Source organism: Serinibacter arcticus (assembly GCF_004786095.1).
Lineage (GTDB): Bacteria > Actinomycetota > Actinomycetes > Actinomycetales > Beutenbergiaceae > Litorihabitans > Litorihabitans arcticus.
In genome coordinates this window covers 56551-114221 of record NZ_RHPJ01000002.1, presented here as the reverse complement: position 1 = coordinate 114221, position 57671 = coordinate 56551, and the positions used below count along the sequence as shown (strand labels likewise).

The 57671-nt window shown below is 71.6% G+C and carries 50 protein-coding genes and 2 tRNA genes (2 of these 52 only partly in view); 23 read left to right on the top strand and 29 right to left on the bottom strand.

Annotated features, from left to right (window positions below; all coding sequences use genetic code 11):
* The 5 genes in view from SERN_RS05370 to pknB are tightly spaced (each overlapping or abutting the next) and all read left to right on the top strand, a layout consistent with a single transcriptional unit that may run on beyond the window.
* Positions 1-441, top strand: partial view of a PP2C family protein-serine/threonine phosphatase gene (locus tag SERN_RS05370; protein ID WP_135849123.1) — the end only. The gene continues 933 nt to the left of window position 1, outside the view; the window shows 441 of its 1374 coding nt (coding positions 934-1374); its start codon lies beyond the left edge, outside the window; the stop codon is at positions 439-441.
* On the top strand, positions 441-1847 hold the full coding sequence (locus SERN_RS05365) for an FtsW/RodA/SpoVE family cell cycle protein (protein ID WP_135849122.1): 1407 nt from the start codon (positions 441-443) through the stop codon (positions 1845-1847). The genes SERN_RS05370 and SERN_RS05365 overlap by 1 nt, the downstream gene beginning before the upstream one ends.
* Positions 1844-3313 (top strand): peptidoglycan D,D-transpeptidase FtsI family protein, encoded by a 1470-nt coding sequence (locus tag SERN_RS05360; RefSeq protein ID WP_135849121.1) that lies wholly within the window; start codon positions 1844-1846, stop codon positions 3311-3313. Before SERN_RS05365 ends, SERN_RS05360 begins: the two co-directional genes overlap by 4 nt.
* Positions 3310-4497: a serine/threonine-protein kinase gene (locus SERN_RS05355; RefSeq protein ID WP_135849120.1), complete on the top strand. Its 1188-nt coding sequence runs from the start codon at positions 3310-3312 to the stop codon at positions 4495-4497. The genes SERN_RS05360 and SERN_RS05355 overlap by 4 nt, the downstream gene beginning before the upstream one ends.
* Positions 4497-6569: a Stk1 family PASTA domain-containing Ser/Thr kinase gene (pknB, locus tag SERN_RS05350; RefSeq protein ID WP_135849119.1), complete on the top strand. Its 2073-nt coding sequence runs from the start codon at positions 4497-4499 to the stop codon at positions 6567-6569. Before SERN_RS05355 ends, pknB begins: the two co-directional genes overlap by 1 nt.
* Positions 6570-6683: 114 nt before the next feature.
* Here pknB and SERN_RS05345 read toward each other — a convergent pair whose 3' ends face one another.
* Genes SERN_RS05345 through SERN_RS05335 form a run of 4 tightly spaced genes read right to left on the bottom strand, consistent with a single transcriptional unit; the run spans position 6684 to position 8996 of the window.
* Positions 6684-7352: an anthranilate synthase component II gene (locus SERN_RS05345; protein ID WP_135849118.1), complete on the bottom strand. Its 669-nt coding sequence runs from the start codon at positions 7350-7352 to the stop codon at positions 6684-6686.
* Positions 7353-7357: 5 nt separating this feature from the next.
* Positions 7358-7513 carry a hypothetical protein gene (locus tag SERN_RS15480; RefSeq protein ID WP_199241518.1) on the bottom strand — a complete coding sequence of 52 codons (156 nt, stop codon included), beginning with the start codon at positions 7511-7513 and terminating at the stop codon, positions 7358-7360.
* The gene (locus SERN_RS05340; protein WP_135849117.1) at positions 7513-8277 is read right to left on the bottom strand and encodes a class E sortase; all 765 of its coding nucleotides are present in this window, start codon (positions 8275-8277) and stop codon (positions 7513-7515) included. The genes SERN_RS15480 and SERN_RS05340 overlap by 1 nt, the downstream gene beginning before the upstream one ends.
* The gene (locus tag SERN_RS05335; protein WP_233251495.1) at positions 8274-8996 is read right to left on the bottom strand and encodes a DUF881 domain-containing protein; all 723 of its coding nucleotides are present in this window, start codon (positions 8994-8996) and stop codon (positions 8274-8276) included. Before SERN_RS05335 ends, SERN_RS05340 begins: the two co-directional genes overlap by 4 nt.
* Positions 8997-9087: 91 nt before the next feature.
* Between SERN_RS05335 and SERN_RS05330 the strand changes: the two genes are divergently transcribed.
* Positions 9088-9336, top strand: coding sequence for a cell division protein CrgA (locus SERN_RS05330; RefSeq protein ID WP_135849116.1), 249 nt, complete (start codon positions 9088-9090; stop codon positions 9334-9336).
* Positions 9337-9785: 449 nt separating this feature from the next.
* On the opposite strand, the gene SERN_RS05325 is transcribed toward SERN_RS05330, so the two are convergent.
* Both SERN_RS05325 and SERN_RS05320 read right to left on the bottom strand, forming a co-directional pair.
* Positions 9786-10784, bottom strand: coding sequence for a rhomboid family intramembrane serine protease (locus SERN_RS05325; RefSeq protein WP_135849115.1), 999 nt, complete (start codon positions 10782-10784; stop codon positions 9786-9788).
* Positions 10785-10840: 56 nt separating this feature from the next.
* On the bottom strand, positions 10841-11362 hold the full coding sequence (locus SERN_RS05320; protein ID WP_135849114.1) for a peptidylprolyl isomerase: 522 nt from the start codon (positions 11360-11362) through the stop codon (positions 10841-10843).
* A 131-nt stretch (positions 11363-11493) separates the two neighbouring features.
* Between SERN_RS05320 and SERN_RS05315 the strand changes: the two genes are divergently transcribed.
* Positions 11494-12474, top strand: a complete 981-nt coding sequence (locus SERN_RS05315; RefSeq protein WP_135849113.1) for a hypothetical protein — start codon at positions 11494-11496, stop codon at positions 12472-12474.
* 102 nt (positions 12475-12576) lie between these two features.
* On the top strand, positions 12577-13863 hold the full coding sequence (locus SERN_RS05310) for a YihY/virulence factor BrkB family protein (protein WP_135849112.1): 1287 nt from the start codon (positions 12577-12579) through the stop codon (positions 13861-13863).
* Here the strand turns inward: SERN_RS05310 and SERN_RS05305 are convergent.
* The 11 genes from SERN_RS05305 to dnaA all read right to left on the bottom strand — a co-directional run bounded on the left by SERN_RS05305 (position 13827) and on the right by dnaA (position 25578).
* Entirely contained in the window at positions 13827-14249 is a 423-nt protein-coding gene (locus SERN_RS05305) for a VOC family protein (RefSeq protein WP_135849111.1), read from the bottom strand. The two genes, SERN_RS05310 and SERN_RS05305, sit on opposite strands and share 37 nt — an antisense overlap.
* Positions 14250-14289: 40 nt before the next feature.
* Positions 14290-14365, bottom strand: a tRNA-Ala gene (locus tag SERN_RS05300).
* Positions 14366-14453: 88 nt separating this feature from the next.
* Positions 14454-14576, bottom strand: coding sequence for a DLW-39 family protein (locus SERN_RS15720; protein WP_233251494.1), 123 nt, complete (start codon positions 14574-14576; stop codon positions 14454-14456).
* A gap of 23 nt (positions 14577-14599) precedes the next feature.
* A tRNA-Ile gene (locus SERN_RS05295) sits at positions 14600-14673 on the bottom strand.
* Positions 14674-14764: 91 nt separating this feature from the next.
* On the bottom strand, positions 14765-15412 hold the full coding sequence (locus SERN_RS05290) for a DUF3566 domain-containing protein (RefSeq protein WP_135849110.1): 648 nt from the start codon (positions 15410-15412) through the stop codon (positions 14765-14767).
* Positions 15409-18081, bottom strand: a complete 2673-nt coding sequence (gene gyrA, locus SERN_RS05285) for a DNA gyrase subunit A (protein WP_233251574.1) — start codon at positions 18079-18081, stop codon at positions 15409-15411. The genes SERN_RS05290 and gyrA overlap by 4 nt, the downstream gene beginning before the upstream one ends.
* Positions 18082-18199: 118 nt before the next feature.
* Positions 18200-20245 carry a DNA topoisomerase (ATP-hydrolyzing) subunit B gene (gyrB, locus tag SERN_RS05280; RefSeq protein ID WP_135849109.1) on the bottom strand — a complete coding sequence of 682 codons (2046 nt, stop codon included), beginning with the start codon at positions 20243-20245 and terminating at the stop codon, positions 18200-18202.
* A gap of 264 nt (positions 20246-20509) precedes the next feature.
* On the bottom strand, positions 20510-21076 hold the full coding sequence (locus tag SERN_RS05275) for a DUF721 domain-containing protein (RefSeq protein ID WP_332888459.1): 567 nt from the start codon (positions 21074-21076) through the stop codon (positions 20510-20512).
* Positions 21066-22319, bottom strand: coding sequence for a DNA replication/repair protein RecF (recF, locus tag SERN_RS05270; protein ID WP_135849108.1), 1254 nt, complete (start codon positions 22317-22319; stop codon positions 21066-21068). Before recF ends, SERN_RS05275 begins: the two co-directional genes overlap by 11 nt.
* A gap of 16 nt (positions 22320-22335) precedes the next feature.
* Positions 22336-23466, bottom strand: coding sequence for a DNA polymerase III subunit beta (gene dnaN, locus SERN_RS05265; protein WP_135849107.1), 1131 nt, complete (start codon positions 23464-23466; stop codon positions 22336-22338).
* Between the two features lie 495 nt (positions 23467-23961).
* The gene (gene dnaA, locus SERN_RS05260; protein ID WP_135849106.1) at positions 23962-25578 is read right to left on the bottom strand and encodes a chromosomal replication initiator protein DnaA; all 1617 of its coding nucleotides are present in this window, start codon (positions 25576-25578) and stop codon (positions 23962-23964) included.
* A gap of 277 nt (positions 25579-25855) precedes the next feature.
* Here dnaA and rpmH point away from each other — a divergent pair, with 277 nt between their 5' ends.
* The 8 genes from rpmH to SERN_RS05220 all read left to right on the top strand — a co-directional run bounded on the left by rpmH (position 25856) and on the right by SERN_RS05220 (position 33407).
* Positions 25856-25993 carry a 50S ribosomal protein L34 gene (rpmH, locus tag SERN_RS05255; protein WP_199224450.1) on the top strand — a complete coding sequence of 46 codons (138 nt, stop codon included), beginning with the start codon at positions 25856-25858 and terminating at the stop codon, positions 25991-25993.
* Positions 25994-25996: 3 nt separating this feature from the next.
* The gene (rnpA, locus tag SERN_RS05250; RefSeq protein WP_135849105.1) at positions 25997-26368 is read left to right on the top strand and encodes a ribonuclease P protein component; all 372 of its coding nucleotides are present in this window, start codon (positions 25997-25999) and stop codon (positions 26366-26368) included.
* Positions 26365-26724: a membrane protein insertion efficiency factor YidD gene (yidD, locus tag SERN_RS05245; RefSeq protein WP_332888458.1), complete on the top strand. Its 360-nt coding sequence runs from the start codon at positions 26365-26367 to the stop codon at positions 26722-26724. Before rnpA ends, yidD begins: the two co-directional genes overlap by 4 nt.
* A gap of 122 nt (positions 26725-26846) precedes the next feature.
* On the top strand, positions 26847-27962 hold the full coding sequence (yidC, locus tag SERN_RS05240) for a membrane protein insertase YidC (protein WP_135849104.1): 1116 nt from the start codon (positions 26847-26849) through the stop codon (positions 27960-27962).
* Between the two features lie 78 nt (positions 27963-28040).
* Positions 28041-28568, top strand: coding sequence for a Jag family protein (locus SERN_RS05235; protein WP_135849103.1), 528 nt, complete (start codon positions 28041-28043; stop codon positions 28566-28568).
* 12 nt (positions 28569-28580) lie between these two features.
* A complete protein-coding gene (gene rsmG, locus SERN_RS05230) occupies positions 28581-29276 on the top strand; it encodes a 16S rRNA (guanine(527)-N(7))-methyltransferase RsmG (protein WP_233251493.1) in 696 nt (231 codons plus the stop codon).
* A gap of 2062 nt (positions 29277-31338) precedes the next feature.
* Positions 31339-32340 carry a ParA family protein gene (locus SERN_RS05225; protein WP_135849102.1) on the top strand — a complete coding sequence of 334 codons (1002 nt, stop codon included), beginning with the start codon at positions 31339-31341 and terminating at the stop codon, positions 32338-32340.
* Positions 32337-33407 (top strand): ParB/RepB/Spo0J family partition protein, encoded by a 1071-nt coding sequence (locus SERN_RS05220; protein ID WP_135849101.1) that lies wholly within the window; start codon positions 32337-32339, stop codon positions 33405-33407. Before SERN_RS05225 ends, SERN_RS05220 begins: the two co-directional genes overlap by 4 nt.
* A 145-nt stretch (positions 33408-33552) precedes the next feature.
* Here the strand turns inward: SERN_RS05220 and SERN_RS05215 are convergent, their stop codons facing one another.
* The 7 genes from SERN_RS05215 to SERN_RS05185 form a co-directional block, all read right to left on the bottom strand.
* On the bottom strand, positions 33553-34509 hold the full coding sequence (locus SERN_RS05215) for a D-alanine--D-alanine ligase family protein (RefSeq protein WP_135849100.1): 957 nt from the start codon (positions 34507-34509) through the stop codon (positions 33553-33555).
* The gene (locus SERN_RS05210) at positions 34506-35804 is read right to left on the bottom strand and encodes an aminotransferase-like domain-containing protein (RefSeq protein WP_233251492.1); all 1299 of its coding nucleotides are present in this window, start codon (positions 35802-35804) and stop codon (positions 34506-34508) included. Before SERN_RS05210 ends, SERN_RS05215 begins: the two co-directional genes overlap by 4 nt.
* Before the next feature lie 10 nt (positions 35805-35814).
* Positions 35815-36144, bottom strand: coding sequence for a thioredoxin (gene trxA, locus SERN_RS05205; RefSeq protein ID WP_135849099.1), 330 nt, complete (start codon positions 36142-36144; stop codon positions 35815-35817).
* A 135-nt stretch (positions 36145-36279) separates the two neighbouring features.
* On the bottom strand, positions 36280-37317 hold the full coding sequence (gene trxB, locus SERN_RS05200) for a thioredoxin-disulfide reductase (protein ID WP_135849098.1): 1038 nt from the start codon (positions 37315-37317) through the stop codon (positions 36280-36282).
* Positions 37318-37384: 67 nt separating this feature from the next.
* Positions 37385-41329 carry a murein biosynthesis integral membrane protein MurJ gene (locus SERN_RS15715; protein ID WP_233251491.1) on the bottom strand — a complete coding sequence of 1315 codons (3945 nt, stop codon included), beginning with the start codon at positions 41327-41329 and terminating at the stop codon, positions 37385-37387.
* Complete coding sequence (locus SERN_RS15475; RefSeq protein ID WP_199241517.1) at positions 41326-43701, bottom strand: DUF6049 family protein; 2376 nt, start codon at positions 43699-43701, stop codon at positions 41326-41328. Before SERN_RS15475 ends, SERN_RS15715 begins: the two co-directional genes overlap by 4 nt.
* Positions 43698-44222: an NUDIX hydrolase gene (locus tag SERN_RS05185; protein ID WP_135849097.1), complete on the bottom strand. Its 525-nt coding sequence runs from the start codon at positions 44220-44222 to the stop codon at positions 43698-43700. The genes SERN_RS15475 and SERN_RS05185 overlap by 4 nt, the downstream gene beginning before the upstream one ends.
* A 41-nt stretch (positions 44223-44263) precedes the next feature.
* On the opposite strand from SERN_RS05185, the gene SERN_RS05180 reads away from it, so the two are divergent.
* Positions 44264-45739: a CCA tRNA nucleotidyltransferase gene (locus SERN_RS05180; RefSeq protein WP_135849096.1), complete on the top strand. Its 1476-nt coding sequence runs from the start codon at positions 44264-44266 to the stop codon at positions 45737-45739.
* A gap of 264 nt (positions 45740-46003) precedes the next feature.
* Here the strand turns inward: SERN_RS05180 and SERN_RS05175 are convergent, their stop codons facing one another.
* A complete protein-coding gene (locus tag SERN_RS05175) occupies positions 46004-47098 on the bottom strand; it encodes an inositol-3-phosphate synthase (protein WP_135849095.1) in 1095 nt (364 codons plus the stop codon).
* Positions 47099-47135: 37 nt separating this feature from the next.
* Positions 47136-47765, bottom strand: coding sequence for a PadR family transcriptional regulator (locus tag SERN_RS05170; protein WP_135849094.1), 630 nt, complete (start codon positions 47763-47765; stop codon positions 47136-47138).
* A gap of 299 nt (positions 47766-48064) precedes the next feature.
* Between SERN_RS05170 and SERN_RS05165 the strand changes: the two genes are divergently transcribed.
* The 6 genes from SERN_RS05165 (at position 48065) to SERN_RS05140 (ending at position 53700) form a co-directional block, all read left to right on the top strand.
* Positions 48065-50512, top strand: coding sequence for a penicillin-binding protein (locus tag SERN_RS05165; protein ID WP_135849093.1), 2448 nt, complete (start codon positions 48065-48067; stop codon positions 50510-50512).
* Positions 50513-50714: 202 nt separating this feature from the next.
* Positions 50715-51005 carry a 30S ribosomal protein S6 gene (rpsF, locus tag SERN_RS05160; protein WP_135849092.1) on the top strand — a complete coding sequence of 97 codons (291 nt, stop codon included), beginning with the start codon at positions 50715-50717 and terminating at the stop codon, positions 51003-51005.
* Between the two features lie 47 nt (positions 51006-51052).
* Positions 51053-51625, top strand: coding sequence for a single-stranded DNA-binding protein (locus tag SERN_RS05155; RefSeq protein WP_135849091.1), 573 nt, complete (start codon positions 51053-51055; stop codon positions 51623-51625).
* Positions 51626-51680: 55 nt separating this feature from the next.
* Positions 51681-51920 (top strand): 30S ribosomal protein S18, encoded by a 240-nt coding sequence (gene rpsR / locus SERN_RS05150; protein ID WP_135849090.1) that lies wholly within the window; start codon positions 51681-51683, stop codon positions 51918-51920.
* Positions 51921-51933: 13 nt separating this feature from the next.
* Entirely contained in the window at positions 51934-52389 is a 456-nt protein-coding gene (gene rplI / locus SERN_RS05145) for a 50S ribosomal protein L9 (RefSeq protein WP_135849089.1), read from the top strand.
* A 366-nt stretch (positions 52390-52755) separates the two neighbouring features.
* Positions 52756-53700 (top strand): PDDEXK family nuclease, encoded by a 945-nt coding sequence (locus tag SERN_RS05140; RefSeq protein WP_135849088.1) that lies wholly within the window; start codon positions 52756-52758, stop codon positions 53698-53700.
* Positions 53701-53830: 130 nt separating this feature from the next.
* On the opposite strand, the gene SERN_RS05135 is transcribed toward SERN_RS05140, so the two are convergent.
* The 3 genes from SERN_RS05135 to SERN_RS05125 all read right to left on the bottom strand — a co-directional run.
* Positions 53831-56371, bottom strand: a complete 2541-nt coding sequence (locus SERN_RS05135; RefSeq protein WP_135849087.1) for an FtsX-like permease family protein — start codon at positions 56369-56371, stop codon at positions 53831-53833.
* Positions 56371-57285, bottom strand: coding sequence for an ABC transporter ATP-binding protein (locus SERN_RS05130; protein ID WP_135849086.1), 915 nt, complete (start codon positions 57283-57285; stop codon positions 56371-56373). The genes SERN_RS05135 and SERN_RS05130 overlap by 1 nt, the downstream gene beginning before the upstream one ends.
* 120 nt (positions 57286-57405) lie before the next feature.
* On the bottom strand, positions 57406-57671 hold the final stretch of the coding sequence (locus SERN_RS05125; RefSeq protein ID WP_135849085.1) for an MATE family efflux transporter. 1075 nt of this gene lie beyond the right edge of the window; only the last 266 of its 1341 coding nucleotides appear in the window; the start codon falls outside the window, past its right edge; the stop codon is at positions 57406-57408.

Below are 57671 nucleotides of genomic sequence, written 5' to 3'. Positions count from 1 at the left end.
CGTCGTCGCACCGGGGCGATCATCACCACGCTGGCGCTGCTCATCGCGCTCGTGGCCGCGGGCGTCTCCGGGTACCGCTGGACCCAGACGCAGCACTACGTCGCCGCCTCCGGCGAGTTCGTCGCGATCTACCGCGGCATCCCGCAGAACGTCGGACCCCTGACCCTCAGCAGCGTCGAGGACACGACCGACCTGCGCGTGGACGAGCTGCCGGCGTTCGCGCAGGACCGGCTCGCGCAGGGCATCACGCCCGAGAGCGGTTCGCTCACCGACGCCGAGGAGCTCGTCGAGAGCCTGCGCGCGCAGCGCACGACGGCGGACGAGCCGACCGACGACGCCGGCGCCACCGACGCGCCGAGCGAGTCGGCGTCGCCCGGCACCCCGAGCGACCCCAGCACCCCGGCCACGCCCACCACCCCCGCCCCGAGCCCGACGAGCTGATGGCCACCATCCAGGCGCTCACCCCGTCCCGGAGCCGCTGGCGCGAGCTGGCCCTCCTGGTCCCCGCCGTCGGGGTCGGGGTCTACGCCTACCTGCAGGTCGGGCTGGCCACGGGCGGCGCACCGCCGTCGGACCTGCTGATGTTCGCCGGGCTGCTCGCCGGCGTCGGGCTGCTCGTCCACCTGGTGCTGCGCTGGCGGGCGCCCTACGCCGACCAGGTCATGCTGCCGATCGTCATCGCGCTGAACGGCATCGGCCTGGCGATGATCGCGCGCGTGCACCTCGGGCTGCAGGGGCGGACGCGCTCGTGGGACGTCGACCCGTCGCGGCAGATGATGTGGGTGGTCGTCGGCACCGTCGCGGCGCTCGTGGTCCTGATCGCGCTGCGCGACCACCGCACGCTGCGCCGCTACACGTGGACGGCGCTGATCGCCGGCGTCGGGCTGCTGCTCCTGCCGATGCTCCCCGGCATCGGTCGGACCATCAACGGTTCGCGGCTCTGGGTCGGCGTCGGTCCGTTCACGCTCCAGCCCGCCGAGCTCGCCAAGATCTGCTTCGCGGTCTTCTTCGCCGGCTACCTCGTCACGCACCGCGACACCCTCACGCTCGCGGGCCGCAAGGTGCTCGGGATCTCGCTGCCCCGCCCGCGCGACCTCGGCCCCATCCTGCTGGCGTGGGCCGTCAGCGTGGGCGTGCTGCTGAGCCAGCGCGAGCTCGGCACCTCGATCCTGCTGTTCGGCCTGTTCATCGCCATGCTCTACGTCGCTACGGAACGCCTCAGCTGGGTCGTCATCGGCGGGCTGCTGTCCCTCGGCGGGGTCGCGCTGGTGGCGATGAACGTCGGCTACGTGCAGGCACGGTTCGACGTCTGGCTGCACGCGCTCGACCCCGAGATCTACAACCGCGACCCCGGCGGCTCCGGCCAGATCGTCTCCGGCCTGTTCGGCATGGCCAACGGCGGCCTGTTCGGCACCGGCTGGGGAGAGGGCTACCCCTGGCTGACCTACTCCGCCAACGCGGACATGATCATGCCGTCGATCGCCGAGGAGATCGGCCTCGTCGGGATCCTCGCGGTCCTGATGCTGTACGTGATCCTCGTGCTGCGCGGGCTGCGCACCGCCATCGGCATCCGCGACGGCTTCGGCAAGCTCCTGGCCTGCGGGCTCGCGTTCACGATGGCGCTGCAGTGCTTCGTGGTCGTCGGCGGCGCCACCCGCGTCATCCCGCTGTCCGGGCTGACGATGCCGTTCCTCGCCGCCGGCGGCTCCTCGCTGCTCGCGAACTGGATCATCCTGGCGCTGCTGCTGCGGCTGTCCGACGGCGCGCGCCGCCCGGGCGCCTCGGTCGAGGCGACGCCGGTCGCCGTCGTCTCCCTCCCGCCCCGCGAGGGGGTGGCTCGCGCGTGAACACCCCGCTGCGCCGCATCAGCCTCGTCGTGATGGGCATGTTCGTCGTCCTCATGCTGGCGATCACGTCGATCCAGGTCTTCCAGGCCGGCGACCTCAACGCCGACACCCGCAACCAGCGCGCGACCTTCCGCGAGCAGGGCCGCGAGCGCGGTCCGATCGTGGTCGCGGGCGAGCCCATCGCCTCCTCCGTCGCGGTGGACACCCCCTTCGCCTTCCTGCGGACCTACGCCAACGGCCCGCTCTACGCGCCCGTCACCGGTTACAGCTCGATCGTGTTCGGGCAGACCGCCGTCGAGCGGTCGGCGAACACGGTCCTCAACGGCACGGCGCCGTCGCTGTGGCGCCAGCGCCTCGGCGACCTCATCACGGGCCGCCAGCCGTCCGGCGGTTCGGTCGAGCTGACGATCGACCCGGCCGTGCAGCAGGCCGCCTTCGACGCGCTCGGCGACCGCGAGGGCGCCGTCGTCGCCCTGGACCCCAGCACGGGTGCCATCCTCGCGATGGTCTCGACGCCGAGCTACGACCCGAACCTGCTGGCGGGCCACGACACGGCCGCCGTCAACACGGCGTGGCAGGAGCTGCTCGCCGCCCCCGGCGACCCGCTGGTCAACCGCGCCATCGCCGGTGACACCTACGCGCCCGGGTCGACGTTCAAGCTCATCGACCTCGCGGCCGCCCTGTCCACGGGCGACTACGCGCCCGACACCCGCGTGGCGGCGCCCGACGTGCTGACCCTGCCGGGCTCGAGCTCGACCATCTCCAACCCGGCGGGCGAGACCTGCGACGACGGCGTGACCGCCACGCTCACGCTCGCGCTGCAGAAGTCGTGCAACACGCCGTTCTCGCAGCTCGCGATCACGCTCGGCGAGCAGGCGATCCGCGACCAGGCCGAGGCGTTCGGCTGGGGCGAGGAGCTGTCCGTCCCGATGCCGGTGACGCCGAGCCGCCTGGGCGACATCGAGAGCGAGGCCCAGCTCGGGCAGACCGCGATCGGCCAGCTCGACGTGCGCACCACGCCCATGCAGATCGCCATGGTCGCGGCCGGCATCGCGAACGACGGCGAGCTCATGACGCCGTACCTCGAGGCCACCGAGCGGGCCGCCGACCTCTCGATCGTGGCCGAGACCGAACCCAGCACGCTCTCGGAGGCCGTGAGCCCCGAGGTCGCCGACCAGATGACGGAGATGATGGTGAACGTCGTCGAGAACGGCACAGGATGGCGTGCCCAGATCGACGGCGTGCGCGTGGCCGGGAAGACCGGCACGTCGCAGACCGGCATCAACGAGGGCACCTCGCGCGACTTCCCGCACGCGTGGTTCACCGGCTTCGCTCCCGCTGACGACCCGCAGATCGCCGTCGCGGTCGTGCTCGTCAACGGCGCCGACCCGAACAGCGAGCAGTACTCCGGCGGGCAGCTCGCCGCCCCCGTGGCCAAGGCCGTCCTCGAGGCGGGTCTGCGATGACGCCGCGCAGCGGGGTCGTGCTGGACGGCCGCTACGAGCTCGACGAGCGCCTCGCCATCGGCGGCATGGGCGAGGTCTGGTCGGCCACCGAGATCGGCAGCGGCGAGCGCTTCGCGGCCAAGGTGATGCGTCCGGAGTTCGCCGGCGAGAAGCTCTTCCTCGACCGCATCGCCGCCGAGGCCCGCAACTCGCGCAACCTCGAGCACCCCGGCATCGCGCGCACCTACGACGCCGGTGTCGTCGGAGGCCTCGGCTACCTCGTGATGGAGCTCGTCGAGGGCGAGACGCTGTCGCAGGTGCTGCGGCGGCAGGGGACGCTCAGCCCGCGCACGCTGCTCGACGTCCTCGCCCAGACCGCCGACGCGCTCGCGGCCGCGCACGCCGCCGGCGTCGTGCACCGCGACATCAAGCCGGGCAACCTGCTGCTGACCGCGCAGGGCCGGGTCAAGCTCACCGACTTCGGCATCTCCATCGGCGAGAACCAGGCCCCGATGACGGACGCCGGCATGGTCATGGGCACGGCGCAGTACCTGCCGCCCGAGCAGGCGATGGGCAAGCCCGCGACCGGTGCCGGGGACGTCTACGCGCTCGGAATCATCGCGTACGAGGCGCTCGCCGGACGGCGCCCCTTCACGGGCGCGACGCAGGTCGACATCGCGTTCGCGCACGTCACCGAGCCCGTCCCGCCCCTGCCCACGACCGTCGACGCCCCGCTGGCGCGCCTGGTCGAGGCGATGCTCGAGAAGGACCCGGCCGACCGTCCGGCGTCCGCCGCCGTCGTCGCCGAGCGCGCGCGCGAGCTGCTCGCCGAGCTCGCCGCCGGCACGTGGGACCCCGCGCGCGTGCGGGGCGCCTGGCCGCGTCCCACGCGCGGCGCTCAGCACGCGCCGGGTCGCACGGGTCGGCACGACGGCGGAGCACCCGCGCCGGCACCGGCCCCCGAGCGGCGCTCCCGTCGTCGCGCCCCCAGCACCGCCCGACAGGTGATCGTCGCCGTCGGCATCGTGGTGGTCGCGGCGCTCGTCACGCTGACGATCCTCACCCTCGCTAATCTGGGCACTGCGGCGGCCCTCGCCGCAGCTGCCGTCCTGCCGGGCCCACGGGTCCGGTCCGAGCTCCCGCGGCGCGGGTGGCAGCACGAGGCGGACCCATCGGTCCTTCTCACACGTCGAGAGGTTCTCTAGTGGTGGATCAGGTTCCCCGGGTTCTGGCCGGGCGGTACGAGGTCGGTGAGCTCATCGGCCGCGGCGGCATGGCCGAGGTGCACATCGGCCGTGACAACCGGCTGTCCCGCCGCGTCGCCATCAAGCTGCTCCGCTCCGACCTCGCGCAGGACTCCACGTTCCAGGCGCGGTTCCGGCGCGAGGCGCAGTCGGCCGCGGCGCTGAACCACCCCGCGATCGTGTCGGTGTACGACACGGGCGAGGACACGCACACCGGTGGCGACGGCGTCCCGCACCACCTGCCCTTCATCGTCATGGAGTACGTCGAGGGCCACACCGTGCGCGAGCTCATCCGCGACGGGGCGGCGCTCCCGCTCGACGAGGCCGTGGAGATCACCTCGGGCGTCCTGTCGGCGCTGGAGTACTCCCACCACGCCGGGATCGTGCACCGCGACATCAAGCCCGCGAACGTCATGATCACGACGGCGGGCGACGTCAAGGTGATGGACTTCGGCATCGCTCGCGCGATGGCCGACTCCGCCGCGACCATGACGCAGACCCAGGCCGTCGTCGGCACCGCGCAGTACCTCTCCCCCGAGCAGGCGCGCGGCGAGGTCGTGGACGCGCGCTCCGACGTCTACTCCACCGGCGCGCTGCTGTTCGAGCTGCTGACGGGGCGTCCGCCGTTCATCGGCGACTCGCCCGTCGCCGTCGCCTACCAGCACGTGCGCGAGGAGCCGCCGACGCCGAGCGCGCTCGCGCCCGACGTGCCGAACGAGCTCGACCGCATCACGCTCAAGGCGCTGGCCAAGGACCGCACGGTCCGCTACCAGAGCGCCGAGGAGTTCCGGGCCGACCTCGAGGCGGCGCAGCGCGGCGGCGTCGTCGGCGCCCCCGCCGTCGGTGTCATCGCGGCCGCCAACGCTGCCACCGTGGCGACCGGGACCCCCGCGGCGCGCGCCGCCGCGACCACGGTCATGTCCGGCCCGCCGACGGCGACCACGTCCTCGAACCTGCCGCCGGTCGAGCCGGAGGAGGAGCCGCGCAAGGGCCGCGCCTGGATCTGGATCCTGTCGATCCTGGCCGTGCTGCTCGTGGCCGGGATCGTCGCCGTCGCGGTGAACAACGCGCGCGAGAACGAGCCCGAGCCCACCCCGACCGAGACGACGCCGGAGAACGTGGCGGTGCCCGACGTCGTCGGAGGCACCGAGGCCGAGGCGCGCACCGCGATCGAGGACGCCGGTCTGGTCTTCGCGAGCGAGCAGGCCGCGAGCGCCGACGTCGAGGTCGGTGAGGTCATCAGCAGCAACCCGGGTGCCGGGACGGCGATCGCGCCCGGTCAGACCGTGACGGTCTCGGTCTCCTCCGGTCCGGACTCGCTCGAGGTGCCGGACCTGGTCGGTCTGACGGCGGCCCAGGCGCGCACCGAGCTGACGAACGCCGGGTTCTCGAACGTCGCCGTCACCATCGAGGAGGAGGACGACCCCACGGGACAGGCGAACGCGGGCACGGTCCTGCGCAGCGAACCGGCCGCGGGTGAGCAGGCCGCTCCCGATGCCGACTTCTCCGTGTACGTCGCCTCCGGCAACGTGGCCGTTCCCGACCTCACGGGGACGAACCGCGAGGATGCCCGCACGCGTCTGGCCGACGTCGGCCTGACCGCCACCTTCGTCGACGACGAGACTGGCTCCGCCGCCGCCGGCACGGTCACGCGGTGGGAGCCGACCGGTTCGGTCCAGCGCCTGTCGGTCGTGACGGTCTACGTCGCCTCCGACGAGGTCGAGGTGCCGAACCTCGAGGGGCTCTCGCGGGCCGAGGCCGAGGCCGCGCTGGCCGAGGTCAGCCTCGTGGCAGCGTTCCAGCAGGAGCCGAACGGCGACGTGGAGCCCGACGACGTGACCCGCTGGGAGCCGGAGAACGGTGCGGTCGCCCGCGGGTCGACGGTCACCGTCTGGCTCGCGACGGAGCCGACCGAGACCGCGTCGCCGACCGATCCGCCGACGTCCCCGTCCCCTACCACGCCCGGCAACAACGGCCGCGGCAACGGTGCGGGCAACCCCGGCAACCCGGGCAACGGGAACGGCGGCGGCTGACGCCTCTGCACACCACGACGAACGGCCCCGGGCACCAGCCCGGGGCCGTTCGTCGTTCATCCTGTCTCATTCGCGAGGCACTTTCGGGCGTTCGCGAGGTACTTTCCGTGCCCCTCAGAGCGGCGCGAGCGGGCGCATGCCCTCGCTGCGCGCCACGGCGCCGTCGTCGCCCACCATCGCGAGCCAGTTCGCGAACAGCCGGTGCCCGCCCTCGGTGAGCACCGACTCGGGGTGGAACTGCACGCCGTGCAGCGGCAGCTCGCGGTGCGACAGCGCCATCACGATGCGCGGCGTGCCGTCGCCGCCGGTCCACGCGGTCACCTCGAGCTCGTCCGGCACCGTCTCGGTGACGACGGCGAGCGAGTGGTAACGGGTCGCCGTGAAGGGTGCAGCCAGTCCGTCGAACAGGCCGCCGTCGTCGTGCGCAACGGCGGAGGTCTTGCCGTGCATGAGCTCCTGCGAGTGCGTCACGACGCCGCCGTAGACCTCCGCGAGCGCCTGGTGGCCGAGGCAGACGCCGAGCATCGGGGTGACGGTGACGGCGCACGCCGCGATCACGTCCATCGACGCACCGGCGCCGGCGGGCGTCCCCGGTCCGGGCGAGATCAGGACGCCGTCGAACTCCGCGAGCTCCTCCGGCGTGCCGGCGAGAGCGTCGTTGCGCACCACGGTCGTCTCGGCCCCGAGCTGCTCGAGGTAGCCCACGATCGTGTAGACGAAGCTGTCGTAGTTGTCGACGACGAGGATCCGCGGTGCGGCCCCGTGGGTCGGGAGATCTGTCATGCGGTCTACTCCACCGTCTGCTGGTCGAACGGGAGCAGCGGCGCGACCGCGGGGAAGACCCACAGGAACAGCGCCGCCACGACGGCGAGGGCGAGGATCAGCGCCTCGATCGCCTTGAGCCAGGTCGGGCCGGGCAGGACCCGCCAGATCGCTCCGTACATCAGGCCTCTCCTCCGAGCTCGGCCGGACGGCCGGCGTCGCGCGGCACCCAGCTGTCCAGCGTGCCGTGCACGATGTAGCGCTCCCGCGTCGAGAACAGCGGGTGGCAGGTGGTCAGGGTGATCGACGCCGCCGTCGGTGCGGCGGACGGGTCGGAGGGGTTGGCGGCGATGACCTCGGTCTGGCTGGGCGTCACGATGAGGCTGTCCGTGACCTTGTAGACGTACCAGGCCTCCGCCGTCTCCACCACCAGGTCGTCGCCGACCTCGAGCGTGGGGATGTCGTAGAACGGCTTGCCGTGGCTCTGTCGATGCCCGGCGAGCGCGAAGTTGCCGATGTCGCCCGGCATCGCGGTGTCGGTGTAGTGCCCGATGCCGAGCACGTCCAGCACGGTCGCGCGGTCGGTGCCCTCGGAGATGGTCCGGCGGTAGGCGTCGTCCCCGCTGTCCCAGCGCGGCACCCACAGGCGGGCGAACGTCGTCGCGTCCAGCGGCGCCTCGGCGACGGGCGGGGGCTCGTCGACCTGCGGCGGCGCGACGACGGCGGGCGAGTCCGGCAGCTCGGCGTCGAGCGTCTCGGAGAGGGAGGTCTGCAGCTGCTCCGCCTCGACGTCGGTCCACCACAGCTGCCACGCCACGAACAGCCCGAGCAGGAGCCCCGCCGTGATGAGGAGCTCCCCGAGGAACCCGACGAACGCGGATCCCGCGCCACCGCGCGAGCGGCGTCGACGGTGCCGCACGGGAGGGGCGATCTCGGCGGTGGTCATCGTGTCCCTTCGGCGGCGGTCGCGTAGGAGAGCGTACGCGTGCCGGTGTAGGCGTCCAGATCGAGGCCGGTCTGCTGGGTGAGGGAGAAACCGAGCCCGTAGGCGTCGACGTACTGCTGGAAGAGGCGGACGCCGGGATCGCTCTCGACGGCGTCGGTCAACGACTCCGGATCGCCGATCGCCTCGATCACGTAGGGCGGGGAGTAGGTGCGGCCGTGCAGGAGGAGGACGTTGCCGACGCACCGCACGGCGCTGGTGGCGATGATGCGCTGACCCTGCACAGCGACGGCGTCGGCGCCCCCCGCCCACAGCGCGTTGACCACGGACTGGAGGTCCTGCTGGTGCACCACGAGGTCGTCGGGGTTGTCGGAGGAGGACGACGCCGGGGCGTCCGCGAGCGTGACCGCGACGCCCTCGCCGCTCACCTCCTCCTGCCCGACCGCGAGGAGCACGTCCGCGTCGGGCTCGGCGACGTCGACCTCGAAGCTCTCCTGGAGCGTGGTGACCTCGGCGCGGAGCTCGGCGACCGTCTCGTTGCGCTCCGTCAGCCGCTCGCTCTCCTCGGCGACGAGGGAGCGGAGATCGCGGGGGCGGCCGTCGTCGAACCCCGCGAACAGCGTGGCGCTGGTGGCGAACAGGACGCCCGCGACGAAGGCGACGAGCGCGACGGTGAGGGACGGGCGCCCCAGGAGGCGGGTCCGGATGCTGCCTGGACGCACGATGCCTCCCCCGTCTGACGCGATGGTGAAGAGTTTACGGTCCGCGACCGATACCCTGGATCGTTGCACTCACGCCGATCGAGGAGTAGTTGTGCCCGAGTCCCGGTCCCGCAAGAAGCCGGTCACCCCCAAGCCCGCCCCCGTCGCGCGCGAGGAGGGCCCGAACCCGCCGTGGTTCGCGCCCACCTTCATCGCGCTGCTGATCCTCGGCCTCGTGTGGGTCGTGGTGACCTACATCAGCCAGGGTCGCCTGCCGATCCCGCCGCTGGGGAGCTGGAACCTCGCCGTCGGCTTCGGTTTCATCCTCGTCGGCTTCGGCATGACGATGCGCTGGCGCTGACGGACGGACCACCCCCGCTGCATCGACGCAGCACCCCCGCTCGACCCCACTCAGGGCCGGAACCGACGACGGTTCCGGCCCTGAGTTGTCCCCACGTGTGGGTAACCCTGTGGAGAACTACATCGGTGTCATTTGCCGGATCCGAGCACGACGCCGCAGGTCATGGCACTGGGCCGAACGGCTGTCCCCAGCCTGTGGATACCTCTGGGGAGAACAACACCTGTGTCGTTCACGGACAGCCGGTGACGACGGTCCGACATCCCTCGCCGAGAACGCTCCGCGCGGCTCGACGGGGCTCCCCGAGCCGCACCCGCCGTTCCCGACGCTGCGGTACTCCGCCGAGAACGGCCCTTGCGGCTCGACGGTGGCCGCGGAGCAGCACCCGCCGTTCTCGGCGGAGCAGCTGGCTGCGGGTGGCGGCCGAGGTGCGGGTCAGCCGGACGGCGGCGTCAGAGGAGAACGGCGGCGCTCACTCCCGCGAGCAGCGCGAGCACGGCGCCGCTGCCGGCCCAGTGGAGCCACGCCCGCTCACGCGGGACGTAGGCGTAGAGGGCGGCGAGGCCGGCACCCACCAGCAGACCGCCGAGGTGCGCCTGCCACGCGATGCCCGGCAGGACGAAGCCGATCACGGCGTTGATGCCGATCAGCACGAGGATCTGACGCGGGTCCCGGCCGAACCGACGCAGCAGGATCGCGAATGCTCCGAAGAGACCGAACACGCCGCCCGAGGCGCCGACGACGGGGGCGGCGTCGAGACCCTGGATCAGCAGGTACACGACCGATCCGCCGACGGCGGAGAGCAGGTACAGGGTCAGGTAGCGCGCGCGGCCGAGCAGGCGCTCGAGGTCGCGTCCGACGATGAACAGCGCGTACATGTTGAACGCGAGGTGCATGATCCCGCCGTGCAGGACCGTCGACGTCAGGAACCGGTAGGGCTCCGACGCCGCGAACGGGGGCCAGAACACGAGCTGGGTGTAGATCTCCTGGTAAAGCGGGAGCGCGAGGTAGCGCAGCAGCTCGAGCACGACGCAGATCGCCATGATCGTGTAAGTGATGACCGGCGGGCCGCCCCGGTCGACGCCGCCGAGCACGGTCCGCACCTGGGGGCGCGTGCGAGCGGCCGCCCCGGCGCAGTCGACGCAGTGGATGCCGACGGTCGCGGACCGCTGGCACTCCGGGCACGCGGGGCGCCCGCACCGCTGGCACGAGACGTAGGAGACGCGGTCGGGGTGTCGCGGACACGTCGGTGCGCCACCTCCGCCGTACGCCGGCTGCTGCGGCGGCACGGGTGCGCCGTAGCCGGGCTGCTGCTGCCCGAACGACTGCCCGTACGGCTGCTGCTGCCCGTACCCCTGACCCTGGCCGAACGAGGGCGAGCCCCCACCCTGGCCGGGAACGGGGTCCTGGCCGGGGTGGGGGCTCGAGCCGTAGCCTCCGAAACCGCTCATGGTCGAGAGATCCTCTGCATCGTGGCGACGTGGGGGACTGCGGCGTGGTGCGGGTGCTACTCGGTGATGTCGATGCCGGTGATGACGACGTCCTCGACCGGACGGTCGCCCGCGCCGGTGCGCGTGCCGGAGATCGTGTCGACGACGGCGCGGCTGGCCGCGTCCGTGACCTTGCCGAAGATCGTGTGCTTGCCCTGGAGGTGGGTGGTCGGCGCCGTCGTGATGAAGAACTGCGAGCCGTTGGTGCCGCGGCCCGCGATCTTGCCGGCGTTGGCCATGGCGAGGAGGTAGGTCTCGCGGAAGGACAGCTCCGGGTGGATCTCGTCGTCGAAGGAGTAGCCGGGGCCGCCGCGGCCCGAGCCGAGCGGGTCGCCGCCCTGGATCATGAAGTTGGGGATGACGCGGTGGAAGATCGTGCCGTCGTAGAGCGGACGGTCGGCCTTGGCGCCGGTCGCGGGGTCGGTCCACTCCTTGGAGCCGTCGGCGAGGCCGACGAAGTTCGCCACGGTCTTGGGCGCGTGGTGGGGGAGCAGCTCGACGGTGATGTCGCCGACGGACGTGTGGATGACAGCGTTCATACCTCCATTGTCCCACCGATCGGGCGCGGGTGTCCGGCAAGGGTGCTGCACAGCCGTGCCGACGGTGGCAGTATGGAATGACTGGCATCACCGATCCGTGGCCACCCGCCCCGGAGAGCGAGGGAGCACCCATGGGACGCAAGGTCAACATCGAGCCCGACGAGATCCGCGAGCAGGTCGTCGCGGCGAGCAAGCAGGCGAAGGCGCTCGCGGAGCACGGCGTGGAGTGGGCGACCCCGCACGTCGAGGCCGCCAAGGACTGGGCCGCCCCCAGGGTCGAGCAGGCGTGGAAGGCCGGCGTCAAGGTCGCCGGACCGAAGGTCGAGGAGTTCGCCGGCAAGGCGTCCGACCTGACCGACGTCGCCGCCGTGAAGGCCAAGGGCGCCACCGACTCCGCGCACGACGCGCTGGTCGACGTCATCATCCCGCGCGTGGTCGCGGCGATGCAGGACGCCGCCAAGGCTGCCGCCGACGCGAGCGAGAACGCCGGGAGCGTCGCCGCCAAGGGCGTCGACACCGCGGCCAGCAAGCTGGTCAAGGCGACCGACAAGGCGGCGCACGCCGTCTCCGAGAAGGCCGGCAAGGTCGAGGTCGGCAGGTCGTCCTCGAGCGTCGGCAAGACGATCGGGTGGATCGCCGCCGGTGCGGCCGCCGCGGCCGCCGGCTACCTCGTGTGGCGCCGTACCCAGCCGCTGGACGACCCGTGGGCGGAGGAGTACTGGGAGGACGTCGCGAGCGACGACGACGGCGCCTCGGCGTCCGCCGTGGCCGCCTCGGCCCCCGACGCCTCGGACGAGTCCGTGGTGGAGGCGCTGGTCGACGCCGTCGCCGACTCCGACGAGGACGTCGAGGGCACCTCGGTCGTCGAGGAGGCGGAGGCGGCGCTGCACGAGGCCGCCTCGGGCGTGAAGGAGGCCGCGTCCGACGTCAAGGACAAGGTCACCGACGCCGTCGACTCCGGCTCCGACGGGGCCGAGAAGCCGGTCAACGCCGAGGGCCAGTGGGGCGACGACGAGGCCGGCGGCACGCCGAAGCCGAAGCCGCGCGCGCGCCGTCGTGCCGGCGACACCGAGGGCGAGGTCGACTCCCGCGAGGACACCACGCAGGAGTGATCGCAGCGCTCAGTCGCTGAAGCTCGCACCACCCGAACGGGGTGGGCACGCCCCACCGGGCGCGGCCCGCCCCGTTCGCCTTACCGCCGTCCGAGGAGATCCGTGCTCGCCACCTCCGTCGTCGTCGGTCTGGTGGTCGCCGTCCTCGCGCGTCGGGTCCGGTGGGTGCACGACCGGATGCCGCCGCCCGCCTCGACGATGCTCGTGGCGGTGGGGGTCGCCGTCGTGACCCTGGTGCTGGCGGAACAGCCGCCGAGCCTCGGGCGCACGCTCGGCGCCGTGGCTGCGGCGGCCGCCGCAGGGGCGTTCGCCGTCCTCGTGGGCGGGGTGATCGTCGACGTCGTGCTGCGGCCGCTGCGGCGCTGGCAGGAGCGTCGTCCGGAGGGTCCGACGATCCGCGAGCGGGTCGAGCACCGTGCGGACACGTTCGGGCCGCGCGTTCGCGGGTTGAACCCCGTGGCGCTGAGCACCCGCTCGGTGCTGCGGGCGGGCGACGTGCGCGTGACCGGACTCGCCGCCGAGATGAGCTACTACGCGCTGATCTCGCTCGTGCCGATCGCGACGGCGCTCGGCTCGAGCCTGGGGTTCCTGCGCCCGCTCCTCGGAGATGCGCAGGTGACCGAGATCCGCACCGCCATCGTCGATGCACTGACCTCGATCTTCGCCGAGCAGGTCGCGAGCAACGTGCTCGCACCGCTCGTCGACGGCCTGCTGAGCGAGGAGCGCACGGGCTTCGCCGTCGGGGCCCTGGCCGTCACGCTGTTCCTCGCCAGCCGCGTGTTCCGCGCCGCGGTGCGCGCGCTGGACGACGCCTACCGGGTCGAGGCCCGACGCAACGTCGTCGCCCAGCTCGCCCTCGGGCTGCTCTTCACGCTCGGGGCCCTGGTCACCCTGGTGACGGTGACGCTGCTGGTCGTGGTCGGCCCGCTGCTCGGTGACGGTGCCACGATCGCCGAGAACCTCGGGCTCGGCGACGCGTTCCGCGTCTCGTGGGACGCCCTGCGCTGGCCGGTGGCGTTCGCGATCGGCCTGGCCTTCCTCACCCTGCTGTACCGCTACGCCCCGAACGTGCGGCAGACGTGGCGGCAGTGCGTGCCCGGCGCCGTCGTCGGGTCGCTCGGGCTGCTGCTCGTGTCGTCGGGCTTCATGCTCTACGTGCGGCTCGCGGCGCCCGACGTCGTCGCGTCCGACGCCGGTGCCGCCGCCGTCGTGCAGGCCGCGGGCCAGATGCTCAGCCTCGTGCTGGCCGGCGTGCTGTGGCTGTGGCTCGGCAGCATCGTGGTGCTGCTCGGCGGCATCCTCAACGCGGAGCTGGACGCCGAGCGTGCCGAGCCGGCCGCGTCGGAGACCGGTCAGCGCGTCGCGGACCCGGAGACCCGCTCGACGTAGTGCGGGTTGGTCATGACACCCAGCACGTTGCCGAACGGATCGAGCACCGACGCCGTCGTGAAACCCTCACCGCGGTGCGTGATCGGCTCCCACTCCGTGGCGCCCAGCTCGCGCAGTCGGGCGACCGTGGCCTCGAGGTCGTCGACCGCCCAGTGCATGACGGCGCCACCCGGGGTGCGGGCGGCGTCGGGTCGCCGCCAGGCGGAGGAGATGATCCCGAGCTCGGCCTCCAGGTCGCCGACGCGGAACTCCGCGTAGGCGAGCGAGCCGTCGGGCCCGTTCCGCTCGAAGTAGGGCGCGATGCCCAGCAGCGACGTGTACCAGGCGACCGCGGCCGGGACGTCGTCGGCGTAGAAGTTCAGGGTGGCGAATCCGCGCAGACTCATCGCCCGACGATAGGGGTCGGGGTCCTGGCGGCGAAAGAGCTGGTGGAGCCTAGGGGACTCGAACCCCTAACCCCCTGCTTGCAAAGCAGGTGCGCTACCAATTGCGCCAAGGCCCCGTGGACGATCCGAGCGGACCGGCCGGGTGGTGGATCACGCTACGTGGTGGATCACGCTACGCCGTGAAGCGACCGCGAGTCACGAGCGTCACACCTCGAGCGGATCCGTGATCTCCTCCCAGAGGTCACGCTCGGCCTTCTCGGCCGCGATCTCACGCCACACGAGGTATCCGAGGCTGGCGATCACGCCGAGCACGAGGAGCTTCTTCATCGTGATCCTCCAGGGTGTTTCGGTGGGCCTACCGCGACTTGAACGCGGGACCTCTTCATTATCAGTGAAGCGCTCTAACCAACTGAGCTATAGGCCCGAGGCGCGCTTCCGGGGGACTCTCGTCTCCCTCACGCGCCGGTCGAGACTACCCCACGAGAGGGCTCCCGACCAAAACGGTGGCTGGGGACTCAGTCGTCCGTCAGCGTCATGTGCAGGCCGCCGACCAGCGCGGCCACGATGTTGTAGAGGAACGCGAACAGGGTCGCGAGCGCGGTCACCAGGGCCACGTTCACCACGGCCACCACGACGGCGATCGACATGATGTTGTTCAGGCGCAGGTACTCGAGGATCGGGCCGAACTGCTCGATGGCGCCGAGGTCCGTCACGAGCGACTGCAGGTCGGCGAACACGCCCATGGAGTCCAGCACCTGCCACGCGACGGCGGCCGCGACGACCGTCATGATGCCGAGCGCGACCGAGAGCAGGAAGCCCAGCTTCATGACCGACCACGGGTCCACGCGCGAGACCGAGAGGCGCACGCGGCGCGGACCGGCGACGGGCCGCGGGGCGGACGACGTCGACGACGCGGTCGTGGCGCCGGCGTCGGAGGTCGGCGAACCACCGGTGGACGTCCCGCCCCGGGGCGGGATCGACGCCGGGACGTCGTGCCCACCCGAGGTGGTGTCCTTCTCGACGGTCGCCGTGGCGGGGCCGCCCTGGCGCACGGTCTTGATGGCGGAGGTGCGGACAGGACCCTGACCGCTACCGGTGCCGGTACCGCCGGATCCGGTCCTGCCGGAGCCCGCGGTGGGGCGGGACGACTTCGGCTGACTCATCTGGTCCCATCCTCGTGCTCGTCGGCGTCGGGCTCGTCGGTGCTCGAGGAGTCCTCGTCACGGTCGGCCTCCCGCGACGCTACGGCATCGGCGTCGGCAGACGGAACCTCCGGGGTGGCGCCGGCGGCACCCTCCACGGAATCCTCACCGTCACCCCCCGACTCGTCTCCGACGGCGATCGCGACCTCCGCCGCGCGCTCACCGAGCGCGACGGCGATGATCCGGTCGTTCTTGTCGGGCTTGGCGAACGTGACGCCCTGGGTGTTGCGGCCTGTCAGGTTGACCTCGCCGACGGCGGAGCGCACGACCTTGCCGCGCTCCATGATCACGAGGACCTCGTCGAGCTCGTCCGTGACGAGCGCGCCGACCAGGTGGCCGCGCGACTCGACCACGTTGGCCACCTTGATGCCGAGGCCGCCCCGGCCCTGCACCCGGTACTCCGACAGCAGCGTCCGCTTGGCGAAGCCGCCGTCGGTGACCGTGAACAGCGCGGCGCCCTCGCGCACGACGTCGAGCGAGAGCAGCTCGTCGTCCTCGCGGAACTTCATGCCGGTGACACCCGACGTGGCACGCGACATCGGACGCAGCGCGTCGTCGCTCGCCGTGAACCGGATCGACTGGCCGCCGCGCGAGACGAGCAGCAGATCGTCGTCGGAGTTGGCCAGGACGGCCGCCACGACCTCGTCGATCTCACCCTCGCCGTCGGTGCGCAGGTTGATCGCGATGACGCCGCCGGAGCGCGTGGAGTCGTACTCCGTCAGGCGCGTCTTCTTCACGAGTCCGCGCTTCGTGGCGAGCACGAGGTGCTCCGCCGAGGCGTAGTTCTTGATCGTGAGGACCTGCGCGATCTCCTCGCCCGGCTGGAACGCGAGCATGTTCGCCACGTGCTGGCCCTTGGCGTCACGGCCGCCCTCGGGCAGCTCGTAGCCCTTGGCGCGGTAGACGCGGCCGAGGTTGGTGAAGAAGAGGAGCCAGTCGTGCGTCGTCGTGACGAAGAAGTGGTTCACGACGTCGTCGCCCCGCAGCTGGGCGCCCTTGACGCCCTTGCCGCCGCGACGCTGCGCCCGGTAGGCGTCCGTGCGCGTCCGCTTGGCGTAGCCGCCGCGCGTGATGGTCACGACGATGTCCTCGATCGGGATGAGGTCCTCGACGTCCACGTCTCCGCCGTAGGGCAGGATCGTCGAGCGCCGCTCGTCGCCGAACTTCTCGACGATCGCGCCGAGCTCCTCCGAGATGATCCGGCGCTGGCGCTCCGGGCTCGCGAGGATGCTGTGGTACTCGATGATCTCGGCCTCGATGGCCTGGAAGTCCGACAGGATGCGGGCCCGCTCCAGGGCCGCGAGACGACGCAGCTGCATGTCGAGGATGGCCGTGGCCTGGATCTCGTCGATCGTGAGCAGGTCCATCAGGCCGCCGCGGGCCTCCTCGGCCGACGGCGAGCGACGGATGAGCGCGATGACCTCGTCCAGCGCGTCGAGCGCCTTGAGCAGACCGCGCAGGATGTGGATGCGCTTCTCGGCGGCGTCGAGCAGGTACTGCGTGCGCCGGACGATGACCTCGATCTGGTGGTCGACCCAGTGGCGGATGAACGCGTCGAGGCTGAGGGTGCGGGGCACGCCGTCGACGAGCGCCAGCATGTTCGCGCCGAACGTCTCCTGCAGCTGCGTGTGCTTGTAGAGGTTGTTCAGCACGACCTTGGCGACGGCGTCGCGCTTGAGCACGATGACGAGGCGCTGGCCGGCGCGGCCGGAGGTCTCGTCGCGCAGGTCGGCGATGCCCGAGATCTTGCCGTCCCGCACGAGGTCCGCGATCTTGGCCGCGAGGCGGTCGGGGTTGACCTGGTACGGCAGCTCGGTGACCACCAGGCACTGGCGGTTCTGGAGCTCCTCGACCTCCACGACGGCGCGCATCGTGATCGAGCCGCGGCCCGTGCGGTAGGCGTCCTCGATGCCCTTGACACCGAGGATCGTCGCGCCCGTGGGGAAGTCCGGGCCCTTGATGCGCATGAGGAGCGCGGCCAGGAGCTCGTTGTTGGACGCGTCCGGATTCTCGAGGAACCACTGCGCACCCGACGCGACCTCGCGCAGGTTGTGCGGGGGGATGTTCGTGGCCATGCCGACGGCGATGCCCGCGCTGCCGTTGACCAGCAGGTTCGGGAACCGCGCGGGCAGGACCAGCGGCTCGCGGGTGCGGCCGTCGTAGTTGTCACCGAAGTTGACGGTGTTCTTGTCGATGTCGCGGACCATCTCCATGGCCAGCGGTGCGAGCTTGCACTCCGTGTACCGGGGCGCGGCCGCGGAGTCGTCACCGGCGGAACCGAAGTTGCCCTGCCCGGCGACGAGCGGGTAGCGCATGGTCCACGGCTGCACGAGGCGGACGAGGGTGTCGTAGATCGGGGAGTCGCCGTGGGGGTGGTAGTTGCCCATGACCTCACCCACGACGCGGGTGCACTTGGAGAACGCCGACTCGGGGCGGTAGCCGCCGTCGTACATCGCGTAGAGCACGCGGCGGTGCACGGGCTTGAGCCCGTCGCGCACCTCGGGGAGCGCACGGCCCACGATGACGCTCATCGCGTAGTCGAGGTAGCTGCGCTGCATCTCCAGCTGGAGGTCGACCTGCTCGATCCGGCCGTGGTTGTGGAGCACCGCGCCGATCTCGTCGGGCGTCAGGGCGGAGCCGTCGTCGGGTCCGATGCTGCCGTTGTCGTCGCTGGGGGGCTGGGTCACGTCTGTCCTGTTCTCCGTGGCGCGTGCGGTGCGCCGGTCTGCGGGCCTTCGAGGTGCTCGATCAGATGTCGAGGAATCTCACGTCCCGCGCGTTGCGCTGGATGAAGGAGCGGCGCGACTCGACGTCCTCGCCCATGAGGATGGAGAAGATCTCGTCGGCCATGGCGGCCTCGCCGATCGTCACCTGCTTGAGGATGCGGGTCTCGGGGTCCATCGTCGTCTCCCACAGCTCGCTGTAGTTCATCTCGCCGAGGCCCTTGTAGCGCTGGATGCCGCCGTCCTTGGGCAGACGGTGCCCGGCCTCGCGGCCGACCTGCAGCAGCGCGTCGCGCTCGCGGTCGGAGTAGGCGTAGCCGTGCGGCGCGTTCGTCCACTTGAGCTTGTACAGCGGCGGCGCCGCGAGGTACACGTGCCCGTGCTCGACCAGCGGCTTCATGTAGCGGAACAGCAGCGTCAGCAGGAGGGTGCAGATATGCTGGCCGTCGACGTCGGCATCGGCCATCAGCACGATCTTGTGGTACCTCAGCCTGGCGAGGTCGAAGTCCTCGCCGATGCCTGTGCCGAACGCCGAGATGAGCCCCTGGATCTCCGCGTTGCCGAGGGCGCGGTCCAGCCGCGCCTTCTCCACGTTCAGGATCTTGCCGCGGATCGGCATGATCGCCTGCGTCGCCGGGTCGCGGCCCTGGACCGCGGAACCGCCGGCCGAGTCGCCCTCGACGATGAACACCTCGGAGATCGAGGCGTCGCGGCTGGAGCAGTCGCGCAGCTTGCCGGGCATGCCGACACCCTCGAGGAGACCCTTGCGGCGGGTCGCCTCGCGAGCCTTGCGGGCGGCCATCCGGGCCTGCGAGGCCTGGATCGCCTTGCGGATGATCTCCTTGGCCTCGGCCGGGTGGGAGTCGAACCAGTCGCCGAGCTGCTCGAAGACGACCTTCTGCGTGAAGGTGCGCGCCTCGGTGTTGCCGAGCTTCGTCTTGGTCTGGCCCTCGAACTGCGGCTCGCCGAGCTTGATCGAGATCACGCACGTGAGGCCCTCGCGGATGTCCTCACCCGTGAGGTTCTCGTCCTTCTCGCGCAGGATGTTCTTGTCGCGCGCGTAGCGGTTGACCAGCGTCGTCAGCGCGGCGCGGAAACCCTCCTCGTGCGTGCCGCCCTCGGACGTGTTGATCGTGTTGGCGTAGGTGTGGACCGAGTCGGTGTACGACGTCGTCCACTGCATCGCGATCTCGAGCGAGATCGTGCGCACGGTGTCCTCGGCCTCGAAGTTGATGATCTCCTCGTGCACCACGTCGGACTTCTTGGACCTGTTCAGGTGCGCGACGTAGTCGATCAGACCGCCGTCGTAGCGGTAGGTGACCGTGCGGTGGGTGTCGCTGCTCGGGGCGCCGGGGGCCCCCGCCGCGTCGTCAGAGGCGTCCGCGACCTCGTCCTCGACGTCGGCCCCGGTGGGCCGCTCGTCCGTGAGGGAGATCTGCAGACCCTTGTTCAGGAACGCCATCTGCTGGAACCGCGCGCGCAGCGTCTCGAAGTCGTACGTGGTGGTCTCGAAGATGCTCGGGTCGGCCCAGAACGTCTGCTGGGTCCCCGTCTCGCTCGTGGGCTCGCCGCGCTTGATCTCGTCGATCGGCTTCCCGCCGTTCTCGAAGCTCAGCGACCACGTGTAGCCGTCGCGCTTGACGACCGAGTCCATCCGGTGGGACAGCGCGTTCACCACGGACATGCCGACGCCGTGCAGACCACCGGAGACCGCGTAGCCGCCGCCGCCGAACTTGCCGCCGGCGTGCAGGATCGTCATGACGACCTCGAGCGTGGGCTTGCCCTCGGTCGGGTGGATCGCCACCGGGATGCCGCGGCCGTTGTCGACGACGCGGACCCCGCCGTCGGCCAGCAGCGTGACCTCGATGTGGTCGCAGTAGCCGGCGAGCGCCTCGTCGACGGAGTTGTCGACGATCTCGTAGACCAGGTGGTGCAGGCCGCGCTCACCGGTCGAACCGATGTACATGCCGGGGCGCTTGCGGACGGCCTCGAGACCCTCGAGAACGGTGATGTTCTGCGCGTCGTAACCCGTCGCGGGCGTGGTCTCGTCGGGCTGCTGCGGCTGTGTCAACGTGTCCTCGTATCAGCAGGGGGCACACGCCGGTGGACCCGGTGAGGTCGCGGACGCATGCGAGGTCCGGACACACGTCACCGGTGGTCGTCGATCACTGTGAGACACGCCGGTGGGCGACTGCCGGACTCCTACCCTGGATTCTACCCCTCAGACTCACGCTATGCGGCCTCAGACGCGCATTTGTGGACAGGGATACGTGCCCGGGTAGGTCCGACCGTGCTGCGGCGTCTGCGGCCGCGTCTCGGTCGACGCGGATCAACGTCAGCCGTAGGTGTCGCGCGGCCCGCGCCCCGGTGCCACGCGAAGCCCGCGGATCCACGACGGCGCCCCGGGACCCAGTACCACGATCTCCGCGATGACACCCTCGCCGATCTCCTCGTCCATCCGCCGCTGCAACTGCGGGACGAGGAGTCCGAGCTGCGTGGCCCAGGCGGTGGAGTCGGCTCGCACCACGAGCTTCCCGTCGGTGAACGTCTCGGGCGTCGCGTGGTCGGCGACGTCGCCGACGATCTCGCGCCAGCGACCCATCACCGAACCCACCGAGACCGGACCCGTCCAGCCGTGCTCGGCCATCAGACGGCTGAGCTGGTCGCCCACCGCCTGCGGGTCGCGACTGCGCTGCTCCGGAAATCCCGGTCCCGTGCCCGGGATCATGCCGCGACGGCGGGGCTTCGGACTGCCGGGGTGCAGACCCTTGGCCCTGGCGGCCTCGCGGGCGCGGCCCAGAGCGGCGGACGCGGCGTCGCCCGCGGGGGGTGTGGCCGAGTCGGCCCGTCCGACGACGGCGTCCAGCCCGCCCGGCCGGGGGTCGGGACCGTCAGCGGACACGGGTGACCTCGCCGGCCATGACGTCGAACCGCGCCCCGTCCAGCTCGGCCGGCACGTCCTCGGCGACGGCTGACGTCAGCAGCACCTGCTCCGCGGGGGCCACCAGGGCCGCGAGCCGTGCCCGACGGCGACCGTCGAGCTCGGCGAACACGTCGTCCAGGATGAGGACGGGATCACCACCGCCCCAGTCGTCGCCGCGCAGCAGCTCGAAGCTCGCCAGGCGCATCGCGAGGGCCACCGACCACGACTCGCCGTGCGAGGCGTACCCCTTCACGGGCATGCCGCCGAGCACGAGGTCGGCGTCGTCGCGGTGGGGTCCGACGAGGGACACCCCGCGCTCCAGCTCCTTGGGACGCAGGCGGGACATCGCCTCGAGCAGTCGCGCCTCGACGACGTCGGGTCGCAGGAGCTCCTCCTCGGCGTCGGCCGCTGCCGACGGCGAGTCGAGGGCGTCCGGCGCGTCGTCGGGTCGCGCCTGCGTCACGCTCGCGCGGTAGGTGACCGCGAGCTCGCCCTGCGCCGAGGAGACCTGCTCGTAGGCGGAGGCGAGGTGGGGGCGGAGCCGACGGACGAGGTCGACGCGCGCGGCGATCAGCTGCGACCCCGTCGCCGCGAGCTGGGCGTCCCAGACGTCGAGCGTGCGCAGCGCGGCGGACCGAGCGCCGCCGGCGGACGTCCCTCCCCCGGACTCCTCCTCGGCCGCGGCCGAGACGGCGCGCCGGCCGCCCCGCACGGCGCCGGCGGACTTGAGCAGCGTGGTCCGCTGCTTCAGGACGCGGTCGTAGTCCGACCGCACCGAGGCCAGGCGGGGGGTGAGCTGCACGAGCAGGTCGTCGAGGAACCGGCGGCGGACGTCGGGATCGCCCTTGACCAGGGCGAGGTCCTCGGGAGCGAAGACGACCGACCGGACGATCCCTGCGGCGTCGCGGATCCGTGGCACGGGCGCGCGATCCACGCGCGCCTTGTTGGCTCGGCCGGCATTCAGCTCCAGCTCGACGACGCTGGGGCGGTCGCCACGCTGCACCCGCGCGCGGATGACGGCGCGCTCGCACCCCTGGCGCACGAGCGGAGCGTCCGACGACACCCGGTGGCTGGAGAACGCACCGAGGTAGCCGATCGACTCCACCAGGTTGGTCTTGCCCTGACCGTTGGGGCCCACGAACGCGGTGATCCCGGCCGGGATCGCGAGCACGACCTCCGGGTAGGACCGGAAGTCCGTCAGCGCGAGGTCGGAGACGTGCACCGCGAGGGGACGGGGCTCAGCCCGCGAACCGGATGGGCTGGATCAGGTACCGGAAGCCGGAGTCCTCGGTGGAGTCCACCGCGGTCTGGCCCGTGATCACGGACGGCTTGGTGCCGTGGGTGAAGGAGATGCGGGTGAACTCCTTGCCGACGGCGCCGAGCGCGTCGAGCAGGTAGCCCGGGTTGTAGGCGGTGGTGATCGTCTCGCCGTCGAACGTCGACTCGATCGCCTCGGACGCCTGGGCGTCCTCGCCCTGGCCCGCCTCAAGGACGACCTGGCCCTCGCTGAACTCCAGCCGGATCGGGGTGTTGCGCTCGGCCACGAGGGCGACGCGACGCGCGGCCTCGACGAGGCTCTGGGTCGCGACCACGGCGTGGGAGGTGGTGGACTCCGGGAAGAGGCGACGCACGGGCGGGTAGTCGCCGTCGACCAGGAGCGAGGTGGTGCGGCGACCGCCGGCCTCGAAGCCCACGATCTCGCTGCCGGAACCGCTGGGGAGCGAGATGCTCAGGGCGCCCGCGCTCGTGAGCGACTTCGCGACCTCGGACAGCGTGCGGGCGCGGACCAGCGCCGTCGCGGACAGCCCGGGGGTGGCGGGGTTCCAGGCGACCTCGCGCATCGCGAGGCGGTACCGGTCGGTGGCCAGGAGGGTGAGCGTGTCGCCCTCGATCTCGAGGCGCACGCCCGTCAGCAGCGGCAGGGTCTCGTCGCGGCTCGCGGCGATGGTCACCTGCGAGACGGCCTCGGCGAAGGCGTGGGCGTCGATCGTGCCCGACGCCGGCGGGAGAGCCGGGAGGGCGGGGTAGTCCTCGAGCGGCATCGTCAGCAGCGTGAAGCGGCTCGAACCGCAGGTCAGGACCGCGCGCGTGCCCTCGACGACGATCTCGACCGGACGCGACGGGAGCGAACGGGAGATCTCGGCCAGGAGACGACCCGAGACGAGCACGGTGCCGGGCTCGGTGACCTCGGCCGTGATCTCGGAGACGGCGGAGACCTCGTAGTCGAAGCTCGACAGCGCCAGGGTCCCGGTGCTGGTGGCCTCGAGCCGGACGCCGGCCAGGACGGGGATGCTCGGACGGGACGGCAGGGAACGCGCTGTCCACGTGACGGCCTCGGCCAGCACGTCACGCTCGACGGTGAACTTCACGTCTTGCACCTTTCCTTGCTCGCCTGGGAGCAGGCGTCGTGTGGTTCGAAGCGGGTGTCCGTGGCTGCCGGGACGACGATGACGCGGATCTCCGACGGCTCAGACCTGGGCCTCACCCTAACGGAGCGCGGGCCTCGGGAACGTCACCGAGGGAGCTCGTCCCCAGGCGGCGTCTGAGGGGCGGAACGGACGGGTCAGGTCGGGCCTTGGCTGTCCACATCCCATCCATCCATCTAGGTGTCGTCGTAGTAGTAGGGGGTGTGGATCCTGGGGACAACCGCTGTTCCTGCTGGTCACGGGCCGAAATGCCATGGGGACGGCGTCGTGCACGCGCTGTGGGCGGGGCGGGGGTGTGCGTGGACGGAGGTGAATCACACGACGTGGAGTCCACGGTCGGACGGTCACGTGTCCACGAACTTGTGATGCCTGTCCACCGTGATCCCCAGGCTTGTCCACACCTGTGCACATCTTCAGGTGGCACTTGAGAGTTGCGGATCAGAGCTTGTTCTGCTGCTTGATCCGGTTGGTCAGCTCCGTGATCTGCGTGAAGGTCGACCGGTTCTTCGCCATGAGCTCACGGATCTTGCGATCGGCGTGCATCACGGTGGTGTGGTCGCGGCCCCCGAAGATCTGACCGATCTTGGGCAGGGACAGGTCGGTGAGCTCGCGGCACAGGTACATCGCGATCTGTCGCGCGTTCACGAGCACCCGCGTGCGGTCGGCGCTGCAGAGCGCCTCGATCGACACCCCGAAGTAGGTCGACGTCTGCGCCATGATGATCGCCGGCGTGATCTCGGCGTCACCCTCCTCGGTGATGAGGTCCTTGAGGACCATCTCGGCCAGGGGAAGGTCGACCGGCTGGCCGTTGAGGTTCGCGAAGGCCGTGACGCGGATGAGAGCGCCCTCGAGCTCGCGGATGTTCGTCGAGATGCGCGAGCCGATGTAGCTGAGCACGTCGTCCGGCGCCGACAGCTGCTCGCGGCCCGCCTTCTTGCGAAGGATCGCGATGCGCGTCTCGAGGTCCGGCGGCTGGATGTCCGTGATGAGACCCCACTCGAACCTGCTGCGCATCCGGTCCGCGAACCCGTCCAGGTACTTCGGGGCGACGTCGGAGGTGATCACGACCTGCTTGTTGGAGTTGTGCAGGGAGTTGAAGGTGTGGAAGAACTCCTCCATCGTCTCCTTCTTGCCCTGCAGGAACTGGATGTCGTCGATCAGCAGGACGTCGACGCTGCGGTAGCGGCGCTGGAACGACTCGGCCTTGTCGTCGCGGATCGAGTTGATGAAGTCGTTGGTGAACTCCTCGGAGTTGACGTACCGCACGCGCACCCCGGGGTAGAGGCGCTGCGCGTAGTGACCGATCGCGTGCAGCAGGTGCGTCTTGCCGAGGCCGGAGTCGCCGTAGATGAACAGCGGGTTGTAGGCCTTCGCGGGTGCCTCGGCCACGGCGAACGCCGCGGCGTTGGCGAACCGGTTGCTGGAGCCCGTGACGAACGTGTCGAACGTGTAGAGCTGGTTGAGCCGCGCCGAGTCGTTGCCCGGGCTGTTCGGATCGGCCGAGGTCAGACCCTGGCGGCGGTCGGCCGCCCGGCGCGAGGCGCGGTTGTCGTCGTCGCGGCGCAGGTGGGCGGGCTCGTCGCGATCACGGTCACGATCGCGGTGGTCCCGGTCGTCGCGCTCCCGGTCGTCCCTGTCCCGGTCGTCCCTGTCGCGGCGATCCCGATGACGCTCGTCGCGCCGGACGTCGTCGAGGCGCGAGGTGTCGCGGTGGCTCGGGGAGCGGGCGGGCTCGTCCGACGCGGCGTAGTCGACGTCCTCGGCGAGGCTCGGGTCGGCGTCGAGCAGCGACGGGTCGATCGTCACGGCCAGCGAGAGCCGCTCACCGAGGATCTCCGTCAGCGCCGAGGTGATCTCCTCGCGGGCGCGGGTCTCGAGGAACTCCTTGGCGAAGTCGCTCGGTGCGGCGATGAGGAGCGTGCCGTTGAGCACGCCGAGCGGCTTGGTGAGCCGGACGAACGCGTGCTGCGACGGCGGCAGCATGTTCCGCAGGCGCTCGACCACGTGCGTCCAGCTCTGGTCGAGGTCCGAGAGTGCGTCGTCAGAGACAGTCATGCGGCCCATTGTGTCCTGTGCGGAGCGTTCGCCCACAGCCTGTGGACAACGGTGTGGGAACAGACACGGTGGACCGGCTCGTGACCTACCAGACGCCGGGCCGCTTTGACCGTAGGCGGGCTGGCGCGTATCGTTCTTCAGTCGCGCAAACGCGCGCCGTCATGCTGCCCGTCCGCGGGTGTCCGTGCCGGTGCCTGCGGTGTCTGGGGCTTCAGGTTGGCGCCGCCCCTGCGATGTCTGTGACCGCGCCACCGCCCGAACGAATGTGAGATCAGCCGTGACCAAGCGGACTTTTCAGCCGAACAACCGGCGTCGTGCCAAGGTGCACGGCTTCCGTCTCCGTATGCGTACCCGCGCCGGCCGCGCGATCCTCGCGGCTCGTCGTCGCAAGGGGCGCACGGAGCTCTCTGCCTGACCCGTGCTGAGCGCGGCGCACCGGATGCGTGAGGGAAGCGACTTCTCTCTCACGATGCGCCGTGGTGTGCGAAGTGGGAACTCCACCCTCGTCGTCCACCTGCTCCAGCCCGACGACCCACCAGTGCCCAGCGCCCTGGTGGGTTTCGTCGTCTCGAAAGCCGTGGGCAACGCCGTGGTGCGCAACCGGGTCAAGCGCCGGCTCCGTCACCTCGTCGCGGAGCGGCTCGACGGCGTCCGACCCGGTACCCGGGTGGTCGTCCGGGCGCTCCCGCCGAGCGCTCGGGCCGACGGCCCGCTGCTCGGCACCGAGCTGGACCACGCGTGGGAGCGGGCTGTCCGCCGCTCCCGGCCGAGGTCGGGGGTGGGAACGTGAGCAGGTCGACGCGGCAGGTGCGCCCGCCCGACGGGGTGACGCCCGACGACGCGAGCGGTGCTCCGCCGTCGCCGGCCTCCCGGCTCCTGCTGCTCCTCGTGCGTGGGTACCAGGTGGCGATCTCGCCGCTGCTCGGTCCGCGCTGTCGTTTCTACCCCAGCTGCTCGTCCTACACGGTGATGGCGATCCGGGAACGGGGCGCGCTCACCGGCGCTGCGCTCGGGGCGTACCGCATCCTGCGGTGCAACCCGTGGGCTCGCGGTGGCGTCGACTTCCCGCCTCGACGCGGCCAGCGGTGGCCGGGGCGCGACGGCGTCATCGATCGGTCCGACGAGATGCCGCCGCACCAGCACTGACAGCTCCACCGCACGACCTCTGACCGCACCACCCCACCGATTGTCTGCGGGGGTAGCCGACGCCGTACGCTCGACCTCGGCTCGACAGCCCGTTTTCAGCACCGACAGGAGAGACGCCGACCATGGCCTGGTTCGACACCATCCTCAGCCCCATCATGTGGGTGGTCGCCTGGATCATGGTCCACGCCCACAGCGCATTCGTCGCACTCGGCATGGACCCCTCGGGATGGTCGTGGATCCTCTCGATCGTCGTCCTCGTGGTGGCGATCCGCATCCTCCTGATCCCGCTGTTCGTGCGGCAGATCCGTGCCTCGCGCGGCATGCAGATCGTGCAGCCCGAGATCCAGAAGCTGCAGAAGAAGTACAAGGGGAAGACCGACCCCGCCTCCCGCCAGGCCATGCAGCAGGAGATGATGGCGATCTACCGGAGCGCCGGGACGAACCCGTTCGCCTCGTGCCTGCCGATCCTGGCGCAGTCGCCGATCTTCTTCGCGCTCTTCCGCGTGCTGTACCAGCTGCCGCAGATCGCGAGCGGCGACCGGTCCCCGATCGGACCGCTGGACGCCCGCCTCGCCGGTGAGGCGGAGAACTCCACGCTCTTCGGGGCGCCCCTCTCCTCGTTCTTCCTCATGCCCGACGCGACGGCGCAGGTCCGCATCGTCACCGTCATCCTGATCCTCGCCATGTCGGCGACGCAGTTCCTCACGCAGCGTCAGCTGACGATGAAGAACATGCCCGCCTCGGCGCTCGACAACCCGATGGCGCGTCAGCAGAAGATGCTGATGTACATCTTCCCGGTGATCTTCGCCGTCACGGGCGTGAACTTCCCGATCGGTGTCCTCATCTACTGGACCACGACCAACCTCTGGTCGATGGGTCAGCAGTTCTACGTGATCCGGAACAACCCTGCGCCGGGCTCCGAGGCGGAGCGCGCGATGCTCGAGCGGAAGGCGCGCAAGGCGGCTCGCAAGGGCACGACGCTCGAGGACGGTACGAACGGTCAGGGCGGCGTGGCGGTTCTCGAGGCCGAGGCTGTCGCACGCGGCCAGCGTCAGCAGCCGCTCGGCAAGAACCGCGCCAAGCGGTCGGGTGTCCGACCCGTCGCTCCCGGTTCGTCACTCGAGGACGACGTGATCGAGGACGCGGTCGTCGTGGAGGACGCGCCGATCGAGGACGCGATCCTCGAGGACAAGCCCGGGACCATCTCGCCGAAGAGTCCGCGCAAGAAGAAGCGGTAGGTTGACGGCCGGTGCTCGTCCGGCCTCCCTCGCCCTCGCACAGCTCCTCGGCCCAGCGCCGTGACCGGAAGGAAGCACATGACCAACGACGACGCAGGTGTCGCGCCCGCTGAGGAGCCCGTGGCCGAGCCCGCCCCGACCCGCCTCGAGGAGGAGGGCGAGGTCGCCGCGGACTACCTCGAGGAGCTGCTCGACATCGCCGACCTCGACGGTGACATCGACATCGGTGTCGAGCACGGCCGTGCCGCCGTGGAGATCGTGTCGGACGAGGACCCGGGTGCCCTCACCCGACTCGTGGGTCCCGAGGGCGAGGTGCTGGACGCGCTGCAGGAGCTGACGCGGCTCGCCGTCCAGGCCCGGACCGGAGAGCGGAGTCGGCTGATGCTCGACGTCGCCGGACACCGCGCCGCTCAGCGCCGCGAGCTCGAGGCCGTGGCAGCCGAGGCGATCTCCCGGGTGACGTCCTCGGGTGAGTCGGTCTCGCTCGACGCGATGAACCCGTTCGAGCGCAAGGTCGTGCACGACGCCGTCGCGGCCGCCGGTCTCGTGTCCGACTCCGAGGGCGTGGAGCCGAACCGTCGCGTCGTCATCCGCGCCGCGTCCTGAGGGCGGTCGTCGGTGGGTGAACGTGGAGGGTCGGTCGACGAGGCGCGCGCCGGCGAGCCGGTGACCGGGACGCCGACCGGATCGCTGGTGGTGGGCGAGGCCGCGAGTCGCCAGGCGCTCGGTCGCGGATACGACGACGCCGTCGCGTTCGCCGACCTCCTGCGCGTGCACGGTGAGGAACGCGGGTTGATCGGTCCGCGTGAGCTCGATCGGCTCTGGACGCGGCACATCGTGAACTCGGCTGCGGTCGCGCCCTACCTGCCGGCGCAGGGGCGTGTCGCTGATGTCGGCTCCGGCGCCGGTCTCCCGGGCATCGTCCTGGCTGCGATGAGGCCCGACCTGGAGTTCCACCTCGTCGAGCCGATGGAACGTCGAGTCGAGTGGCTGAAACTTGTAGCTACAACCTTATCCCTCGAGAACGTGGTGGTTCACCAGAACCAGGCTCAGGAGCTTCACGGCAAGCTGGAGTTCTCCGCGGTGACCGCTCGCGCCGTCGCGGCGCTGGACAAGCTCGTGCGGTGGACCTGGCCGCTGGTGGTACGCGGTGGCGCACTGGTGGCGATGAAGGGTGCTCGTGCTGTCGACGAGCTGGCAGCGGCGCAGCCCGTGCTGAAGAAGCTGTCGAACGCAGGTGCCGGTGTGGTCCACGAGGTCGACGTCCTGGGCGATGGAGACGTCACCCGCGTGGTGGAGATCCGCCGGGGCTGACCTCGGTACGGCGGTCGCTCAGGCGTTCCACGTGAAACGAGCGCGATTGCGGCCGGTGGTGGTCGTACCTCGGAGCCGGACGATTCGGTCTACCGAGCCCGCCTGCTTGATCGCGCTGCCCTGCTGACCTGCCGTTGGTGGGAGCTCGCGAGCGACGTGGCCGCGACGTCGGCTCATCGACGCACGCGCTCAGGGACCCGTGGGTCGGTCGGTGGTCCCCATCCGCCCCTCCGCTCGATGAGGTTTGACGGACGATCGGTGCAGCAGATCGAGCTGCCGACAAGTCGACCACGTCGACGGCAGAGTGAGCGACGGAAGACCCTTCCCTGCTTGCTGCAGGTGTTCGTCAACCGGAGCGACCAAGGAGACGGCGGCGCCAGGCGAGGCTCCGAGCCGCGTCAGCTCCCGGCCGTCGATCGACGCCAGGTGCGACACGGGCTGCGGCCGGGTGGTGCGTGCGGTCGACGATGCATGGGCCCGGGGTCCACATGCCTACGACCTGAACCCGGTACCCGTGCGTCTGCGATGCCCGCAACGTGACGTCCGCTGCTGAACGCCATCGCCGTTCCACATGAAACTACGGTGGCTGATGTCCCCGCGGCTGGGACTACGCACTCGGCGAATCAATCGGCGCGACTCGGAGACCGCCCAGACTGTCCGATGGGAAATCTTGCGGCAGAGGGCAGGTGTCACAGCTAGGGTGCGTGGGCGCTCCTAGGTTGAACATCAATGGGATGAGAGCGGCGGCCACAGACCGTCCAGCTACCTCGATGTGATCGCACGGTCGGGATGACCCTTGCCGAGTCGGTTCAGAGGCGTCTTGCGGTCGAGGACGTGATGGAGCAGTTGAGCCAGGGCCTTCGCGCCGCAAGACGGGTTCGCGCGTCGTCCCTCTCGGCGTTTCACGTGAAACGGGAAAAGGAGCGTGTCATTCGCATCGCGCCACGTCAGCCATCTCGACTATCACGACACGTGTAGGAAGCGGGCTTACTCACAGACGTCCAGCAGCAGGCGCTCGGGGACGGCCCGTGGACGGATGAATGGACCGCTGCCAAGCGACGCCTACCCAGGGCCTGACGGTCGGCTTGACCTGTTTCACGTGAAACCACATGAGACGCGCACGCTCCTCGGGGCGTTGGTACGCCCGGCACCAGCACAACGTCGCGAGTCGAATCGCCCACCAGCCCGCTGAACGACCCAGCTCGAGCGTGAGACGACCGCGAAGGGCGACGGCGGCCTCAGGCACAAGTGTCTGCGAGGTCTGCGTCCATGCGTGGTTGGTCCGGGGTCCGCGGTCCGGCTCACGGTAGAGGGCCGGGCCCTGCCAGAGGTGAGTCGACCGGCGGCGCTTCGACCCTCAGCCGAGAACAGGCTCTCTCGCAGGTCGCCTCTTCACCGATCGGTGGGCACCCTCGAGCACGAAGATCGCTTCTGATCGGCAAACAAGGCGGGCTCCGACCGTCGATCGAGGCTGAGGCCACGACGTCGCGTTCCACGTGAAACGACGGAGTTGCCATTTGCCCGGTTTCACGTGAAACGGCTCGGCCCGTGAGAACCCCTTCTCATCCGGTGCGGTCTCCTGTTTCACGTGAAACGCGCTCCGTGTGAGGACCCTCGTTGACGGGGGTTGTTCGTCGGTAGGCACCGCCCGTTCATGCATATCCACGGCAAACTCCGCCCGCATTTGTCTCTGGTTGCGTGCCTCGAGCGACGTTGGCACCAAGGCCCGGCGACCCGCTCCTCTGCGAACAGGGGCTCGATGATCGCCTGGACCTTGTTGCCTCGCTTTCCGCTGGTCATGACCAACGTGCCTCGGCCACCGCCGCCGTCGTCCATCGATCCGGACGAGACCGGAGGCCGTCGATCGAGGCTGTTTCCACAGACGTGTGCGCTTTCTCCACAGAAGGAACGCTGACATTCCAACGATCGGGGGAAGTATCCACACCGTTGTACACCGGCGCGGCATGAAACCCGCAGCCCGTGTTTCACGTGAAACGGAAGGCTGAGAAGCCCACACCGCGTACGCTAGAGCAACACCAGAACCGAAGGGTGGGCACCCCACGTGACCGATGCACGACCAGCTCGCGAGGATTCGCTCGACGATGTAGCGAGGCGAACCGCACTGCTCGACTCGATCCCCGACGTGGGTCTCGACACCCCGCTCGCCGCGCAGGTGGCGACGGATGCGCGGCGCCACGCGGTGATCACAGGATCGTCGTTCGTCCGGCCGGAACAGACACGAGTCTTCACCGTGGCAAACCAGAAGGGTGGTGTCGGCAAGACCACGACTGCCGTCAACATCGCCGCGGCCATGGCGCGCGCCGGGCTCACGGTCCTCGTCATCGACAACGATCCTCAGGGGAACGCGTCAACCGCCCTGGGTATCGAGCACGGATCAGGCACTCCGTCGACCTATGACGTTCTCCTGGGTGGGTCCACGATCGCCGACGTCGTTCAGGTGTCCCCGTCCAGCGACAACCTCCTGTGCGTGCCGTCGACGATCGACCTGTCCGGCGCGGAGATCGAGCTCGTCACGGTGGATTCACGTGAAACACGACTCCGTGAAGCGCTGCGCGCCTACCTCGTCGATCGGTCGCGGTCAGGTCTCCCGCGCGTGGACTACGTGTTCATCGACTGCCCGCCGAGCCTCGGTCTGCTCACGGTCAACGCCTTCAGCGCGGCCGCCGAGGTGCTGATCCCCATCCAGACCGAGTACTACGCGCTCGAGGGGCTGAGCCAGCTCCTCAAGAACATCGAGCTCATTCGCGCACATCTCAACCCGGCGCTGACGGTGAGCACGATCCTCCTCACGATGAGCGACATCCGGACGAACCTGGCGCGCGAGGTCGCCTCGGAGGTGCGCGAGCACTTCGCCGAGCAGACGCTCCGGACCGTGATCCCACGCTCCGTTCGCATCTCCGAGGCACCGAGCTACGGCCAGACCGTCATCAGCTACGACCCCTCCTCGTCCGGCGCACTTGCCTACGCGGAAGCTGCTCGGGAGATCACTCGGCGCGAAGCGCCCTCCAGCACCACCACGACGAACCGGGACGGCCAGGCATGAGCGAGAAGCGCAGGACAGGACTCGGCAAGGGGCTCGGTGCCCTCATCCCGTCGGCACCGACGGCGTCCCGTCCCGTCGATGTCTTCTTCCCGGACTCCAGCCCCGCTCCTCGGGCCAGCGGCGGCGGCGTCGATCGTGGAGATAGTGGCGACAGCACCTGGCAGACGAGTAATAACGGATCTCAGAGCAGCAACTCGAACGGACGTGCGATCGATGCCCCGGTGGGCGCCTCCATCGGCGCCTACTTCGCTGAGATCCCCATCGACGACGTGCTTGCGAACGCGAATCAGCCTCGTCAGGTCTTCGACGAGGACGACATCGCGGAACTGGCGGCTTCGATCCGCGAGGTCGGCGTGCTGCAGCCGATCGTGGTCCGCCCCTCGGGGAGCGGATTCGAGATCGTCATGGGAGAGCGGCGTTGGCGCGCCACCCGTCTCGCCGGGCTCGAGACCGTGCCCGCCATCGTGCGTGAGACGTCCGACACCGACCTCCTTCGCGATGCTCTGCTCGAGAACCTCCACCGGGCGCAGCTGAACCCGCTCGAGGAGGCTGCCGCGTACCAGCAGCTCCTGGAGGACTTCGGGTGCACGCACGAGGAGCTGGCCACGCGCATCGCGCGATCACGACCCCAGATCTCGAACATGCTCCGGTTGCTCCGCCTCCCTCCGGCGGTCCAGCGTCGCGTGGCGGCGGGGGTGCTCTCTGCCGGGCACGCTCGTGCGCTCCTCGGGCTCACCGAGCCGGAGGCCATGGAGCGGCTCGCCCACCGGATCGTCGCGGAGGGGCTCAGCGTTCGTGCCACGGAGGAGATCGTCGCCCTTGGAGACGCTGACGAACCCATGCGACCGGAGCTGCGCCGTCGACCGCGCGCGGGTGAGCACACCGCCGCTCTCGACGACCTCAGCCGCCGGCTCTCGGACCGGTGGGACACCAAGGTCAAGATCGCCCTGGGCCAGCGCAAGGGCCGCATCGCGATCGAGTTCGCGAACGTCGAGGACCTCAACCGCATCATGGAGGCGCTGGCTCCGCAGGAGTCGGCGGCTTTCCCCGCGTCCGACACCGCCTGACCCGTCTGGCGGAGGGTGTCGGGCGACGTTCCGCCCGGAAGTACCTCGCGGACGCCCGAAAGTACCTCGGGAACGCCCGAAAGTACCTCGGGAACGCCCGAAAGTGCCTCGGGAACGCCCGAAAGTGCCTCGCGAATGCGGGCGGTCAGCTGGTGCGGGCGGCGTGCTCGGCGATGCCGCGGTACAGCTCCGGCAGCGCGAGGCCGTCGGCCTCGGCCGCCAGCGGGAAGAGCGACGTCTCGGTCATGCCGGGTGCGCTGTTGACCTCGAGGAACCAGGGTGTTCCGTCGGCGTCGACGATCAGGTCGGTGCGGGAGAGCCCACGCAGCCCGAGCACCTGGTGCGCCGTGACCGCGACCTGACGCGCCGCGTCGAGCACCGAGGTCCCGAGCCGCGCCGGGACGAAGAACTCGGTGCGACCGGCGTTGTACCGGGCGTCGTAGTCGTAGAGCCCGTCCTCGACGAGGATCTCGACCGGGGGCAGCGCCCGGGGACCGTCACCCAGGTCGACCACCGAGACACCGAGCTCGACGCCCGTGACCGCCCGCTCGATGAGCGCGACGTCGCCGTAGGAGAAGCACGAGACCATGGCCTTCGGGAGGCCCTCGGCCGTGGTCACGAGCGAGACCCCCAGGGCGGACCCGCCCTTGGCGGGCTTGACCACGAGCGGCAGCCCCAGGCGGTCGACCACGCGGTCCAGCACGGCCCGCGCACCCACCTCCCGGAAGATCGACTCCGGCAGCGTCACGGAGGCCGGTGTGGCCACCCCGGCGCGCGCCAGGATCGTCTTGCTGACGGGCTTGCTCCACGAGATCCGCGATCCGGCGGCGCCGGTGCCGACCGCCGGTACCCCCAGCAGCTCGAGCAGGTCGCGGATCGAGCCGTCCTCGCCCGTGGAGCCGTGCAGGAGCGGCCACACGACGTCGGGCCGGCGCGCGTCGATCGCGGCCAGGAGATCGCCGTCGACGTCGTGCACGGTGGCGCTCGCCCCGGCGTCCTCCAGGGCGTCGGCGACCCGTCGACCCGAGCGGAGCGACACGTCGCGCTCGTGCGAGAGGCCGCCCGCGAGAACGAGGACCTCGAGCGGCTGGCGCACGGTCACGGCGTCGCCGGTCCGGGCGTCTCGACGCCGTCGGTCCGGGACGGTGCGGTCCCGAACATCGCGACCAGGTCGGCCTCGGCGTTGACGACGCCGGCGAGGCGACGCACCCCCTCGACGATGCGCTCCGGCGTCGGGTAGCAGTAGGACAGCCGCAGGTGGCCCGCACCCGACCCGTCGGCGTAGAACGCGGTGCCCGGTACGTAGGCCACCAGGGACGTGACGGCGCGCGGCAGCATCTCCCGCGCGTCCAGGCCCTCGGGAAGCTTCAGCCACACGTAGAACCCGCCCTCCGGCGTCGTCCACGAGCACGTCGGCAGGTACTCCTGGAGTGCACCGACCATCGCGTCCCGGCGCTCGGCGTACATGCGGCGGTACTCCTTGACCTGCCCGCGCCAGTCGAACTGGCTGAGGTAGGTGGAGATCGCGAGCTGGCCGGCGTTCGAGGGGCACAGGATGGCCGACTCGCTCGCGAGCACGAGCTTCTCGCGCACGGCGTGCGGTGCGAGCGCCCAGCCCACGCGGTAGCCGGGGGCGAAGGTCTTGGAGAAGGAGCCGAGGTAGACGACGTCGTCCGGCGCCATCGAGGCCAGCGCGGGCAGGGGTTCGCCGTCGAACCCCAGGAGCCCGTAGGGGTTGTCCTCGAGGATGAGGACGCCGTGGCGGCGCGCGACCTCGATCACGCGCGGTCGACGCTCGAGCGAGAGCGTCACGCCGCCCGGGTTGTGGAAGTTCGGCACCGTGTAGAGGAGCTTCGCGCGTCGCCCGCTCGCGGCGAGCTGCGTCAGGACCTCGTCGAGCGCCTCGGGCACGAGGCCGTGGGCGTCCATCGGCGTGTGGACGACCTCGGCCTCGTAGGCACGAAAGACGCCGAGCGCACCGACGTAGCTGGGGGCCTCGGCCACGACGACGTCGCCCGGGTCGAGGAAGATGCGCGCCACGAGGTCGAGCGCCTGCTGCGACCCGGTGGTCACGACGACGTCGTCGGGGTGCGCGTTGATGTGCTCGAGCGACATCACGTCGGCGATCTGGCCGCGCAGGACCGGGTCCCCCTGCCCCGAGCCGTACTGCAGCGCCCTGGCGCCGTCACGCCGCAGCAGGTCCGCGACGGCGTCGGCGATGGACGCCATCGGCAGGTCGGCGATGTTGGGCATGCCTCCCGCCAGCGAGACGACCTCGGGGCGGTTGGCGACGGCGAACAGGGCACGGATCTCCGACGCGCGCATCCCGTGGGTGCGCTGCGAGTAGGAGCCGTACCAGGGGTCGAGGCGCGTCCCCGCCTGCGGCTGGGTGCTCACGTGTCGGCTCTCAGGCGGCGACGTGGGAGGTCAGGGCCTCTCGGATGGCTGCCTTCGGGCGGGCGCCGATGAGCTGGGAGACGACCTCGCCACCGGCGACGATCATCAGCGTGGGAACGGACGTGATGCCGAACCGCTGCGTCACGAGCGGGTTGTCGTCCGTGTTGACCTTGACGACGCGGACCCGGCCCTCGAGCTCGGCAGCGAGCTCGTTCAGCACGGGTTCCACCTGGGTGCACGGGCGGCACCAGGGGGCCCAGAAGTCCACGAGGACGACTCCGGGGGCGTCGAGGACCTCCGAGGAGAAGGTCTCGTCGGTCACATCGTTGATGGTGGTCACCAGTTCACTCCATCGCTGCGGGTTCGCGAAGTTCCCAGCCTACGCCCGTCCGCGGGATGCGCACGCCAGGGTGGCGGCGCGCCCACGGACGGGCGGTCGGAGCGGTGGATCGGGCAGGTCGATCCGGTCCGCGACTCAGGCGGGGAGCGGCGCCGTCTCCTCGACGGCGTGGGTCCCGATCGGGTCGCCCTCGCCGCGCTCGGCCTCGGCGGCCTGGTCCTGCGCGGCGAGGTAGCGCTCGGCGTCCAGGGCGGCGGAGCAGCCCGTGCCGGCCGCCGTGATCGCCTGGCGGTAGGTGTGGTCGACGGCGTCGCCCGCCGCGAAGACACCGGGGATGTTGGTGGCCGTGGTGGGGTGGTTGACCTTGATGTAGCCCGAGTCGTCGAGGTCGACCTGCCCGGCGACGAGGTCGGTGCGCGGCAGGTGGCCGATGGCCACGAAGACGCCGGTCGCGTCCAGCTCGCGCTCCTGCCCCGTGCGGGAGTCGCGCAGCGTGACGCCGGTGACCTTGTCCTGGCCGTGGATCGCGGCGACCTCGGTGTACCAGGCCATCTCGATCTTCGGGTCGGCCTCGGCGCGCGCCCGCATGATCTTGGAGGCGCGGAGCTCGTCGCGGCGCACGACCATCGTGACCTTGGAGGCGAAGCGGGTCAGGAACGTGGCCTCCTCGACGGCGGAGTCGCCGCCACCCACCACGATGATGTGCTGGTTGCGGAAGAAGAAGCCGTCGCACGTGGCGCACCAGGAGACGCCGCGGCCGGACAGGCGCTTCTCGTCGGGCAGGCCGAGCTCCTTGTAGGCGGAGCCGGTGGTCAGGATGACGGTGCGCGCACGCTCGACGTCTCCCTCCGCCGTCGTGACGACCTTGACGTCACCCTCGAGCTCGACGGAGACGACGTCGTCGTAGCGGATCTCGGCGCCGAACCGCGCGGCCTGGGCGCTCATGTTCTCCATGAGGTCCGGTCCCATGATGCCGTCGCGGAAGCCGGGGAAGTTCTCGACCTCTGTCGTGTTCATCAGGGCGCCACCGGCGGTGACGCTGCCGGCGATGACCAGCGGCTTCAGATCGGCGCGCGCGGCGTACACGGCGGCCGTGTAGCCCGACGGGCCGGAGCCGATGATGATGACGTCGCGGACGTCGCTCGTGTCGGGGGCGACTGCGTCGGTGCTCATGTGATCTCTCCTCAGGGGGCCGCGGCAGGCGAGCGGGTGCTCAGCTGGTGTGCGGCGGGCCCACGGTCTAGAACTGCTGGGGGGCGGTGGTTGTTCCCGACGGCAGATCCGCCGGGTGGACGGCTCGGGCGTCCGACGTCGCGGCCTCCGCGAGATCGTCGGACGGCACCACGTCGGCGTCGCCGGCCTCGGTGCGGGCGGCCTCGCTCGTGCTCGGGGCAGGCGTCCCGGGGTCGCTCGACCCGAAGCCGCTCGCGGCGTCGAGCAGCGATCCGAGTGCCAGGTAGAGCACCCACGCCACGCCCGCGAGCACGATGATCAGCACGAACGGCGTCGCGTTGATGCGGCCGGGCGGACGGCGGTCGGGGACCTCGTAGCGGTCGGCGTCCTGGGCGGCGGTCGACGGCGCGCGCTCCTCGCGCACGGGGCGCGCGGGCTTGGGCTGCTTCGGCGGCTTGGGTGCGCGCTCCGGCTTCGGCTGCCGGACGACCGGGGGCCGCTCGACGGCGGGCTGCGCGGGGACGGGCTGCGCGGTGGCAGGGGCCTCGTCCGCGGCCACCTCGTCCGGCTCGACCCGCTCCGTCACGCGCAGCGTGCTGGTGGCGGCGGGCAGGACGTGCGTGCCGGCGTCGGCGCGGCCGGTGTCGAGGTGGTCGGCGTCCAGGTGCTCGGCCTCGACGGCGGCGGAGGACGTGTCCGCGGTCTCCGGCGTCGGCCTGTCCGAGGAGCCCGCGCCGACGCGCTGCAGCAGCCCGCCCGCGAACGCCGCGAACGCGCCCTCGCCGGCGCCGCTGCTGTGACGGGTGGACGGTCCGGCCTCGGTGAGCCCGGCGAGGTGCTCGCGGTCACCCAGGGCGTCGTCGAACGAGGCCGGAGCCGCCTCCAGGCTCGCCGGCGGGTGCACGGTCCAGGTGGAGGTGTCGGGGGCGACGAACGGGGGGGCGGCGAGTGCCGCGTCCTCGGCGGAGCTCGATCCGGGAGCGGCCTCGTCGGCGGGCTCCGGCGCGATGGCGTCGTCGGCCGTCGCGCTGCCGGACGTGTCGTCCCGTCGCTCCGCGGGGACGACGGCGTCGAGCCGCCGCAGCCAGCCCCGCACCTTCTCTCCCAGGCCGACCCCGGTGGGTGCACCGGAGTCGGAGGCGGCCTCGGACGCCGCCGCGGCTCCGGCGGCGGCCACGGCCCCCGCCCCGACGGCGGAACCGGCGGCCCCGGCGAGCGCGGCACCTCCGGCGGCGCTCGCCGCGACGGCCTCGGCCGACTGCTCGGAGGCCTGGGTGCGGGTGGCGTCGGCCTCGGCCTCGGCAGCGATCTCGGGCTCGACGACGACGCGCGGGAGCTCCGAGGTGCCGGTGACGGCGCCCGTCGGGGTCCACGTCGGGATGCCGGGGGAACCGGTCGCGGTGGCCTCCGCGATCAGTCCGTCCTCGAGCGCCCGGACGATCTCCTCGTCAGGGACGTCGGCGGCCGAGGCGTCGGCGGCCGCCTCCTGGTCGCGCTGGTGCTGACGCACCTGGGCGGCGATCGCGGCGACCGACAGGGCGACGTTCGTGTGCTCGGGGTCGAGGTCCTCGGCGCCGGTGGCGTCGGGTCCGGCGAGCAGGGCGGCGACGGCGGGCACGGGTCGCCACGGAGCGAGCGCGACCACGAGGTTCGACGGCGTGCGGACGGTCTCCGGGATCGCCTCGAGCAGCTCGGTGCGTGCGGCGTCGCCGCCGTCACCGGGCTCCGGCAGGTCGTCCGCCCCGACCATCCCGCGCAGCAGGGCCACGAGGCCCTCGGCGTCGACGCGTGCGGCGTCGCCGGCGCTCCGGGTGACACCGGCGGCTGCGCCGTCGACCCCCAGACCCGCCACGCGGACGGCGCCGGCCCCGGTCAGGGTGACGGACGCCGCCGTGAGAGCGGTGTGGTGCACACCGCGACGGCGCGCGGCCTCGAGCGCACCGGCGACCTCGCCGGTGATGGAGCGGGCGACGTCGGGCGCGAGCGGTCCGCGGGCCAGGACGTCGGTGAGCGGTGTGCCGCCCAGGGGTTCGAGGACGACGTAGCCGGTGCCCTCGAACTCGCCGACGCGCAGCACCTTCGGCAGTCGCGGGTCGGTGACGAGGGCGGCGCGGCGGGCGGCGTCGAGCATCTCGTCGGCGTGGTCGCCCGAGACCGACTGCACCTCGACGTCGCGCTCGAGGATGGAGTCGTGACCGAGCCAGCGGCGCACCCCGGCGGCGGCGGCCGGGATCTGCTCACCCACCAGGAAACGGTCGGCCAGCAGCATGCCGCTGGTGACTGAGTCGGTGGACACCACCCGGGTCTCTCCTGTCGCCGTCGTCTCGCTCGGGGCCTCGCCTCGTGCTCCTGTCATGGTACGCAGACGAGCGGTCAACGGCCGCGCCAGGGATGCGACGCGCGAGGTGACGAAGGCGATCTCGGTGACGCGCAGGCGCTGCGCCAGCCACAGGTAGAGGGCGCCCATGACGCCACCCACCCCGACCACCTGGAGGACCGAGACGAGGAGGCCGCGGTCGGCACCCCACAGGAGCATCGCGCCGATCCCGACGGCGCCCATGGGCACCGCGGCCATCACGAGTCGCAGGTGGGTCAGGAGCACGCGCGACCCGTCGAGGCTGGGGAGGCGACGGCGCAGCCCGAGGTAGCCGACCAGCGCGCCGACGGCGTAGGAGATCGAGATCCACGCGCCGGCCGCGGCGACCCACAGCTCGGGGCCGAGCCACAGCACGCTGCTGAGCGTGCCGGCCGCGACGATCCCGGCCATCGGGACCTGGATCCAGAAGAGCGACCTCGTGTCCTCGTAGGCGTAGTACGCGCGCTGGACGGCGCTCCACATCGCGAGCGCCGGGATGCCGAGCGCCAGGGTCCACACCACGCGGCCGAGCGCCTCGTCGGCGGCGGCGCCCTGACCGCCGAGCGTGATCACGCGGGCGAGCGGGACCGACAGCACCATGAGGAGCACCGTGGCGGGCACGGTGAAGACGCCGACGGTGCGGATCGCGAGGGACAGGTCGTCGCGGACGCCGGCGCCGTCCTTGGCCGCGGCCTTGGTCGACAGGCGCGTGAAGACGGCCGTCAGCAGCGAGACGACCACGAGCGACTGCGGCAGCATGAAGATCATGAACGCCGTGGCGTAGATGAGGTTCCCGGCGACGGCGCCCTCCACGCCCCCGCGCTGGTCGGCCGCGTGCTGGGCCGCGGCGGCGACCTGCGAGACGGCCACGAGCCCGAGCTGCCCGACCGCGAGCGCGGCGAACGTCCACGTCGCCATCCGGCTCGCACCGCCGAGACCCTTCAGACCCCAGGCCGGGCGGTAGCGGAAGCCGGCGCGCCACAGCGGGACGATCAGCACGAACGCCTGGACGGCGACGCCGAGGGTCGCCGTGCCCGCGAGCAGCATGATGCGGTCGGTGCCGAACTCGGCGGCGGCGAGCTGCTCGCGCGGCATGGCGCCGAAGATCGCGAGGTAGACGCCGAGACCCGCGATGGCCACGACGTTGTTCGCCGCGGGGGCCCACATGTACGGACCGAACACGTTGCGCGCGTTCAGCACCTGGCCAAGCAGCGTGTACAGCCCGTAGAAGAAGACCTGGGGCACGCACCAGTAGGCGAACGCGTAGGCGATCGGCCGCCACTCGGGGGCCATCTGGGCGCCGTAGACCGTCACCAGCACGGTGGCGCCGAGCGTCAGGATCAGCGTGACGACGATCAGGCCCGCGCCCGCCACCGTGAGGAGGCGGTTGGTGTAGTCGCGCCCGCCGTCGGCGTCGCGTGCGGCCCGCACGAGCTGCGGCACGAGGATCGCGTTGATGACACCGCCCGCGAGCAGCATGTAGATCGCGTTCGGGAGCGAGTTGGCGACCGTGAAGGCGGTGCTCGCGCCACCCACGCTCGCGAGTGCGACGACGAGGATCGCGTTCCGCACGAAGCCGAGTCCCCGGGAGACGAACGTCCCCGAGAACATCACGGCGGCGGCGCCCGCCAGTCCGCGCTGCTTGCCGGCCGTCATGTCGTCGCCTTCGTCGGGGGTGCTGGTGCTTCGGTGGCTGGTTCCGGGGCGTCCGGTGCGTCCGGTCCCTCGGGTGAGTCGGGTCCGTCCGGTCCCTCGGGTGCCTCGGGTGTCTCGGGTGCCTCGCCGTCGGGCTCGGCGCCGGGGACGTGACCGTCCCGGTTGCGGCGGCCGCGGCGGAACGTGCGCACGAGCCCGACCACGAGCAGCAGCCCGAGGGCCGCTGCCACGATGCCGGTGCCGACGGTCTCCCACTCGGCGCGGACGCGGAGGTCGAACGTCTTGACCGCGCCGATGACGGCGCCGTCGGGGCTCGCGACCGTGACGTCCACGCGCGTGCGGCCGTTGGCGACCGCGACCATCGGGACCGGGACGCGCACGGAGTCGCCCGGCTCGATCGTCACGGGGTCGACGTCCTCGACGCGCAGCGCCGGCTGCTCGGGCACGACGCGGACGTCGACGGTCACGCGCTGCGCCAGGGTGTTGGTCAGCGTCAGCGGGACGGCGCTGGACTCCGCGAGGAGGTCGACCAGGCTGGCGGGGACGTCGATCGTGACGGCCGTGGAGTAGGGCTCGAGCGCGTCGGCCGCCGCCGACGTCGCCACGGACGGGCTCGTCCCGTCCAGCCGCCACGCGCTCGAGATCGCGGTGTCGAGCACGTCGTCGACGGCGTCGAGCGCATCGGGCCGCTCGAGCGCGCTGCGCAGGTCGGCGGACTCGGCGTGTCCCGCCAGGACGGCCTCGGTGGCGCTCAGGAAGGTCCCGGTGGTGACGTCGTCCGTGAGGGGCACCGCGCTGCGCGAGGCGCCGTCGGGAGCGCCGGTCATGGCGTCGGCGAGGCCCACGGGGGTCACCCACGGCGCATCCAGCAGGGTCGTCACGCGGGAACCGAGGGCGGCGACGTCGACGCCGGTGCCGGCGTCGCCCACGACCTCGCGGTCGGTCGTGACCAGCAGGGTGCGCGCCTCCTGCGACTCGCGCGTCATGACGGCGCTCAGCGCGAGCGCGTACTGCCGGCTGGCGAGCTCCTCGGTCATGGTTCCCGCACCCTCGGGTGCCTCGCCGGCGACGGCGTCGGAGAGCCGCGGCTCGGAGACCAGCGCGGTCAGGGTCGCGGCCTCGCCCATCACGTCGACCCTGGCCGACGGCGTCGCGGTGAGGGACTCGTCGGCGTCCGCCACGTCGTCGAGCACGACGGCGGTGTAGCCCGCCCTGGCCGCGAGCGCCAGGGACTCCTGGCTGACGCCCGGGGCGGCGGGCCACGCCGTCGTCGTGGCGACCTGGAGCCCCGAGGCCGCGAACACCTCGAGGGAGGAGGTGCGGGCGTCGGTGAGGAGGGTGCGCCCGTCGACGCCCGCGCCAGCGAGGGCCGGGATGTCGGCGTCGGCGCGCGGGAGCGCGATGACCGAGCGGCCGCCGGCGGCGGCGACGAGGTCGTCCTGAAGGGAGGTGGCGGGGTCGGCCGGGTCCGCCGGATCGGCCGGGTCTGCGGGGTCTGTGGGGTCGGCCGGGTCGGCGCCGTCGGCCTGATCCGCGGGATCCGCTGGACCAGCCCCGTCCTGAGCAGCGGCGGGGTCGGTCTCCTCGGTCGCGCCCGTCGGCTCGAGCAGCGCGGGGTCGAGGGCCCAGGACGCGTCAGGGCCGGCCGCGGCCACGACCTCCCGGATTCGGTCTCCCGCGACCTCGTCGACGCCCACGCCGGTCTGGATCGCCGTCGTCCACTCCTCGGCGCTCGGCGTGAGCGGCAGCAGCAGGCTCAGCCCGAGGTTGGGTTCGGTGACGGGCTCGCCGGGGTGGAAGACGCCCATGGTGCGGGCCGTGGCGGTCTCGCCGTCACCGGTGAGCGACACCTGCAGGCCGCGCGCACCCCAGTTGTCGAAGCGGATCGGGAACCCGAGGTCGGCGACCGGGACGGAGAAGGAGAACGGCGCGGTGCCGCCGGGGGGCACGGTCACGCCGTAGTCGGCGGTCACCACCGTGCGGCCGCGCGGGCCGGTGGCGGGGTCGAACCAGCGCTCCATCGGGATGCGCGAGGTGGGGACGGACTGCTGCACGTCGATCCGGAGCGTCGGGTCGGTGAAGTCCTCGTCCGTGGTGTTCGTCAGGGTGCCGGTCAGGACGAGGGTGTCGCCGGGGAGCGCGTACGCCGGGGCGAGGTCGGTCAGCTCCAGCGTCACGGCCGCCTCGACCACCTGCGGCTGCGTCGTGGCGCTCGGCGACGGCGCGGCGGGTGAGGGTGCGGCGCTCGCGGCGGGCGCTCCGCCGTCGGGCAGCGCGAGGGCGCTCGGGCCCACGACGAGCGCCAGCGCTGCGAGCAGGGCCGACGCGGTGGTGGCGGGTCGTGACCAGCGGGCGGCCCCGGTGACGCTCACGACCCTCCGACGAGCACGTCCCGCGCCATGGAGACGATGCGGCGCTCGTTGGGGTAGGCGAGGCGGGAGGCGAGCTCGTCGAGCGCGACCCACGCGACGGCCTCGGCCTCGTGGTCGGGATCGTTCTCGGTCGTGAGCTCGCCGCCGAGCGCGGCCAGCAGGTAGTGGTGCACGACCTTGTGGACGCGGCGGTCGTGACCGGCGAACCAGTAGTCGATGGTGGCGAGGTGGCGCACGACCTGGCTGACGATGCCGGTCTCCTCGGCGACCTCGCGGACCGCGGCCTGCTCGGCGGTCTCGACACCCTCGAGGTGCCCCTTGGGGAGGCACCACTCCAGGCGACCCGCGCGGTTGCGCCGCGCGATGACCGCGCAGAGGGCGACGCCGTCCACGACGTTGACCACCAGACCCCCCGCGGAGGTCTCGTCCACGACCGGGAGTCCGGCGCTGACGCGCAGCACGCGGGCGGGCGGCGGAGCCGGCCGGCCCGGCGTACGAGGCGCCGGCGACGGGGTGGACATGCCCACCACCCTAAGACAGGGGACGTGGGAACCTGGGGACCATGCAGGCTCTCCCCTCCTCCGACACCACCCCGGCGTCCCTCATGCGCACCGCCCTGTCCGTGCTGTCCACGATCGCCGCCGAGACCGATCCGCTCGGTTCGATGTTCGCCGACGCCGGCCACGAGCTCGCCCTCGTCGGGGGTCCGGTGCGTGACGCGTTCCTCGGCCGTCGCAGCGCCGACCTGGACTTCGCGACCAGCGCGCGACCCGACGAGACGCACGCGATCCTGACGGCGTGGGGCGATGCGACGTGGGACGTGGGGCGGGAGTTCGGGACGATCGCGGCTCGGCGGGGCGACGTCGTCGTGGAGATCACGACCTACCGCACCGAGGAGTACGACGTCGGCTCGCGCAAGCCGGTCGTGGCGTTCGGCAGCGACCTCGAGGGCGACCTGTCCCGGCGGGACTTCCGGGTCAACGCGATGGCGGTGCGGCTGCCGGACCTGACGTTCGTCGACCCGTTCCACGGCCTCACCGACCTGGCCGCGGGCGTGCTGAACACCCCGGCCTCGCCGCAGCAGTCCTTCGACGACGACCCGCTGCGCATCCTGCGCGCGGCGCGCTTCGCCGCGCAGCTGGGGCTCGACGTCGACCCGGGCGTGATGGCCGCGATGACGGAGTACGCGCCGCGCCTCGCGATCGTCTCGGCCGAGCGGGTGCAGGCCGAGCTGGTCAAGACGATGGTGGCGGCGGCGCCGCGGCGCGGGATCGAGCTGCTCGTGGAGACGGGGGTGGCCGATGTCGTGCTGCCGGAGGTCCCCGCGATGCGGCTCGAGATCGACGAGCACCACCGGCACAAGGACGTCTACTCCCACTCCCTCACGGTCCTCGACCAGGCGATCGCGCTGGAGTCGGGGCCGGACGGACCCGTGCCCGGGCCCGACCTGGTGCTGCGGCTCGCGGCGCTCCTGCACGACGTCGGCAAGCCGGACACGCGCCGCAACGAGCCCGGCGGACGCGTCTCCTTCCACCACCACGAGATCGTGGGCGCCAAGCTCGCGCGGCGCCGGATGAAGGCGCTGAAGTTCGACAAGGCGACGACGGTCGCGGTCTGCGACCTGATCGCGCTGCACCTGCGGTTCCACGGCTACGGCGAGGCCGGCTGGACCGATTCGGCGGTGCGCCGCTACGTGACCGACGCCGGTCCGCTCCTCGAGCGGCTGCACCGGCTCACGCGCGCCGACTGCACCACGCGCAACCGCGCCAAGGCCGACCGGCTCTCGCACGCCTACGACGACCTGGAGCAGCGGATCGCGGAGCTGCGTGATCAGGAGGAGATCGACGCGATCCGGCCCGACCTGGACGGTTCGCAGATCATGGCGATCCTCGGGATCCCGCCGGGGCGCGAGGTGGGGGCGGCGTACAAGCACCTCCTGGGGCTGCGGATGGAGGAGGGGCCGCTGGGCGCGGAGCGCGCCGAGGCGGAGCTGCGGGCGTGGTGGGCGGCGCGGGGCGCCGAGGCCGACGCCGGGTGAGGTCGGCGGGCCGGAGCGCCGGTCCTCCGACCTGTCGCGCTGCTCGCTGTGCACGGGTGGTCGTCGGCGCGCTCCCCTGTGCACCGGTGGCCGCCACCGCGGCCCGAGGCGACCACGCGTGCACAGCGAGCGGCTCCGACCACGCGCGCGCCCGGGACCCGGCCGGACGGCCGCGCCGCCCCGGGGCGCCGTCGCCGGGCGCACGAACGGCCCGGCCCCCCGAGGGGAGCCGGGCCGTTCGGAAGCGATCAGCCGATCAGGTGCTCAGCGCTCGACCTCGCCGGCGATGAAGGCCTCGAGGCGCTGACGCGCCGCGGTGTCCTCGATCTGCTCCGGCGGGGACTTCATGAAGTACGCGGACGCCGAGGTGATCGGGCCACCGACCTTGCGGTCCATGGCGATCTTCGCGGCGCGCACGGCGTCGATGATGACACCGGCCGAGTTCGGCGAGTCCCAGACCTCGAGCTTGTACTCCATGTTGATGGGGGCGTCGCCGAACGCGCGACCCTCCATGCGGACGTAGGCCCACTTGCGGTCGTCGAGCCACGCGACGTAGTCCGACGGGCCGATGTGGACGTTGCGGTCCTCGGTCTTGCCGGCGAAGGAGGCCTGCGTCAGGTTCGACGTGACGGCCTGGGTCTTGGAGATCTTCTTCGACTCGAGGCGGTCGCGCTCGAGCATGTTCTTGAAGTCCATGTTGCCGCCGACGTTCAGCTGGTACGTGCGGTCCAGGATGACGCCGCGGTCCTCGAACAGGCGGGCGAGCACGCGGTGCGTGATGGTCGCGCCGACCTGGGACTTGATGTCGTCACCGACGATCGGCACACCGGCCGCCGTGAACTTGTCGGCCCACTCGGGCGTGCCGGCGATGAAGACGGGCAGCGCGTTGACGAAGCCGACACCGGCGTCGATCGCGGCCTGCGCGTAGTGCTTCGCGGCGTCCTCGGACCCGACGGGGAGGTAGCAGACGAGCACGTCGGCCTTGGTCTCGCGCAGCACGGCGACGACGTCGACAGGCTCGTCCGTGGACTCCTCGATGGTCTCGCGGTAGTACTTGCCGAGGCCGTCCAGGGTCGGACCACGCTGGACCTGCACGCCGGTGGGCGGCACGTCGGCGATCTTGATCGTGTTGTTCTCGCTGGCGACGATGGCGGCCGAGAGGTCCTGGCCGACCTTCTTCGCGTCGACGTCGAACGCGGCGACGAACTCGAGGTCACCCACGTGGTACTCGCCGAACTGCACGTGCATGAGGCCGGGCACCTTGCTGCTCGGGTCGGCGTCCTTGTAGTACTCGACGCCCTGCACGAGCGAGCTCGCGCAGTTCCCGACGCCGGCGATCGCGACGCGGATGGAACTCATGGGTTCTCCTTCTGGGGGGTGGATCCGGGGTGAACGATCACGCCGGGGGGTCCGCCGCGGCCGGGGGCCGCGCGGTGGTCGGTGCGGGTGACGCAGGTGGTGCAGCGGGCGGGGACGCGGTGGCGGCACGCTCGACGGCGATGAGTCCCTCGAGCCAGCCCACCTCCTTGTCCAGGAGCTCCAGGCCGTGGCGCTGGAGCTCGGCGGTGTAGCTGTCGCGGCGCTCGCGGTTCTTCACCGCAGCGGTGCGCGTGGCCTCGCGGCGCTCGAGCACCCGGGTGCGTCGGCCCTCGAGGATCCACAGCCGTGTCTGGGGGTCCGTGTCCGTGAACATCGAGAACCGGACGTCGAACACGTCGTCGTCCCACGCGGCCGGATCGCTCGCGGTGAGCGTCTGCGCCAGGTGCTCCTTGCCGGCCGCGGTCAGCTCGTAGCTCACGCGCGACCGCTTGCTCGCGAGCGCGTGCGGGAGCTCGGCCGTGTGCGCGGAGGTGATCCAGCCGAGCGCCTCCAGCGCCCGCAACCGCGGGTACAGCGAGCCGAACGACAGCGAGCGGAACATCCCGAGCGTGGCGGCGAGGCGCTTGCGCAGCTCGTAGCCGTGCAGCGGACCGCTGGCCAGACGGCCGAGGATGGCGAGGTCGAGCACGTCGCTGCGCTTGCGCATGGCGGCTCCTCCTCCTCCGGCTCCTCGGTCGTCCTCGGTGGACGACGTGTCGGATCGACAGTGCGATTCGATGTATCGCATTGATACATCGAGCAGAGTGGCAAGTCAACGAACCGCCGTGAGATCCGCCGACGGCGTGACGCGGGTCACGCCGTCGCCGCGACCCCCGCGAAGGGAATGTGCCGATGTCGTGAACCGGGCCGCCGGGGCCTGCGGGCCGCCGCGGCCCGTCGCCATACTGGGACGTCCGCGACCTCACGCCCGTCCCGCGGACCCCGTGCAATCAGGAGGCGCGCCCCGTGGCAGCCAGCAAGCCCCCGTCCAGGAAGCCCGTCAGCAGCTCGACGCGTTCGTCGTCGACCCGTCCGAAGGCCTCCGGCTCGAGCGGCACGTCGTCGCGCCGTCGCAAGCCCGTCCGCAAGAAGGGGTGGAACTACCCTCGCGCCGGGCTCGGCCCGGTGCGCCGCTGGCTCCCGAGCTGGCGCGTGCTGCTGGCGACCTTCGCGACCGGGGTCGGCGTCGTCGTCGGCCTGCTCGCCGTCGCCTACGCGACGACGGACGTCCCGGCCGCCGACGAGCTCGCCGTCGCCGAGGGCTCGACGATCTACTTCTCCGACGGCACGACGCCGATCGGCGAGATCGCCGAGGTCAACCGAACCATCGTCGACACGACCGCGCTGCCCGCCTACGTGGGCGACGCAGTCGTCGCCTCCGAGGACCGGCGCTTCTACTCCAACTCGGGCATCGACCCGATCGGCATCGCCCGCGCGCTGTGGAACAACCTGCGCGGCGGCGACCGGCAGGGCGCTTCCACCCTCACGCAGCAGTACGTCGAGAACTACTACCTGGGGCGCACGACCGACTACGTCGGCAAGTTCCGCGAGGCGATCCTGGCGGTCAAGGTGGAGCAGGAGCTCGACAAGTCGCAGATCCTCGACGCCTACATGAACACGATCTACTACGGCCGCGGTGCGTACGGCGTCGAGGCCGCCGCGCAGGCGTACTTCGGCAAGGGTGCCGCCGACCTGACCCTGTCGGAGTCCGCGATGCTCGCGGGTGTCATCCCGGCACCGAGCGCGTGGGACCCGGCCGTCTCGCCCGACCAGGCCGAGCTGCGGTGGAACCGCACGCTCGACTTCATGCTGGCCGACGGCATGATCACGGCCGACGAGCGCGCCGCGCAGACGTTCCCCGCCGTCGTGGAGAACGCCCGCCCCGACACCTACGCCGGCACGAACGGCTACCTGCTGCAGATGGCGGTGGCCGAGCTCACCGGCGGCGAGAACCCGGTCTACAGCGAGGACGAGCTGAACCGTCTCGGGCTGCAGGTGGTAACGACGTTCGACGTCGGGATGCAGGCCGCCGCCGTCGAGACCATCGAGGGCGACCTGCCCGACGACCACGCCGAGGGGCTGCGCGCGACGCTGGTCTCGATCGATCCGGCGACCGGTGGGATCAAGGCGCTGTACGGCGGGCGCGACTACCTCACGGAGTCGCTCAACCGCGCGACGCAGGCGGTCTACCAGGGCGGTTCGACCTTCAAGCCGTTCGCGCTGGTCGCGGCTCTCGAGCAGGGCATCTCGCTCGACGAGACCTACGAGAGCTACACGGGCATGGACGTGGAGGCGGACGGTCAGGTCTACACCGTCAACAACTACGACCGCCGCGACCGCGGGCGCATCGACCTGGTCGAGGCGACGGCCGACTCGGTCAACTCCACCTACGTCCAGCTCAACCGCGACATCAGCGAGGACGGGCAGGTGGGTCAGACCCTCATCGACACGGCGGTGCGGCTCGGGCTGCCGGCCGACACCACCGGCCTCGTGCCGGTCATCTCCAACGTGCTCGGCAACGCCTCGCCGCACGCCGTCGACATGGCCACCGTGTTCGCGACGTTCGCGGCGCAGGGCGAGAAGCACCCCACGCACGTCATCGACCGGGTGCTGCAGGACGGCGTGATCGTCCACCAGGGACCGACGACGGGCGAGCGCGTCATCTCCGAGCAGGTCGCCGCGGACGCCACGTACGCCATGACCCAGGTGGTCGAGCGCGGGTCGGGGGAGACGGCGAGCGAGCTCGGCCGCCCCGCCGCCGGCAAGACAGGCTCGTCCAACGACTACAAGGGCGTCTCGTTCGCGGGGTACGTGCCGCAGCTGGCGACCGTCGTCGCGATGTACCAGACGGGTCCGGACGGGACGGAGGACCCGATCACGCCGTTCGGCGGCTACAGCGTGGTCGCGGGCGGCACCGTGCCGACGGATCTGTGGACGAGCTACATGACGAAGGCCACGGAGGGCATGGAGGTCCTCGACTTCCCGGCGCGGAGCGCCCCCACCCGTCCGACGGCGACGCCGACCCCGACCGAGACGACGCCCGAGCAGGTCGACCTCCCGGCCGTGGCCGGACTGAGCGAGGGCGATGCGCGCGCCGCGCTCGAGGCCGCGGGCTTCGCCGTGACGACGTCGCAGGAGTCGTCCGACGACGTCGCCGCCGGTCTCGTGATCCGCAGCGAGCCGGGCTCCGGTCAGGCCGCCGTCGGGTCGAGCGTGACCCTCGTGATCTCGACCGGCCCCGAGCCGACGCAGGAGCCGACCGAGGAGCCGACGCAGGAGCCGACCGAGGAGCCGACGCAGGAGCCGACGACGCCGGCACCCACGCCGTCGCCGACCCCCGCGCCGACCCCGACGCCGGCCCCGACGCAGCAGCCGGCTCCCGTCCCGACGCCGGCGCCCTCGCCGACGTCCTGAGCGGTGTCGTGATCGGCGTCGTGCCAGGCGTCGACGGGCGTCCACAGGCGCTTGCGAGGGCGCCGAGGGGCCGTCCGCACTGCTAAGATCGGACGTCCGCGTGCTTCCACCCCGACCCGGGGTGTCCGTGCACGGACGAACGCATCACCCTCCTGTCACGGAAAGTCCGTGACCGCCCAGACCAGAGGAGGTGGGTATCTACATGCGTCAGTACGAGTTGATGTTGATCCTCGACCCCGAGGTTGACGAGCGCACCGTCGCTCCGTCGCTCGACAAGTTCCTTTCCGTGATCACGACTGGTGGTGGCTCCGTCGACAAGGTCGACATCTGGGGCAAGCGCCGCCTGGCGTTCGAGATCTCCAAGAAGGCCGAAGGCATCTACGCCGTCGTCAACATGACGGCGACGCCGGCCCTCGCCCAGGAGCTCGACCGCCAGCTCGGCCTCAACGAGGCCATCCTGCGCACCAAGCTGCTGCGTCCCGACGCTCACTGAGCCTCGTCCACCCGCACGTCTGACTCTTCACACCTCCAGGAGCATCCATGGCAGGCGAGACCGTCATCACCGTGATCGGCAACCTCACGGCTGACCCCGAGCTGCGCTTCACGCCCAGCGGCGCGGCAGTCGCGAACTTCACCGTCGCGTCCACGCCCCGCACGTTCGACCGCCAGACCAACGAGTGGAAGGACAGCGACACGCTGTTCATGCGCTGCTCGATCTGGCGCGAGGCCGCGGAGAACGTGGCGGAGTCCCTCACCAAGGGAACCCGCGTGGTGGTCACGGGTCGTCTGGTCCAGCGCTCCTACGAGACCCGCGAGGGTGAGAAGCGCACCGTCGTCGAGCTGCAGGTCGACGAGGTCGGCCCTTCGCTCCGCTACGCCTCGGCCAAGGTCACGCGCTCGCAGCGCGGTGGCGGCGGCGGTGGCTTCAGCGGTGGCGGAGGCGGCGGCAACGGCGGTGGCGGCTTCTCCGGTGGGGGAAGCAGCAGCGGCGGTGGCAGCGGCTACGGCGAGCAGTCGGGAGGTTCCCGGGGCGGCGCGAGCAGCAGCTCGAGCACCGACGACCCGTGGGCCTCGGGTGGCTCCAGCTCCTACCCGGACGAGCCCCCGTTCTAGACATCACCGCCTGGCGGCCCGCGCGGCCGCCGGCGATCACTGAAGGAGAAAACTCATGGCGAAGCCTGTCCTTCGCAAGCCGAAGAAGAAGGTCAGCCCGCTCAAGAGCGTCAAGCTCGAGGGTGCGGTCGACTACAAGGACACCGTCCTGCTGCGCAAGTTCATCTCGGACCGCGGCAAGATCCGCGCCCGTCGCGTGACCGGTGTCTCCGTGCAGGACCAGCGCAAGATCGCCCGGGCCGTGAAGAACGCCCGCGAGATGGCTCTGCTCCCCTACTCGAGCTCCGCTCGCTGAGAAGGGTAGAACCATGGCAAAGCTGATCCTCACGCACGAGGTCACCGGTCTCGGTGCCCCCGGCGACATCGTCGAGGTCAAGGACGGGTACGCCCGTAACTTCCTCGTTCCCCGCGGTCTGGCCACCGGCTGGTCCAAGGGTGCCGCCAAGGAGGTCGAGGCCATCCGTGCCGCGCGCGCCAAGCGTGCGCACGCCACGGTCGAGGCCGCGTCCTCCGTCCGCGACTCGCTCGAGTCGAAGACGTTCTCGGTCCCCGCGCGCTCCGGCGCCGGCGGCCGTCTCTTCGGTGCGGTCACCACCAAGGACATCGCGGACGCCGTCAAGGCCGCCGGTGGCCCGTCGGTCGACCGTCGCAAGATCGAGGCCAAGGGTCACATCAAGACCCTGGGCAAGCACCAGGTCGTCGTGCACCTGCACGACGAGGTCACCGCGAAGCTGACCGTGGAGGTCGTCGCCTCCGACGTGTGAGCGTCGCGGAGGTCGGCCACGCGGCCGGCGCGCTGATCGACGGAACGGCCCGGGTCCTCACGGACCCGGGCCGTTCCGCATCCCCCACCCCCACCCCCACCCCCACCCCCATCCCGCCGAGAACGGCAGGTGCGGCTCAAGGGTCCGCTTCGAGCCGCCCCCACCGTTCTCACCGCGGCGCCGCGGCATCGAGAACGGCAGGTGCGGCCGGGAGGGCCGCGTTCAGCCGCACCCACCGTTCTGGGTCCGGCATCCTGGCGCGGTTGGCGGCGCGTGAACTGTCCCCAGCCGTCGTCGCAGTCGCGGCGAGTCGCGCTGGGACCCCTCGGGGTGTCGGCACGATCCTCGATCCGATGGACTGCGGTGGTGCGACGACTCACTCCCCTCAACCCCGAGCTCGCCCGGCTGGCGAGCGCGCAGCGTGGGTTCCTCACCGTGGCGCAGTGCCGCAACCATGGACTCGACCACCGTGGAGTCGCCCGCCGGATCGCGTCGGGCTGGGTCCGGGTGGACGAGGTCGTGCTCGACACCACACCCGACGTCGGCTCCGATCCGCAGGTGCGTCGGCTCCGCGACGTCGAGCGCGCGCTGCTTCGGGCGGGTCCCGGGGCTGTCGCCGTCGGACTCGGATCCCTCGCCCTGCGCGGTTGCTGGGGGCTTCCCCACCGCTTCGACGCCAAGGCCGTGCGTCGCACGGGAACCGACGCGCGTGGGAGCGCGCAGCACGCCGTGGGCAGGACGGAGATCGTCGGTGGTCGTCGGGTGCCGAGCGTGCCGGAGGCGCTGATCCAGTCGTTGCCGCACCTGGATCGGCTGCACCTCGTCGCGATGCTCGACTGGGCTCTCCACACCGGTTGCCTCGCCAGCGTCGACGAGCTGCTGAGTCTGTCGCGGGGACGTAGGGGAGCCCGCCGGCTGAAGGAGTGGGGTCACGAGGCGAACGGGCTCGCCGAGTCCCAGCTCGAGACCTGGGCCCGGTTGCAGTGCCACGACGCCGGACTGCCTCCTCCCGAGCTGCAGGTTGCCGTCCACGACGACGCCGGAAGACTCCTCGCGCGTGGCGACCTGGGCTGGAGGATGCCCGATGGTCGATGGCTCATCGTCGAGATCGACGGTCGATCCGTGCACGAGCGGGCGGAGGCCCTGCTGGCTGATCGGCATCGCCAGAACGCGCTGGTCGGCACCGGGCGAGTCATGATCCTGCGGTTCACCGCGGACGATCTTCGCCGGGAAGGATACGTACCCGGGGTCATTCGAGCGGCTCTTCGTGTCGCCATGGGACTCCCCGCCGGTCACTCGGCCACGGCCTGACGGGGCCGAGTCCAACCCCCGACAGCTGCACTGCAGATCCTGTCTGATCGAGAACGCTCGATGAGGCCTGAACACGCTGCTGCAGCCCCACCAACCGTTCTCGGCGGGGGGTGCGGCGGAGAGGGTCGGTCTACTCGGCGGCGAGGGCCGCCACCGGCGGGACCCGGACCGCGCCGCGGGCCGGCAGCACCGAGGCGAGCACCCCGGCGGCCACCGCCACGGCCAGCACCGCGAGCACCGCATTCCACGGGACCGACAGGCTGCCGACCGTCATGCCGGTGGTCGGGCCGAGCAGCAGCAGGCCGCCGATCCAGCCGTACACCAGGCCCAGCACCAGCCCGACGATCGCTCCGACGGCGGCCAGCAGCACACCCTCGACGGCGAGTGTCGCGCGCAGCTGACGTCGCGTCAGACCCAGCGCCCGCAGCAGCGCGTTCTCGCGGCGTCGCTCCACCACGGACAGCGAGAGCGTGTTCGCCACCCCGATGAGGGCGATCACCACGGCCACGCCCAGCAGCCCGACGACCACGGCGAGCAGCGTGTCCAGCACCTGCGTGAAGCCCGCCTTCTCGATCGCACCGCCCCCGACCTGCGGCGCCGCAGCGTCGGTCCCGGCGGTGGTGTCGCTCACGGCGTCGCGGATCGCGTCGGCGGCGTCGACCGGGTCGGCGTCGTCGGCCAGCGCGATCCACAGCGACTCCTGGGACCCGACGAGCTCCAGCTCGTCGGCCACCTGCTCGGTCACCATGATCGAGTAGTCGGGCAGACCCTCGACCAGCACGCCGTCGAACTCCTCGCCCTCACCGACCGTGCCGAGCGTCACCGGGCCGTCCTGGCTGATGAGGTAGCCGTCGGCCAGCACGGTCGACGGGTCCCAGTCGGCCGGCGCGGTCGCCAGGACCGAGCCGATCGTGGCGGGGTCGGCGACGTACACGGTCGCCGTCGTGGCGAAGCTCGCCGTCTCGACGTCGATCTGAGCGGTGCGCAGCAGCACGGTGTCCTGCACGCCGTCGACCGCCGTGATCGCGTCGATCGTCGCGGGGGACAGGTTCTCGCCGCCCACCGCCACGTCGATCGCGAACTGCGCGTCGAGCTCGCTCTCGAGCTGCTCGCGCGCCATCGCGGCACCCGTCGACATCATGGTGACGAGCGCGACGCCGACGATCAGCGCCGTCGCGGTCGACGTCGTGCGCCGCGGGTTGCGGACCGAGTTCGTCGCGGCCAGCGTGAGAGGGGCGCCACCGAGGCGGGCGACGCCGCGCCCCAGCAGCCCGGCCAGCGCCGGCACGATCGTGATGGCGGCCATCACGACGCCGACGATCGAGATCAGTCCGCCCAGCACGCCGACCGCCAGGGCCACCTCGAAGGTCCCCTCGACGCGGGACATGACCAGGGCGCCGACCATCAGCGCGAGGCCGCCACCGGTGAGGATCCACCCGAGGATCGGGCGGAGACGCCGGCTGCGCTCGCTGACGACGGCATCGACCGGACGCATCGCGGCGAGGGGAGCGACCGACGTCGCCAGACGTGCCGCGCCGCCCGCCGCGACCACCGTGACGACGACGCCCGAGAGGAGCGGAACGAGGATCGTGGCGAGGTCGACCGGGACGGTCGTCGGCGCGGGGACGCCCTCGACCCTCGCGTGGATGATCGACAGCGCGAGCTGGCCGAGGCCGAGTCCGATCAGGATGCCCGCCACGGACGCGACGACGCCGAGCACGAGCGCCTCGAGCCGCACAGATCGCCTGATCTGGGTCTTCGTGGCGCCGACGCAGCGCAGCAGCGCGAGCGTGCGGGTGCGCTGCGCGACCAGGACCGTGAAGGTGTTGGCGATGACGATGCCCGCCACGGCCATCGCGACGGCCGCGAACGCGAGGATGAGCGCCCGGAAGATCTGGATGCCGTCGGTGAAGCTGGCCGCCACGTCGCGGGCGTACTGCTCACCGGTGATGACGGTCGTGCTGTCGGTGCTCGCGACCGCGGCCGTGACGGCGTCGCCCACCGCGGCGACGTCGGCGCCGTCGTCGGTCGTGAGGGTGAGGAGGGAGTAGGTGGAGTTGCCGTCGTCGGCGCGCCAGCCCTCGAGGTCGGCGGGTGCGGCGAGCGCGGACGGCAGGCCGAACCCGAAGCCGGTCCCGTCGGACAGCAGGCCCACCAGGGTGACCTGCTCGACGGTGCGAGTCGGTTCGGCGGACGCGTCGTCGGAGTACACGGTCGAGACCAGGTCGACGGAGTCACCGAGCGCCACCCCGAGGCGGTCGGCGGTCGACGTCGGCAACGCGATCTCACCGGCAGCCTCGGGCTCGCGGCCCTCGAGCAGCGTGGTGGTGCCGAGCCGCGGGTCGGTGGCCGGTGCGTTCAGCACCAGCACCTCCTGGCCTTGCGGCGTGGCGATCTCGCGGAACACGTTGGCCGCGACCTGCACCGCGGCGACGCCGTCGATCGCCGCGAGCGCGTCGCGGTCGGAGTCCTCGAGCGCGTAGGCGCTGGAGCTGACGACGAGGTCGGGGTCACCGACCGAGGACCGGGCAGCAGCCAGGGCGGTGTCCTCGACGGCGTTCGTCGTGACGAACGTGGCCGTGATGAAGCCGGTGCCGAGCGCGATCGCGATCCCGACGGCGATGAGCTTGCCGACGTTGCGGCGCATCTGCGCCCACGTGAGACGCCACATCAGCGGGCCTCGACGGCGGGGGTCGAGCCGGCGGCGACGCCGCGCGCGGGCGTGGAGGCGGGGGAGGCGAGCGACGCCGTGCGCAGGCGGTCGAGCTCGGCCTGGACGACCTCGGGGGTGGGGTCGGCGACGTCGCCGGCGATGCGACCGTCGGCGACCAGCACGGCGCGGTCGGCGTAGGCGGCGGCCTGCGCGTCGTGCGTGACCATGACGACGGTCTGGCCCAGCTCGCGCACCGACGTGCGCAGGAACTCCAGCACCTCGGCGCCGCTGCGGGAGTCGAGGTTGCCCGTGGGCTCGTCGGCGAAGACGACGTCGGGCCGCGTGAGCAGGGCGCGCGCGATCGCGACGCGCTGCTGCTGGCCGCCGGACAGCTCGCTGGGGCGGTGGGTGAGGCGGTCGCGCAGCCCGAGCGTGGTGACGAGGCGGTCGAACCAGGCCCGCACGTCCGGGGTGACCTTGCTGCCCGCGAGCTCGAGCGGCAGCAGGATGTTCTGCTCGGCCGTGAACATCGGCAGCAGGTTGAAGGACTGGAAGACGAAGCCGACGCGCTTGCGCCGCAGCTCGGTCAGCGCGTTGTCGTCGAGCGAGGTCAGCTCGGTGTCGCCGAGGTGGACCTGGCCGGCGGTCGCGGAGTCGAGGCCGGCGAGGAGGTGGAGCAGCGTCGACTTGCCGGAGCCCGAGGCGCCCATGATCGCGGTGAACTGGCCGCGGCCGAAGGCGACGTCGACGCCGTCGAGCGCGTGGACCTGGGCGTCGCCCCGACCGTAGGTCTTGCGCAGACCGACGCCGCGGACGGCGGCCGCGGCGGCGGGGTCGGGGTGGCTGGAGGCGGGGGGCGGGCCGGGAACCCCGGCGGGCGTGCGGGTCGTGGGGGTGGGAACGGTGCTGGGCACGGGGGGAGTCTGGCTCATGCCCTCGACGCTACGGTCGGGGTCGTCCACACGGGATCGACCCGCGGTCGCGACGTCGGGTCATCCCGCGGGGGGATCGGCGGGCGACGGCGTCAGCCCGCCTCGCGCCAGCGCGCGCTGTCAGCGCGCGCCGAGCACCAGCCACCGCTGCCCGCGCGAGCGCAGGTACGTGGCCAGCCCGCGGGCGATCATGAACACGACGGCGAACGCCACCCACAGCCACACGACGGCGACCGCATCGCTGCCCGTGCCGTCGGCCGCGCGGGGAGCCACGGCCCGCACCAGCAGCACGAACGGCAGGTAGGCCACGAGGCTGACGACGCCGGCCCACGCGAGGAAGCGTCCGTCGCCTGCGCCGATGAGGACGCCGTCGAGCACGAACACGA

What these genes read in the sequence shown, in the direction of transcription:
- SERN_RS05180 (WP_135849096.1), top strand. Translation starts at nt 44,264, where the DNA reads ATGCAGGCTCTCCCCTCCTCCGACACCACCCCGGCGTCCCTCATGCGC.
- rpsF (WP_135849092.1), top strand. Translation starts at nt 50,715, where the DNA reads ATGCGTCAGTACGAGTTGATGTTGATCCTCGACCCCGAGGTTGACGAG.
- SERN_RS05320 (WP_135849114.1), bottom strand. Translation starts at nt 11,362, where the DNA reads ATGAACGCTGTCATCCACACGTCCGTCGGCGACATCACCGTCGAGCTG.
- SERN_RS05235 (WP_135849103.1), top strand. Translation starts at nt 28,041, where the DNA reads ATGACCAACGACGACGCAGGTGTCGCGCCCGCTGAGGAGCCCGTGGCC.
- SERN_RS05365 (WP_135849122.1), top strand. Translation starts at nt 441, where the DNA reads ATGGCCACCATCCAGGCGCTCACCCCGTCCCGGAGCCGCTGGCGCGAG.
- dnaA (WP_135849106.1), bottom strand. Translation starts at nt 25,578, where the DNA reads ATGACTGTCTCTGACGACGCACTCTCGGACCTCGACCAGAGCTGGACG.
- SERN_RS05170 (WP_135849094.1), bottom strand. Translation starts at nt 47,765, where the DNA reads ATGCGCAAGCGCAGCGACGTGCTCGACCTCGCCATCCTCGGCCGTCTG.
- SERN_RS05355 (WP_135849120.1), top strand. Translation starts at nt 3,310, where the DNA reads ATGACGCCGCGCAGCGGGGTCGTGCTGGACGGCCGCTACGAGCTCGAC.
- SERN_RS15480 (WP_199241518.1), bottom strand. Translation starts at nt 7,513, where the DNA reads ATGTACGGAGCGATCTGGCGGGTCCTGCCCGGCCCGACCTGGCTCAAG.
- rpsR (WP_135849090.1), top strand. Translation starts at nt 51,681, where the DNA reads ATGGCGAAGCCTGTCCTTCGCAAGCCGAAGAAGAAGGTCAGCCCGCTC.
- SERN_RS15715 (WP_233251491.1), bottom strand. Translation starts at nt 41,329, where the DNA reads ATGACGGCCGGCAAGCAGCGCGGACTGGCGGGCGCCGCCGCCGTGATG.
- SERN_RS05130 (WP_135849086.1), bottom strand. Translation starts at nt 57,285, where the DNA reads ATGAGCCAGACTCCCCCCGTGCCCAGCACCGTTCCCACCCCCACGACC.
- yidC (WP_135849104.1), top strand. Translation starts at nt 26,847, where the DNA reads ATGGCCTGGTTCGACACCATCCTCAGCCCCATCATGTGGGTGGTCGCC.
- trxB (WP_135849098.1), bottom strand. Translation starts at nt 37,317, where the DNA reads ATGAGCACCGACGCAGTCGCCCCCGACACGAGCGACGTCCGCGACGTC.
- SERN_RS05135 (WP_135849087.1), bottom strand. Translation starts at nt 56,371, where the DNA reads ATGTGGCGTCTCACGTGGGCGCAGATGCGCCGCAACGTCGGCAAGCTC.
- SERN_RS05315 (WP_135849113.1), top strand. Translation starts at nt 11,494, where the DNA reads ATGGGACGCAAGGTCAACATCGAGCCCGACGAGATCCGCGAGCAGGTC.
- SERN_RS05340 (WP_135849117.1), bottom strand. Translation starts at nt 8,277, where the DNA reads ATGACCACCGCCGAGATCGCCCCTCCCGTGCGGCACCGTCGACGCCGC.
- SERN_RS05220 (WP_135849101.1), top strand. Translation starts at nt 32,337, where the DNA reads ATGAGCGAGAAGCGCAGGACAGGACTCGGCAAGGGGCTCGGTGCCCTC.
- SERN_RS05325 (WP_135849115.1), bottom strand. Translation starts at nt 10,784, where the DNA reads ATGAGCGGTTTCGGAGGCTACGGCTCGAGCCCCCACCCCGGCCAGGAC.
- SERN_RS05175 (WP_135849095.1), bottom strand. Translation starts at nt 47,098, where the DNA reads ATGAGTTCCATCCGCGTCGCGATCGCCGGCGTCGGGAACTGCGCGAGC.
- rplI (WP_135849089.1), top strand. Translation starts at nt 51,934, where the DNA reads ATGGCAAAGCTGATCCTCACGCACGAGGTCACCGGTCTCGGTGCCCCC.
- SERN_RS05345 (WP_135849118.1), bottom strand. Translation starts at nt 7,352, where the DNA reads ATGACAGATCTCCCGACCCACGGGGCCGCACCGCGGATCCTCGTCGTC.
- SERN_RS05305 (WP_135849111.1), bottom strand. Translation starts at nt 14,249, where the DNA reads ATGAGTCTGCGCGGATTCGCCACCCTGAACTTCTACGCCGACGACGTC.
- SERN_RS15720 (WP_233251494.1), bottom strand. Translation starts at nt 14,576, where the DNA reads ATGAAGAAGCTCCTCGTGCTCGGCGTGATCGCCAGCCTCGGATACCTC.
- SERN_RS05290 (WP_135849110.1), bottom strand. Translation starts at nt 15,412, where the DNA reads ATGAGTCAGCCGAAGTCGTCCCGCCCCACCGCGGGCTCCGGCAGGACC.
- SERN_RS05155 (WP_135849091.1), top strand. Translation starts at nt 51,053, where the DNA reads ATGGCAGGCGAGACCGTCATCACCGTGATCGGCAACCTCACGGCTGAC.
- SERN_RS05185 (WP_135849097.1), bottom strand. Translation starts at nt 44,222, where the DNA reads ATGTCCACCCCGTCGCCGGCGCCTCGTACGCCGGGCCGGCCGGCTCCG.